This is a genomic window from Halomonas sp. AOP7-E1-9 (assembly GCF_052376035.1).
In the GTDB taxonomy this organism is placed as follows: domain Bacteria; phylum Pseudomonadota; class Gammaproteobacteria; order Pseudomonadales; family Halomonadaceae; genus Vreelandella; species Vreelandella citrativorans.
The window spans coordinates 56,964-104,957 of record NZ_JBQSVC010000011.1 but is presented as its reverse complement, the minus strand read 5'-3'; the positions used below and the strand labels follow the sequence as shown (position 1 = coordinate 104,957).

Sequence of the window (47,994 nt, the reverse complement as noted above, 5' to 3'; positions counted from 1 at the left end):
AGTGCTGTCTAGGCTAACGCATGAGCTTGCACTGTTATTGTTGGGTCTGTTGGTTAGCTGTGGGTCAACGGTTTGTTTCCACTGGTTAAAGTGTATTTTCGTAATTCTTGCAGGTGCCAAGAGCGCTAGCACTTTGGTCGCAGCATAGTGGTTTTTTTCTTGCAGGGCATGTTCTCGTTGATTACCTTTTATATTGTATGATGTATTACGAGTGTTGAGTGGCTACGGTTTTAACTCATTACCAATTGGCTTGGGCATACATGAGGGCGTTTCAGTGACGTTTTCCAAACAAGAAGTAGTCAAAGCAATAGGCGGTGGTTTGCTGTCATTCCCTATCACTGATTTCGATGCGAACGGACAGTTTGACGAGCAAAGCTACCGTGAGCGTTTGACGTGGTTTATCCGTCATGATATTTCCGCTGTTTTTGTAGCAGGCGGTACGGGTGAGTTCTTTAATTTAACCTTGGAAGAGTATCGGCAGATTGTCCGTGTGGCCGTAGAGGTCGTTGATGGTAAATTGCCGGTGATCGCAAGTGCTGGATTAAGCGTAAAAGCAGGTAAGGAGTTTGCCACTGCTGCTGAAGAAGCCGGTGCAGACGGTATTTTGCTGATGCCGCCTTACCTAACAGAGTGCCCGCAGGATGGATTGGTCGAGTATGCTCGACAAATCTGTGATGCCACGAACATCAACATTATCTACTACAACCGTGGTAACGGCATTCTAAATGCCGGATCTGTCCAGGCGCTTGCGGATGCTTGTCCGAACCTTATCGGCCTCAAGGATGGTAAGGGCGATATTCAAGCACTAAACAAGATCATTAAAACGGTAGGGGATCGCCTTGTGTATGTAGGCGGTGTGCCCACAGCTGAGATTTTTGCAGAAGCGTACCTCTCCATTGGTGTGAATACCTACTCTTCTGCGGTGTTTAACTTCGTTCCGGATATGGCAGTAACGTTTTACAAAGCGTTACGCCAAGGGGACAAGGATACGGTTAAGAATATTACTACGGGCTTCTTTATTCCCTTTATTGATCTGCGTGATCAAAAATCCGGTTATGCAGTTAGCTTGATTAAAGAAGGCGCGAATATTATCGGCCGTCCGGCTGGTAGCGTCCGCGCACCTTTAACCATGCCGACCCCTGAGCAACGCCAGCAGTTAGAACGCCTAGTAGGTGTAGCACGCTCTTACTAAATGCTGGAAAAAAACCACCTGTAATAACAAGAGGTTTTAAGTGATGAAAACAACAAATATCCGTCGCCAAGCGCTGTTTGCGTTAACAGGTGTCTCACTATTAGCCGCTGCGGTCTCTGCCCAAGCCGATAACTGGAGGGGATGGAATATACACCCGGACGGTTACCCCAACACGGTAGCGCTTGAAGCCTTTGCTGAAGCGGTTACAGAACAAACGGAAGGACGTGTCTCGCCACGTGTCTACAATAATGCTGTATTAGGTGATCAGTCCGACGCGATTGAACAAACACGTAATGGCGCTCTGGACTTTGCCAACTTCAATATGGGCCCTATGGGTCCAATCGTTAAGGAAACGAACGTTTTCTCGCTGCCTTTTCTGTTTACCGATGTAGATCATATGCACACGGTGATGGATGGCGAGATTGGCCAGCGATTTGCTGATGCGTTGGAAGAGAAAGGTCTGGTGGTGCTTTCCTGGTTCGATTCAGGTGCCAGAAGCATCTACAACACCAAACACCCGATCAATACCCCAGAAGATGTCCAGGGCTTAAAGGTCCGGGTCATGAACAATGATCTCTACGTTGAGATGATGGAGGCACTTGGCGGCAATGCAACGCCAATGGCATATGGCGAGGTCTACCAAAGCTTAACGACCGGTGTTCTGGACGGTGCTGAAAATAACTACCCTTCCTTTGAATCAAGCAACCACTACGAAGCGGCGGAATACTACTCGTTAACTGAGCATTTGATTATTCCTGAGTGTTTGTGTGTTGCTAAAGCAAGCTGGGAGAAGTTATCTGAAGAAGACAAGGCCATTGTACGTGAAGAAGCGATGAATGCTTCCGCCATGCAGCGTGAATTGTGGGTCGAAAGCTCTGAAGAGAGCCGTCAGATTATCCTCGATTACGGCGTGGAAGTTAATGAAGTAGAAGACAAAGCAGCGTTCCAGACACTGATGGAGCCCATGTACGAAAACTTTATCGCCAACAACCCCGGTACTGGGGAACTGATTGAGGAAATCAGAGCCGCACAATAATTTTCTTGCTGGCTTCCTTTCGGCGGCTTAATGCCGCCGAAAGATTAAAAGGAAATGTGCCGTGAGTATAGAACTCGAAACACCCAGCAGCAGGAAAAACACGACAAAAGGCGGCTCTCTGGATCGTGTATTAAACGGCATGGCTGAGCTATGCGTGCTTTTAGCAGGTGTCATGCTGGTTATTCTTATTGCCACGTTCGGCTGGCTGGTCTTCGGGCGTTATGTGCTTAACGATACACCAACCTGGGTGGAGCAAACCTCTTTGGTGTTAGTGGTGTATATCACCTGCTTAGGCGCCGCAGCTGGCGTTAGATATCATAGCCATCTGAATATCGACTTTGTGCGTGAGAGCTTCCCTCCTTTTCTACGCGCATTACTGCACCACATCTCGGACCTTTTTATTCTGGTGTTTGGTGGTTTTATGGCGGTTCAGGGTTGGAATTTGGTCATGACAAACCTGGAAAGAGCCATCCCAATGATTGGTCTTTCTGAAAGTTGGCGTGCAGCCCCTTTGGTGATCTGTGGTGTGCTGATCATGCTGTTTTCAGGGGCAGATATAGTTCAACGATTACTGTCTCGTAACGTTGAGAGGACATAAGCCATGGGGCTGATGCTACTGTTTGGAATTTTCTTTCTCGGCCTTGTTGCAGGTGCACCGGTCGCTTTTGCCGTTGGGCTGGCTGCTGTCGCTACATTTATGTATGAAGGGCTGCCGCTGTTTGTCGCCTTTCAGCGTATTCTTTCGGGAATTTCCGTCTTTTCACTATTGGCAATTCCTTTCTTTATTTTTGCCGGTGAGCTCATGCTCCACGGTGGCATTTCCACGCGCCTTGTACGCTTGGCTTCGGCCATGGTTGGGAAAGTACGTGGTGGCTTGGGAATGGTTAACATCAGTTCTTCCATGCTGTTTGGCGGTATTTCAGGCTCAGCCGTTGCCGACACCTCTGCATTAGGCTCAATACTTATCCCGGTGATGAAAGAGAAAGGCTATGACGCTGACTACGCTGTCAACGTAACGGTCACTTCTTCGGTGGCGGGTGTCGTGATTCCGCCCAGCCATAATATGATTCTCTATGCCGTAGCAGCAGGGGGCGGTATTTCCGTTACCCAGCTGTTTATCGCGGGGATTGTTCCTGGTATCTTGATGTGCCTCAGCTTGGCCGTAGCTGCTTATATTGTGGCCGTTAAGCGTGGTTATAAAGGCGAAGCATTTCCCGGCTGGCAAGCCTTATTACTTAGTTTAGTGGCCTCGCTGCCGGGTTTAATGACTGCCGTTATTATTGTGGGTGGTGTTCTTTCGGGCATTTTGACCGTCACGGAGTCCGGGGCCTTTGGCGCGATCTACGCCATTATTGTGACCGGGCTTGTCTATCGTGAGCTTAGATGGGCGTCCTTCAAGGCAGCCGTTATTCAGTCGGTTAAAACCACATCATTGGTCATGATTTTGGTGGGCTGCGCATCGGCTTTTTCTTACCTGTTGGCGCTCTATAACGTACCTGAAATGCTGACCACCGGGCTGATGACGATTTCAGACAAGCCAGTCGTGATTTTTTTAATGCTTAACCTGATTCTTCTGGTGCTAGGCATGATCATGGATATGGCAGCGTTGATTCTGATTTGCACGCCCATCTTCTTGCCGGTCGCCATGCAGTTTGGGATGGATCCTATCCAATTCGGCATCATCCTGATGATGAACCTTGGTCTGGGGTTATGTACCCCTCCCGTTGGCGCGTGTCTTTTTGTAGGTTGTGTGATCGGAAAAATTAAAATTGAACAGGCGGTCCGCACCATTTGGCCGTTCTTTCTGGCGCTGTTTGTGGCGCTAATGCTGGTGACTTACATCCCGGCGGTTTCATTAACGCTACCTGGCCTTTTTAGATAACGCCATGAAAGGAAAACCAGCCATGAGAATAGAATCGGTCAAGACTCATATTCTGGATCACAAGCTTGAAACAGCGTTTGAAAGTGCTTCGATGTCATTCACTCGCCGCCAGCACTGTCTGGTCGAAGTCATTTGTGAAGACGGCACCGTTGGATGGGGTGAGTGCTTAGGGCCTGCCAAGCCTAATGCTGCCATTGTTCAGTTATACGCCCAGACACTGATTGGCGAAGACCCGCTGCAAACCGAGAAAATGTGGCTCAACCTTTATAACCGTCTCCGTGATCAGGGCCAGCGTGGCTTAACCATGACAGCATTGAGTGGTATCGATATTGCGCTGTGGGACATCAAGGGCAAGCACTTTGGTGTACCTGTTTCCACTCTGCTTGGCGGTCGGTTCCGTGAATCTGTGCGTGCTTATGCCACCGGCTCGTTTTGCCGTGAGGGAGTTGAGCGTATCAGTGACGTTGCGGCGGAAGTAGCACGCTATCGCCATGAAGGCTTTCACGCCGTCAAGATCAAGATCGGCTTTGACGTTGAAGAAGACTTGAAAGTGATTGAGGCCGTGCGCGAATCAATCGGGCCGGATGTGCGGCTAATGATTGATGCCAACCACGGCTACGACTATCTGGAAGCGATCGAAGTAGGGCAGCGTGCGGCGGCGTTTGGTGTCGATTGGTTTGAAGAGCCGGTACTTCCAGAACAAATCGATACCTATGTGGCCGTGCGAGCTGGACAGCCTATTCCCGTGGCGAGCGGAGAGAACTGGCATGGGCGTTACGCCATGCATGAGCCGCTGGCGCGTAGGGCTGTCGACATCGTACAGCCGGATATTTGCGGCGTGGGTGGCTTTAGCGAAATTCGTCGGGTGGCGGATATGGCCGCCATACACGGCGTAAGGCTAGTGCCGCACGTTTGGGGCACTGCAGTATGTTTGGCGGCCAGCCTTCAGTTTATGGCGGCACTCGCGCCTAACCCACCGCGACGAAAACCGCTTGAACCGATTATGGAGTTTGACCGAACTGAAAATCCGTTTCGTCAGGCGGTGGTACAAACGCCGGTTGAGCATCAACACGGCGTGATGAGCGTACCGGATGGTCCGGGATTAGGCATTGATATTAATCGTGAGGCGTTAAACACGTATGCATTAAAGGAAAGGCAGAGTACGGGTGCAGTTGATGAATAGCTAATAATTCGATTCTAAATGTACTTCTATCTCATAACGAACGCTATTAAGCAGCTGCTTAATAGCGTTCGTTATCTATCTGTCTATTCATTAAAAGTAGAGAATGAAATATTAGACTAATGGAGTGATGCAGGCGTTTTGATTAGGCTATAGGCTATCAAACATAATATGTATTACTAATAATGCATCAGATTTCTTTAGCGTATTGGAGATTAAATGAACATCTTTATCCGATATTTCGCGGGTATGATAATGCTAATGCTGTCAATAACAGCGCATTCAAATACACCCAGCAACCAGCTTATTATTGCATTGAAAATGAATAATATACTGTCGCTGGACCCTGCTGCGGCTACGGGTAACGATGTTGCCTTTGTTAATGCCAACCTTTATGACACGCTAATTGAACTGGATCCTCATGATCCAACCATCATCCTGCCTTCGATCGCTAGTGACTGGGAAGTAGCCGGCGATGATATGTCGATTCTGTTCACTCTAAACGACGATATTCACTTCCATTCAGGTAATGCACTCACTGCTGAAGATGTAGTTTGGACGCTGGAGCGTATCCTGAACCTTAATTTAGCGCTTGCAACAACGTGGAAAGCCTTGGGCTATACCCAAGAGAATATTTCCGACCTGGTTAACCAGGTTAGCGAGTACGAAGTCGAACTCAAGTTTCCGCGTAAGCTTGATCCAAAGCTGGTGATATATACGCTGGCGACGAGTCCCAGTGCTTTTATCCTTGATAAAAAGCACGTTCTTGAACATGAGCATGAAGATGACCTTGGGCATCGCTGGTTAACTACTAACTCTGCAGGTAGTGGTGCTTTTATCCTGGAGCAATGGATTCCCCAGGACAGAATTATCATGACCAGAAATAGCCAATACTGGGGTGGCGAGCCCATCATGGAACGCGTAGTAATGCGTAATCTAAAAGAGTCACAAACGATGCGTTTGATGATCGAGCGCGGTGACATCGATGTAGCCATCGGCATGTCGGTTCCTGATATTCGCTCGCTGGAAAATGCCGAGAATGTAGATATCCAAACGACTCAGCGTGGCACCCTCTATTACGTCGCCGTTAGTATGCATAACGACATTCTAGCTAATAAAGAGGTTAGAAAGGCGATTAGAGGTACCATTAATTACGAGGGTATCAATAACAGTATTATGCCCTACTATGGAGTTTTTCATCAGCGCCCGATAAAACTTGGCCTGCCAGCTACCTTGCCGGAGCCCATGTATTCAGTATCGCCTGACGAAGCTCGCGAGTTACTTCAAAGTGCGGGTTATGAGAATGGATTTAGCACTACGATACGAGCACTTAATGAGTCTCCTTTTATTAATGCAGCTATCAACTTACAAAATAGTTTAAAGCGTATAGGAATAGACGCAGAAATCATTAGCGGATCGGGTAATCAAGTATACGGTGCGATGCGAGATCGCCGCTTTGATATTATCGTAGGGCGAGGAGGCGGCGGTTTTGCACCGCACCCAGACTCCAATCTTACCCCACTGCTTCTGAATCAGGATAATTCAGATGAAGCGAAGCTCACCAATTTTCAGGGTTGGCGTACTGGTTATCAGAATGACCGTATCAATGAATTAATTTTAGGCGCAGTTTCTGAAGCTGACAGTGATATACAAAATAGCCTTTACGAAGAAGTTCAAACCATCTATGAGCAAGAGGTTGGTGCCTTGTTCCCTTTCTCTCAAATGGTCAATACGGTAGCCGTTAGAAGCGAAGTGGAAGGGTATATAGATGATCCTGCCGCGATGACCCGCTTACGATCAGTTACCAAAAGAGGTGAGTAACCGACTTTATTTCTACTTTAAAACGGAGCATATAATAATGATAAGATCACGTTGGTTCGGCGTGTCTAAAAAGTTAGGTGTTATCTTTATAACCCTGTTTGGCCTTTTAACAATGACATTTGTTATTGGGCGGCTAATGCCAATTGATCCCGTCTTGGCGGTCGTTGGCCCGGATGCCGATTCATCGACGTATGAACAGGTTTTTCAGCAAATGGGGCTGGATCGACCTATCTGGATTCAGTACTTCTATTACCTCCAGGATATGCTTTCGGGTGATTTCGGCTATGCCATTTTAACAGGAAGCCCTGTTATCAACGATATTATTCGGGTGTTGCCTGCCACGATAGAGCTAGCCTCTGTAGCTATCATATTTGGTGTAGGGCTTGGGGTTCCCTTGGGTGTATATGCGGCAACACATAGAGGTCAATTGGGTGATCATTTAACGCGGATTATCACCCTTTTTGGGTATTCGACTCCTGTGTTCTGGGTCGGCATGGTGGGATTAATCATCTTTTACGCGTGGCTTAATTGGGCCGGCGCGGCTGGAAGGGTCGGGTTTGCTTATGATGGTATATTCGAAAGCTATACCGGATTTTATCTCATAGACACCCTTCTTTCTGGCAACGTAGAGGCCTTTGTTAGCGCTCTACGACATATTGCCTTGCCCGCTGCGATTCTTGGCTTGAACTCCGTCTCTTTTATTGGACGAATGACACGCAGCTTCATGCTAGAGCAGCTCTCCCAAGAGTATGTGAAAACGGCCCGTGTGAAGGGACTTTCTGAACGTAGTGTTATCTGGAAACACGCGTTTAAAAACATTCTGGTTCAGTTGCTGACAATAGTAGCGCTTGCTTATGGGGGATTGCTGGAGGGTGCGGTACTTATTGAAACCGTATTTGCCTGGCCTGGCTTTGGACAATATTTAACTGACAGCCTCTTAATGGGCGATATGAATGCTGTCATGGCCTCAGTTCTTTTTATTGGACTTGTATTTGTTTTCTTGAATTTATTATCAGACGTCCTATACAAGCTGTTTGATCCGAGGACTAAATAATGAGAAATGCTGAAACAATAAATAACGCGGATTACTCAATGGACCTTCGGTCTAACGTCGCACCAACCAGAGCAACGTTGTTTATTAAATCGTTTAAAAAGCTTTGTAAAAATCCGCTCAGCGCTTCCGGGGTCGCTATTGTCGCCTTGCTACTCATTCTTGCTATAGCAGCTCCCCTGATAGCCACACATGACCCGCTTCAGCAGGATTTATTGCGCACGCTATCGCCACCTTCTATGGCTCATTGGTTTGGCACGGATGAGTACGGAAGAGATATCTTCAGTCGTCTTGTTTATGGCTCTCGGGTAACTCTGTATATCGTCTTTTTGGTCACTATTATTGTGGGCCCTATTGGCTTATTTATAGGCACTATGTCCGGTTATTTTGGTGGCTGGATTGATAGTGTTTTTATGCGTGTTACGGATATTTTTATCTCGTTCCCAAGTCTGGTGTTAGCACTGGCTTTTGTGGCGGCCTTAGGGCCAGGGCTTGAACATGCGGTTATCGCAATAGCACTCACTTCGTGGCCTCCAGTCGCGCGCCTCGCACGGGCAGAAACGCTTACGTTAAGAAACTCAGACTACGTTGTGGCAGCTCAATTACAAGGGGCCTCGTCGTCTCGCATACTCGTACATTACATCTCCTTGATGTGCCTGCCCTCCTTGATTGTTCGTTTAACCATGAATATGGCAACAGTCATCCTAACGGCTGCAGCGCTCGGCTTTCTAGGGCTAGGGGCGCAGCCGCCGCTACCCGAGTGGGGCGCGATGATATCGACAGGGCGTAGTTACATGCTTGAGAGCTGGTGGCTCGTTGCTTTCCCGGGCGCCGCTATCATGCTTGTCAGCTTGGCGTTCAATTTATTGGGTGACGGCCTGCGTGACCTTCTAGACCCACGGACAGAGTGAGATACCCATGGATGTATTAACGGTTGAAAAACTGAACGTCTCTTTTCGTACCGATGAGGGCTTAAAGCACGCGGTTCGCGACGTATCTTTTACGCTTAAAAATGAAAAGTTGGCCATTGTTGGCGAGTCAGGCTCAGGAAAGTCGACAGTTGGGAAAGCCATACTGAAGCTGAACCCGCCGTCTTCAATCGTCACGGCTGACAAGCTCCAGTTTAAAGATTGCAATATTTTAACCTGCGATGATAAGCAAATACGCTCCATACGGGGCCAGCATATCTCAATGATTATGCAGGATCCTAAATTTTCGCTAAATCCAGTCATAACAGTGGGCGACCAGATTTCAGAGGCATTAAGAGTTCATCAGAATATAACCCAGCATGAAGCTAAAAGGGCCGCCATAAAAATGCTCCATGAGGTGAGTATTTCAGATCCTGAGCATGTGTATAGTCAGTACCCCCATGAAATATCCGGAGGCATGGGGCAGCGGGTAATGATTGCGATGATGGTAATACCCGAGCCAGATATTATTATCGCAGATGAACCAACATCGGCATTGGATGTGTCAGTTCAGCAGGATGTGCTGAATATATTAAATGAGCTCGTAGAAAGGAAAAATATCAGCCTGATATTTGTAAGCCATGACCTGAATCTGGTGAAAAAGTTTTGTGATCGCGTTTTGGTGATGTATGAAGGAAAAGTGGTTGAATCTATACAGGCCAATGAGCTTTCTAATGCAACGCATCCCTATACAAGAGGACTGATGGAGTCGCTTCCTAGCCTCAAGCATCGGCGTGACGTACTGCCGGTGCTGTCTAGAGACCAACAATGGCTTGCTTAGGAGTAGCTCAATGATTGCTATTGATTCGTTATCGTTCGATATCTCAAGCCTTACAAAATCAAAGCGTATTTTAAGTGACATTAACCTTAATATTGAGCGCGGTGAGTCGTTTGGCTTGGTAGGGGAGTCGGGGTCGGGAAAAACCAGCATTCTTAAGTGCTTGGCGGGCCAGTTTCAAGGCTGGGAGGGGACCATTCATGTACAGGGTAAATCGATTGCCAAAGCATCTTTGAAAGAGCGAAGCAATACCATGCAAATGGTATTTCAGGACCCCTATGGTGCTTTACACCCTCGGCACACCATTCAAAAAATTTTAAATGAACCGCTGGTGATTAAAGGCTTGCCCAATAAAGAGGAGAGGATTGTTGAGGCATTGGAGCAGGTGGGGCTTAATGAAACATTTTTATCTCGCTACCCCCACCAGATATCAGGTGGCCAACGGCAGCGGGTGGCGATAGCCAGAGCCATCATACTGGATCCTGACATTATTCTGCTGGATGAGCCTACTTCAGCGTTGGATGTTTCTGTCCAGGCCGAGATACTTAATCTTTTAGCAACCTTGCGCACCCGTCATCAGTTAACGTATCTCATGGTGTCACACGATCTTGGCGTTATTGCTCATCTTTGCGATCGTGTTGCCGTGATGAAGGGGGGAGAGGTGGTCGAGGTCGTTTCCAGAGAAGAGCTGATGGACGGAAATATAGCGCATCCCTATACGCAAAGCCTTTTACAGCATGCTTTTAACCGCGAATAAGGCTCTGGTTCAATAGAAAGTAAAGGTGGGAGGGCCCACCTTTATGTTTAACGTGATTTACCGTTGAGATTGAAACAACCCTGCATTGAACGTTCTGACAAAAAAGAACACAGCGCTAGGGTTTACCGCACTACTATTGATCCCTTCTTTATCTAACCTGCTCATTCAGCCAGTCGAAAGCAGCATCTTGCATGTCGGCTGTGAACGTATGTGCTTTGTCTTGCCATACGCGGGTAGTGAGGCCTTCACTTTCTCCGTAGGCATCCCATACGCTGTGCATTTTCGCCATGGCCGCTTGTACGGAGCTGGTGGGAAACAGTGGATCTTCTTCTCCGACATACACTAGCATCGGCTTGGGTGCTGATAGCGCCGCCACATCCGGAAAATCAAGCAGGCTCAATAACCCAGGATATAACATTGTAAAAGCCGACTGACCGCGCAACTGATTATTGCCCGGGAGCATTAACTCTTTGCTTTCTGCCATCCACCCATCGACGACGGTGGCTCTGATCGTGGGTGACAGCGTCGTAGCTATTAGCGTTCTCATCTTGTCTCCTCAAGCCCGGTCGGTAACGTCATTTCTGATGGGCTTGGCATGGCACCGGTCTGTACCATCCATTCAGCTAACAAGTTAGGCCAGCCTGCTACCGGCTTATCCTGTGCTCCCTCTATGCCGAAACCATGGCCTCCGTCACGGAAGATATGTAGCTCCGCCTTAACGCCTGCTTCATGAAGTGCAGTATAAAAAGCAACGGCGTTGGCTGGTGATACGGAGAGATCGTCGTCGGCCATTACCAAGAATGTTTCAGGCGCACCCGTACTGACGTGCTCTTCAGGAGAGTAATCACTTTTTTGCTGCGGCGTTGGGTTATCACCAAGCAGAGCAGAGCGTGAGCCTTTATGAACGCCGTTATCCTGCATTGTCACCACCGGGTAAACCAGGGCTACAAAATCGGGGCGGGCTGAGATAACGTGTGCTTCTTTGTCCTCTTCATAAGTGGTCCGGTCATAGCCAGTAGCGAGCGATGCACCCAAGTGGCCTGCGGCGGAGAAGCCCAGAAACCCAATACGATCAGGATTCAGCCCCCACTCATCAGCATGTCCACGCACTAGACGCATCGCGCGCTGAGCATCGGCAAGCGGCGCATCCGCGCGGTCAGTGTGTCCCTCGCCAGGCAGTCGGTAGGCAAGTAGGAAGCTGGTGACGCCCAGAGGCGCCAGTGCTTTGGCAATTTCAATCCCTTCCTTGTCGAGAACCACACGCCTATAAGAGCCGCCCGGGGCGATAATGATGGAGGTGCCGTTGGGATTTTCTGGAACCCAGGCCGTTAGGCTTGGTTCAGCAATGCCTGTAAGGGCTCGGTCAGCCCTAAACAAGTTTTTGGAGCGCTCATCAATGGTTGGTGTGAGGTCAGCGGGTGTTCCCGCGGGCCGCTCGTCCCAAAGCGGTAGAACCGCTTCATGCTGTAAAACATCGGCCATAGCTCCCCCCTGTGCTCATAAAACCGCACAAGGCTAACGCCACCAGTCATGCGGATAAATGTAGTGTTTGTTTTTGCATGGTTGATAAACCATTTAATGCGTCATGCGATCATTGTTTTTATAAAAAAAGAGTGTCTGCTGCTATGGGGAGCAAGAGACACTCAGCGCTAGTTTTACTGATTGAACACTAACCGTTGTAGAGCCAAGGCACGTGCACGCTGTTCGCTCTCAGTATTGGCTTCTTGTTGAAGCAGGGCCCTGATCTCAGCGAGCGTTACTTCATCAAAAGGCTGCGCCATTGCTGACGTGTTTTCTTCCTGAATGAACCAGTTGTCATCGCTGATATCGCCGTGAACGCTATCGGGGTAATCGCTTTCGCTTTCCATATGCAGCGATACGTTGCCCGCTAACTGAGCAGATTCTAACTGATCACCATAGGGGCTTTGGCGAACAATAAAGTTGAAGCGCTTGTTGTCGATAGCCACGTTATCAACGATGGACAAAGCGCCCGAGTTGAAGTTATCGGTGAAGCCATCCATACCATTATTGAATGAAAGGTTATTTCTCACGGTGTGAGCAACAGGAAGGCCTTCGCCGCCCAACTTGAAGCCATTACCCAGGTTGCCGCCTGTTTGCTGGGTGTTAAAGGTCTGGCCATTATTAAATGCAATGGAGTTGGTAATGGTTACGGCGCCGTTAGGGCCATCCTCTACTTTGTTGAACAGGTCCCAGCCATCGTCGATATTGTGGTGCGAGATGCAATAATCGAACGAGTTGCCTTCACCGATACGCATCTTGGCGGCAAAGCCGTCGGCGTTGATGCCGGATGCGTCCTCGTTGTTATAGCTTTCGCTATAGCGCACCGTGTTATGGCTGGCCCACAGGGCGCGGCCAACGTCGGAGGGCGAGGTAATCTGAAAGCCGGTGTCCGGGGCGCTGTGGGTCACGATATGTTCGAAAACGTTATGGCTGCCGTGAATAATCAAACGCTCGCCCGCGACTTCAAGATGATCCAACTGCCAGTAATTAGCGTTATGCGACACCATACCGGTGAAGCGCACCTCAGCGTTTTCGCCGGAAAGCCGCTTTAACGCGTTTGGTGTGCCGCTGGCGGTCAGCGGAATTTCAATGGCGCCATACTCGCCGTCGGCCAAATGAATGGTGCCCCCTGGCGCGACCAGCGAGATAGCCGATTCCAGATCTAACGGATTGTCCAGGTCGCCTGGCTGCCCTGCGCGCCCGTCCGGTGATACGTGAAGGTTGTAGGGGTCTGCAACGTCTATCAATTCAAGCATTAGGGTCGTGTGCTGGGGTTGGGTATCCGGCCCTTCGGAAGGCACGAAGGTAACGTTTAGCTCGGTGGGCTCTTTAACCTCAAGCGGAAAATGAAACAGTTGGCCGGCTTCTACTTCTAGTGACTCGCCAAGCGCCTCTCCATCCTTGGCTAAGCTGAAAGTACCTGCGTAGTTGGCCAGCGCCTGCAGCGTATAATCCGATGTTGTCACGAGGCTGGGTGAGGCGATTGACCACACGAGCGGCGCTTCTAGCGCCTGATATTCAGCAGCTTGCTGGGTGTCGGCATCAGACAGCTCAATGGTGATATCGGAAACGTTGAGCCGGGCATTGCGCGAGGCAAAAAAACCTATGGACTGGTGCTCTGGGTCCTGTACCTCGACCAGGTTGGCGGGCGCCTCGACCAGCTCATGGCGGTAGATCTCATCGCCATCCTCCAGGGTAACGCTGAAATGTTCATCGCTGCGTGCAAGGCTCATGCGGTAGGTGTGTTCGCTGCCGTGGGGTATACCTTCGGCATAGTCTTCCTTGCTCAGCAGATTACCCGGGTTTCCCCACGGGTCCTGAATACCCTCGCGGTATACCGCCGTTGCATTTGCCAGCCCATCGTTCTCCCGCGTATGCGAGCGCATCAAGTTCATGACCATATTGGAGGCAGCTGGAAATTCCTCATGGCCAGCAGGTTGGGGGTTAGCGCGTGGCGCTCCCACTACATCACGAACGATAATGCCTGCACCTTCCTGACGGTTGGGCGTTGCCCCTGTTTCCGGGCCTAACTGCTCTAGTGTAAGCGTTGCTGTGAGCACGAAGTTTTTATCAGTGGGCAACGTCGTGTAATAGAAGGTACCGCCTTCATGCGAGTTGGCGAGCTTCCCGCCTCGGCTCTCAATTGTCACGTTATCAAGCAGGGCACCCGAGGAGACTGGTTCGCCATTGTGGGTCACCTCATTGGTGCCGACTTTCTCAGGCAGAATAGTGGAGCCAAAATTTAAATCCGTTGACTGGCCAAAGGTGACGCTCTGCCAAACAAGTTCGGAAGCGTCATCGGCGTGCACAAGCGAGATGCCCAAGGCGGGTGTTATAACGGTCAAGGCAAGCGAGGCTATCTTTCTCATGAGTAAACCTTATGTTCTTTATGATTGTTCTAAAAAGACTGGCCACAGCCCGAGAAAGGACGATGACGCTGAAAATTCGTCAAAAGATAATACATAGTACGTTTTGAGCTACAAATTAGCTAAAAGTATGACAGCACTAAAACAAAGATATGAATGTAGCTTTAACGTATCTCGACCCAGTCCGGGCTTTGGCCAACAGGCAGGCGATTAACTAACTGCAAATAGCCGGTCTCGCTATCTATTCGATAACTCGCAATATGATGGGAAAACTGTCCGGCGGCGATGAGATAGTGACCACAAGCAGTAATTGCAAAGCCACGGGGGCGGTTCTCCGTCTCAAAATACTTTTCAAAGTGGATTGTGCCATCTGATTGCAGATTAAAGAGGTGCAGCGTTGAGGTGGATTTTTCAGAGGCATACAGAAAGCGAGCATCCGGAGTAATATGAATATCCGCTGCTTGAAATGCCTCTTGCTGATCAGGTAAGTACGCCGTTTGCAAGTGATTTAAACCTTCTGCACCATAACGGACGACGTTAACTGTGCCGTTACGTTCGCCAATGATGTACGCAATAGGCTGGGTAGGGTGATAGGTAATATGCCTTGGTCCAGTGCCTTCTGAGAGCATAAGCTCATCAATACATTGAGCCGGAAACGAGGCAGCGCTACCGGAAGACCGTGATTCCCATTGCCATTGATATATAACGTCTTTGCCAAGGCCCGTAGCTAGAATAGTCTTGTTGTCTGGCGCCATGCGCAGCATATGTGCATTCACAATTTCTTGAATCTGATAGGGCTTTACCGCTATACGGTTATCTTGCTGTATGTCAAAAACGCTGACGTGATGATCGATAAAAGATGCGCTTAACAGGTGCGTATCATCAGTGTCTGTCTGGATATAGGCAAGATTGGTTTCAACAGGCGTGTTACCTAAGTGCTGTAGACCGCCTTTGGCATCAATCGTGAAGCTGGCAATAAAAAACGGTTCTCCTCGGGAAACGGCATAGAGTGTATTACGCGCACGCGATATGGCAAGTGGCATGGCTCCACCCGGTTTTTTAAGCCCTGGAAGACGAGTGTGCGTAACGTATTCAAGTGTTCCGGTTGCTAATGATAGGCTGGCGGTGTATAGCTCTCCGCTTAGCGCACAGCCTATATATAACGCTTGTTTTTTATCGATCATCGTGGCTTTTTGGTTCATGTTGACTGTCCTTTACGATAGCTTAAAACGATACGCTTGAATTCGTCATCTGCGCTGATCTTCGGTCTTCGTATATTCATACCATTGTCTATATTGTTGTCGGCAGTGTGTTTCTCTAATATTAAACATATTATGTATGACTTTAAGAAGCCATGCCAAATGTAAAAATACGCTATATACGAGGGGCCAAGGCACGATGAAAATCGAATCCATATCCGTAGACGTTATCCGCTATGAATCCAAATTAGCCCGAGACAGTGCGGGTCACGCCCATGCTGGAAAGCCCAGCGAAGCGCAAATTGCCATGCTCTCCGTGACAGCCGAAGATGGCGCCAAGGGGTACGCTTTTGCACCCAAAGAATTGATCCGCCCTTACATTGTTGAAAACTACTTTAAGAAGTCGGCTATCGGTAAGCCTGTGCATGCGCGGGAGCTTATCTGGCAGGATCTCTGGTTGCGCCAACGGGGTAGTGGAGCACAGCTAACAGACCGTGCCATGGCTGTTCTAGATCAAGCGCTTTGGGATCTGGCAGGTCGCCAGTTGAATGTACCTGTCTATCAGCTGTTGGGCGGTGCCCGGGACAAGGTAAAGGCTTATGCCAGCACCATGTGTGGGGATGAAACGCAAGGGGGACTCTCCACGCCTGAAGAGTACGCCCAGTTTGCGGAATCCCTGGTCGCGCGTGGTTATCAAGGCATCAAGCTACACACCTGGATGCCGCCGGTTAGCTTTGCGCCTAGCGTCGAAATGGATATTCGTGCTTGTGAAGCCGTCCGGGAGGCAGTAGGGCCCAACGTGGCACTCATGCTGGATGGTTACCATTGGTACAACCGACTGGATGCCTTGAAAATCGGCCGCGCGCTTTCGCGTCTGAACTTCGCTTGGTTTGAAGAACCGATGCCTGAAGATTCCATGGAGTCCTACCGCTGGCTGACCCAGCAGGTGGATGTGCCGGTTATCGGCCCTGAAACCATTGGTGGCAAGCATCAAAGCCGTGCCAGCTGGGTTCAGCATAATGCCTGTGACATTCTGCGCGCTGGTGTTGCCAACGGCGGAGGAATCACGCCTTGTATCAAAGCAGCACACTTGGCCGAAGCGTTCGGCATGGACTGCGAAATACACGGCAACGGCGCGCCGAACCTGGCGGTCGTGGGTGCTATAACCAATTGCCAGTGGTACGAGCGCGGCCTACTGCACCCGCATATGGATTACGACGAGGCGCCTGCTTACTTGAACGTCATTGTCGATGAAATGGATGCACAAGGCTTCGTTCACCTGCCCGACCGACCGGGCCTGGGTGAAAGCATCAATTTTGATTACATCAAAAATAATACGTTAGAGAGCTACTGATTTGGCTAACGGACCGGGTTAGTTCACCGCGTCTATTTCAAAGCACCAGCTTTATAACTATTCGGCAACGCCGATGTTCCAATAATAAAGTGATAAGGGGTTCTTATGAGTGTCGATGTCTGGGTGATATTAATTTACCTTGTCTTTCTAGTAGTCATTGGTTGGGTGTTTAAAAACTTCAATGCTAATACCAGTGACTACTTCCGCGGCGGCGGTAACATGCTGTGGTGGTTGGTAGGTTCAACCGCCTTCATGACACAGTTCTCAGCCTGGACATTTACAGGTGCCGCTTCTCAGGCCTATATGAGTGGCTTTGCGATCATATTTCTTTTCATGGCCAACGCTGCCGGTTATTTCCTTAACTATGTGTATTTTGCGCCGCGTTTTCGGCAGCTGCGTGTGGTCACCGCTGCAGAAGCGCTGAAGATGCGCTATGGCAAACCCAGTGAGCAAACCTTTATTTGGTTTAGTATGTTTGATGGGTTGGTATCCGCAGCAACCTGGTTAAGTGCTCTGGCAATCATTACTTCGGCGGTGTTTAACGTTCCGCTTGAAACCGTTATTTTGTTAACCGGTATTGCCGTAGTAGCAATGTCAGTAACGGGCGGTGCCTGGGCGGTGGTTGCCTCCGACTATGTTCAAATGCTGATCATTATGTCGGTTACCTTTGTTTGCTTTATCGTTGCCTGGGGGAATACAGAAAGCATAGGCCATGTTGTATCCAGCTATGACGGTGAGTTTTTGACAGGAAGTGGCTATGGCTATGCATGGCTGTTTGGATTTTGGGTATTCATGTTAATTATTAAGCAAATATTCATGATGAATAACACGCTTAATGGTTATCGCTATATTTGCGCCAAGAACAGTAAGAATGCTCGCTATGGTGCTCTGTTTACCCTTTGTCTTGCCTTGATTGGGCCCATTATATGGTTTTTCCCTGCATGGTTTATGCATGCTTATAGCCCGGACTTCACAGATAACTTCGCTATGTTGGGCGCTAAGGCCAATGAGGCTGTCTTTGTCGGCTTCGTTAGTGAATATATGCCGGCAGGTATGTTGGGACTGCTGATGGCTGCAATGTTTGCTGCTAGTATGTCTTCAATGGACTCAGGCTTGAACCGTAACGCAGGCTTCTTTGTACGGAACTTCTATCTACCTGTTATAAAGCCCCATGCTACCGAGAAAGAGATGATGCGTGTCTCACGCTTTGTCACTCTCAGTTTCGGTGTGATCATTATCGGTATCAGCCTGTTTATCAACTCGCTAAAAAGTATGAGCCTGTTTGATATCTTGTTAACGGCAAGCGCGTTGATTACCTTCCCGATTACCATTCCTGCCATGTTGGGTATGATTATTCGCAAGACACCAGACTGGTCTGGCTGGGGAACGCTCGTAGTGGGCTGTATGGTTTCTTATGTTATTGGCGCATGGCTATCGCCAGAGTTCGTTAATAATGTAATGGGAATGGATATTACTGATCGTGAGTGGTCTGATTTCCGCGTCTCATTTGCTATCGGTGCACATGTCGTAATAACTGGTGGTTTCTTCATGTTGAGTACACTTTTTTACAAACCTGAAGCGCAATCAGACGAGCGAGCAGATGAACGCGCGGAAATGTGGCAGCGTTGGGAAACTCCGGTAGAGAGTACCGAAGAAGATCCAGCTTCCGATGCAATTGATTATGCCCAGAAAATTGTGCTGGGTCGTTTAATTCTCATTGGCAGCATCATGGTGATGGGCTTGTCATTACTTCCCAACTCGATGGATGGACGCCTAATCATGCTCTTGTGCGGAGGGATACTGTTGGTTCCTGCGGTTCTGATGCTTATCTCGGCGCGTGCCAGTAAGCGAGCTATGCATAAAGCGGAATTGAAGACTCAAACCGCTTAATAACAGTGACCCACAACAAAGCACTCTCTTGATGCAGGTACAGGCGTAGGGAGAGTGCTTAATGAAACATAATACATTATAAGTGTTATGTATAGGGTGCGCGCAAGTTCACACCATGTGAAGAATTTTTAGCGTGCGATAACAATAAGTGCTTAACCGAGAAGGCTATTTATGAAAAATACAAAGTTAGTTAATGGGGTGGCAGTACTTGCAGCAATGTTTTGTAGTCTTGGTCATGCAGGCACAACGACCATAGCAACAAAATATGAACAGACCTTTAGAGATAATCAGGATTATAAGGTCAAGTTTGGTATTGGGCATGTATTCGATAATAAAATATCACTTGGCTTTGAGCACCAACGTCGCTGGCGCGATGAGATAAGTGGATCACCTGAGTTAGCTGAGAATTTATTTGGTCTTGGCTATACTTATGCACTGGATGAAGATAAACGATGGACACTTCAGCCAAAGATTGAATACAAGTTTAACCCAGGTCAGGAAATGGCTCGTCCAATGCTCAGGTTAAACTATCGTATTAATGATGCTTTGCGGATTGGTACACGCTACCGCTATGAATATCAGACGTATAAAGAAGGTAACGGGCCAAGGTCGCGAGCCAATCGATTTGACGGATATATCAATTATGCTCTGACGGACCAAATTGGTCTGGCTTGGAACACTAGCTACGCCTATATGCTTGGTGGTGATAATCGTATGTATACAGGGTCCCGTGACCGTTGGGAGCATGAGTTTAGCGTTGGTTATCGCATCAATCGAGCCAATGCGCTTGCTATAACCTATAAGCGTAAAGATGAAATACGCGAAGGGGCATCTAGTAATGCTGGAAAACATAATGATGCTGCCCAGCTAACGTATAGCTTCCGATTCTAAACACCCGTTATGGGTAATATAAGCAGGAGCGTTCAGGCTTGCATAAAACAGATGCAGGTTGAGGTGGTTTAAAAACATTGATTCCGCTTCTGCTTCCCTCTATAGTTGTGTGATGTATTACAACGAGACATGATACAGGAATAAATATATGAATTTTTCACGTGAAAATACTGTGACAGCTATCTCAAACGGCTTGCTATCTTTCCCGATTACGGATTTCGACAGTCAAGGCTGTTTTAACCGTGAGAGCTACCAGGATCGCCTGAAGTGGTTTGTGAGCCATGAAATTACAGCTGTCTTCGTTGCTGGCGGAACGGGCGAATTCTTCAGTCTGTCGCTGGAAGATTTCCGCGATGTAGTGACAACAGCGGTTGAAACTATCGGTGGTCAGCTACCTATTATTGCCAGCGCAGGCCAAAGCGTTGAGATGGCCAAGGCGCAGGCCAAAATTGCCGAAGAAGCCGGGGCTGACGGTATTCTCTTGATGCCTCCCTATCTAACGGAATGTCCTCAGGATGGCTTGGTCGCCTATGCACGTGAAGTGTGTAACAGCACGTCCATCAACGTTATCTACTATAACCGTGGTAATGGCATTATGAATGCCGAGTCGGTCAAGCAACTAGCCGATTCCTGCCCAAATCTGATTGGCCTTAAAGATGGTAAAGGCGATATTCAGGCACTGAACAAGATTGTGAAAATGGTTGGTGACCGTCTGGCATACATTGGGGGCGTACCTACCGCTGAGATTTTCGCGGAAGCCTATTTGTCGATCGGCGTTAATACCTATTCTTCAGCGGTGTTTAATTTTGTGCCCGATATGGCATCAACGTTTTATAAGGCACTGCGTGCCGGCGAACAAAAGACGGTAGAGAAAATTATCCGGGATTTCTTTATTCCGTTTGTTGATCTACGCGACCAGAAAAAAGGCTATGCCGTTAGCTTGGTTAAACTGGGGGCTGATATCGTCGGCAAGCCTGCAGGTAACGTGCGTGCACCGCTGGTGATGCCTTCTGAGTCAGAGCGCAATCAGTTGATCGACTTGGTCAACGTTGCCAAGCAGTATTAAAGGCCGCCGCAGCAGCGATTTTCAAACAATTCAGGAGGCATGATGTCAATTCCAGAAAATACCCGCCCATTAACTGGCCCGTCCCCGCGCTTTAAGGCGCCTGCGGGAGCAACTGATTGTCATGCCCATATTTTCTTACCAGAGTTTGAGGCGCAAGAGGGCGGGCCTCAAATTGCTGAGCTGGCAACGGTTGAAAATTATCGTGAGCTGCAAAAATGGTTGGGCCTGGAGCGTATCGTTATTACCCAGCCAAACGCTTACCAAACCAACAACGCTGCCTTGGTCGCAGCGTTAGAGCAGTTTGGTCCTGAGGTGGCACGCGCTATAGCTGTCATTACACCGGATACTCCTCGAAGTGAGCTTGATCGGTTACACGAGAAGGGCGTACGTGGCGCACGTATCATGCAGCTGCCAGGTGGGGCGGTAGGTATTGATCGTATGCTGGCTGTAGAAAACGTTATTCAGGATATGGGTTGGCATCTCATGGTCCAGTTTAACGGCCGTGATCTGCCTGACTACCATGAAGAGCTGCAAAAGATTAAAGGACGCTACATTATTGATCATATCGGTAAGTTCATTGCCCCAGTGCCTGCCGATGACCAGCGTGTTGATGACATCCTGCGTTTGATCGATAAGGGTAATGCATGGTTCAAGATCTGTGGTGCGTATGAAACCAGCTTGACGGGCGGGCCAGATTACTCAGATGTATCGCCTATTGCCAAGCGCGTCATCCAGCATGCGCCTGACCGGGTTATCTGGGGATCCAACTGGCCCCATGTTGGCGTCCAGCGCGCACAATACCCAAGTGATGCTGAGCAGCTGGATATTCTCTTGGATTGGGCAGATGCAGAGACGCGGCAAAAAATATTGGTAGATAACCCGGCATTTCTCTACGGTTTCTAGTTATAAGCAGGTTGTTATTAAATTTTACTACCTGGCAACTATAAGATGAGCAGGAGATGGGTATGTTAAACAAATTATTAGTCACTGGTGCTGCAGGTGGTGTGGGTAAAGCGATTCGTCCTTACTTAACCAAGCTCGCCAAGAATGTGCGCCTTTCCGATATTTCAGATATCGCAGATCCGGCTGCTCATGAAGAAGTGATGGTATGTGATCTTGCCGACTATGAAGGCGTAAAAGCGCTGGTAGATGGCTGTGACGGTATTATTCACTTGGGCGGCGTCTCTGTTGAAAAGCCTTGGGAGGGCATTTTACAGTCAAATATTATTGGTACTTACAATCTTTACGAAGCAGCACGCCATTTAAATAAGCCGCGCATCATTTTTGCAAGCTCGAACCATACCATTGGCTTTTACGAGCGCACTCAAAAAATTAACACACAAGTGCCGCGCCGCCCTGATTCTATTTATGGTCTTTCAAAGTGTTTTGGAGAAGACTTGGCGAGCCTCTACTTCGATAAATTTGGTATTGAAACGCTAAGTATCCGAATCGGATCCTGTTTCCCTAAACCGGCTGATGCTCGCATGCTGGCGACTTGGCTCCATGTTGAGGATTTACTGGCTCTGTTTGAGCGTGCGTTTCAGGCGCCCAAGCTGGGGAATTCCGTCATTTATGGCGCTTCTGATAACGCTGAACAGTGGTGGGATAACCAGCTGGTTTCGTTTTTGGGTTGGAAGCCGCGCCATAGCTCTGAGCAGTGGCGCGAGGAAATTGAATCCAAGGGGGGGCAAGCAGCAGACCCTAACTCACCAGAAGTGGTTTATCAGGGTGGAAAATTCGCTGCTTCAGGCCATCCTGATGACTGATCGTCATATGTATGATTAAAAAACGTATGGGTTGTTATATAGTGGTACATATTATGGAGGGCATTAAGCAAGCCTGAACTTTGATCTACGTGAGAGTTAGTGAAGCATGAAAAATCTTGGCATAAAACCTTTAGTGCATGGTGGTAGCTTGTCGCGACAGGTCTCCCTGCAATTGGAAAGTATTATTGCAGGCCAGGAAATCCCGGTGGGAGATAAGCTCCCACCAGAAGGCGCGCTATGTGACATGTTCGGGGTTAGTCGTACGGTCATTCGTGAAGCTATCACTCACTTAAAATCGCAGGGGCTTGTTGAAACCCGCCGTGGAATTGGAACACGCGTGTTGCGTTCGCTTCCTGAAAGCAAGGCTTCGGGTAAGAAAATTCGACTGAGCACTATCGAGGATATTTTAAATATTCTTGAGCTACGTCTGACTATTGAACCCGAGGTGGCTGCTTTGGCCGCCAATCGGCACGATGAGCAAGATAAACAACGCCTGATAAGCCTGCATCAAGATTTTATTCAGGCGTGTAAGCACGCGACGCAGGCACGAGAGGAAGATCTGGCCTTCCACGCAGCTATCGCGCAGGCAACGCATAACCCAGCGTTTGCCACCATTTATGAGCAGTGGGATGTAGGCACAATTCCTCGCGCTAAGTTGATGTCAGTGGAAGTGGATTTGCAAACGACATACCAGTACCTGCAAAGAGTAAGCCAGGAACACTCTGACATTCTTGAGGCAATTCTGGCCCGTGATCCAAAGGCGGCCAATGCTGCCATGTATCAACATTTAAGCCGAGCATATAAAACTTACTATTCTTACAAGTAGGTGCGTTTAAAGGTGATGCCCTACGCGAATCTATCAGGAGAGATCGACCATGGCACTGGAAGGCAAACTCTTAATCGGTCAGCAGGTTGTCACCGGCACACAGCGCAATATCCAGGCTACTAACCCTTCTACGGGTGAGTTGCTTGAGCCGGTCTACGTAGGCGGAGACCGAAGCCATGTTGAACAGGCCACTAAGCTTGCCTGGGATGCACTGGATACCTATCGCGAAACTTCACTGGAAGCACGCGCCACCTTTCTTGAAACCATTGCCAATGAGATTGAAGCAATTGGTGATGAGCTGATCGAACGTGCCATGGCGGAATCCGGTCTTCCGCAAGCACGTCTTGCTGGCGAGCGTGGCAGAACCTGTGGTCAGTTACGCTTATTTGCATCGGTAGTGCGCGCTGGTGAGTGGTTGGATGTACGTATCGACCCTGCCATGCCGGATCGTCAGCCGCTGCCGCGTGCTGATTTACGCCAGCGCCATATCGCTTTGGGGCCGGTGGCTGTGTTTGGTGCCAGCAACTTCCCCCTGGCATTCTCTGTAGCGGGTGGCGATACCGCCTCTGCGCTGGCGGCGGGCTGCCCGGTAATAGTGAAGGGCCATTCCGCTCACCCCGGCACGTCCGAGCTGGTGGGCCGGGCGATCCAAAAAGCAGTGAAAGCCTGCAACCTGCCGGAAGGCGTGTTCTCGCTTCTGTTTGGTTCGGGTAATGAAATTGGTCAGGCGCTGGTCACCGACCCACGTATTCAGGCAGTAGGTTTCACTGGGTCACGCAGTGGCGGCACGGCGCTGATGCAGGCGGCTCAAAATCGCCCCCAGCCTATTCCTGTTTACGCTGAGATGAGCAGCATCAACCCGGTCTTTTTACTACCCGCAGCGCTGAAGGAAAACAGCCAGGCGTTGGGCGAGGCATTCGTTGGCTCACTCAATATGGGGGCTGGCCAGTTCTGCACCAGCCCCGGCTTGGTGATCGCCGTCAAAGGTCCGGGTCTGGATTCATTCATTCAGTCGGCACAAAAAGCGGTGGAAGGCAGCGGTGCGCAAACCATGCTGACACCGGGCATCCATGACGCGTATCAAAAAGGCGTTTCCGCACTGAGCGGTGAGGCCAATGTGAGTGAAGTCGCCCGTGGCCTAACCGGCAGCGGCAGCTATCAGTGCCAAACGGGCCTATTTGCCACGTCGGCAAGTAATTTCCTCGCGTCTGAAGTGCTTCAGGAAGAGGTGTTTGGCGCGAGCTCACTGATCATCGAGTGCCAGGATATGGCCGAAGTGAAGCATGTGGCCGAGCAGTTGGAAGGCCAGCTAACGGCCACGCTGCATATGAATGATGCCGATATTGACGCGGCAAAAACGTTGTTGCCCACGCTTGAGCGTAAAGCAGGGCGGGTTCTTGCCAATGGCTGGCCAACTGGCGTAGAGGTTTGCCATGCCATGGTTCACGGCGGCCCTTACCCTTCAACGTCCGATAGCCGTACTACTTCGGTAGGCACCGCCGCGATCAAGCGCTTTTTGCGTCCGGTATGCTATCAGTCACTGCCAGAAAGCTTATTGCCAAGCGCGTTGCAAGAAAGCAATCCGCTGAAAGTTAGCCGATTGGTAGATGGTAAGCGAGAAGCCTGATATCTCTTTGAGATCATCGGAAGTCATCCACTAGTCAAGACCCAAAGCAGGTAAGTAATTACCTGCTTTTTTATCAAGTGTGCATCTAACAATTAAAATTCGCAGGAGTAGATGATGAGTGAAGAAATTACCCTTTCATTGAAAGATGCTGAAGCCCTGAGTCTCAATGTGCTTCAACATAATGGCTATAGTCAGGCTCACGCGGAAGCCATTACACGTAATGTACTGGCCGCTCAGCGTGATGAGTGTCACTCACATGGCCTATATAGGCTGATTGGCTGTGTTAACACGGCCCGCAATGGCGGGGTGGACACGCACGCAACGCCGGAAATTATCGATCAGGCAGCTAGTGTTGTTAAAGTGAACGCTCATCAAGGGTGCTCGTTATTGGCATTTGAACAGGGTAAACAAAGCCTTGTTGAAAAGGCCAACCGCACGGGCATTGCGGCACTTGCGATTAATAACAGCTTTCATTTTTCAGCGCTGTGGCCTGAAGTGGAGGCGCTCTCCAGCGAAGGTTTGATCGGCATCGCTATGACCCCAAGCCATGCGTTTGTTGCACCAGCAGGTGGCACTAAGCCGCTACTGGGCACAAATCCTATCGCATTTTCATGGCCGCGGCCGGGTGGCACGCCGTATACGTTCGATTTTGCGACTAGCGTTGTAGCGCGGGGTGAAATCGAGTTGCATAAGCGCGCTGGGAAAACGATTCCTTCTGATTGGGCGATAGATGATAAAGGTAGCCCCACCAGTGATCCGGCAGCGGCACTCGCGGGCGCCATGCTAACCTTTGGTGGCTACAAGGGCTCGGCGCTTTCTACCATGATTGAACTGCTGGCCGGGCCGCTGATTGGCGATGTACTGGGCCATGAAACTCAGGCTGCCAACGAGCAGAAAACCGGCAAACCCTTTCATGGCGAGCTGATTATCGCCATATCGCCAGAGGTATTCTTGGGGAAAGACGCCGAACACCATCTTCAGCATGCAGAGGTACTGTTTGATAATATCCTCGGGCAGGGCGCTCGCTTACCTTCCCAGCGCCGTTTTAAGGCGCGTGAAAATAGCCTGCAAAACGGTGTTACGTTGCCAAAGGCTCTTTACGATGAGCTTGTTGAACTGACTCATTAAGCCATTAAGCATCTCTGATAATGGCATGCTGCCTTATTTAATGCTCCGCTTTCGGGTTAGAAAGGAAGGTTTGATGGCGCTATATCCTCTCCGTAGCCAACCTGATGCTTGACGTCGCTGTCATCATTGCGCCTATTTTTTTTGCTGATTGGCGTCGGCTATTTTTCCATGCGAATTCGCATTCTTGACCGCGAGCAAATGCAGGGAGTTGGGCGGTTTGTGCTGTATATCGCGCTCCCTGCGCTGTTGATCCGTGCCCTTACCCAAAATCCTCTTGAAGAGGTGTTTAACATCCGTTACCTGTTAGCTTACGGGCTTGGGTCGCTGGGTGTTTTTGCCGCTGCACTGGGTTATAGCGTAATGTTGAAAAAGCAAACGCTTACGACCGGAAGTATTAGCGCGCTGGGAATGTCCGCATCAAATAGCGCGTTTAGTGGATATCCGGTTGCGGTAATGATTATCGGCCCTCCCGCCGCTAATTTTTTAGCCTTGAATATGATCATCGAGAATTTATTGATCATCCCGCTGGCGCTTATTCTTGCAGAGGTAGGACAGCAAGCCGGGCATGGCGTTATTAAAACCCTGCAAAAAACGCTTCGCCGATTGGCCAAGAACCCTATCTTGATTGGCTTGTTTATTGGGGTATTGATTGCTGTAACCGACACACCTCTACCCGCCCCTGTTATTCGAGCAGTCGATATGCTGGCAACCGCGGCAGGTCCTGCTGCATTGTTTGCCATCGGTGGCGCACTCTACGGACTGCAAATACGTGGCGTAGTGGGCGAGGTGAGCCAGATCGTCACGGGCAAGTTGATCCTTCATCCGCTTGGCGTGTTTATCTGCATGTGGTTGATTGCAGGTAATGACGCGTTACTTATCGCTGGTGCACTGCTGTTTGCCAGCGCGCCCATGGCAAGTGTCTATCCTTTACTGGGGCAGCGTTATGGTATGGGAAACGTGGCTGCCGGTGCATTGATGGCGAGCACGCTCATGTCCTTTGTCACCATCAGCGTTATTGTTGGTTTGATGACCTATTTTGGCGTGTTGCCTTGATCGCTATTGGCGGCAATAAACGCTTTGGCTCTTGGATCCTGCAGATAGGCGATATTCAGGCGCAGCCATGACGTTGTTTGATTGTCAGGGAAAAACAAGTGGCTGGGCGATAGCATAATGTCAAAACGGCGTGCGCTCTCCATTAGTGCTTCCTTCTCCACCGGCGATTTGGCCCATACAAACATGCCGCCTGCCGGTTCAGTGAATACCTCCCAACCGACTTGCTTGAGCTGCGTAAACGCCAGTGCCATCTGGTTGGAGAGCCGGGTTCTTAAGCGTTCAGTGAGTTTTCGATAGCTGCCGTTTTGAAGCAGCGTGATCAGCACCTGCTCAGCAAAGCGCGAGGAGGAAATGCTGGTTAACATCTTGATATCCACAAGCCGTTGCACTAGTGAAGGCGGGGCGGCTATAAAGCCGACCCGCAGCGATGAGGTGAGCGTTTTGGAAAAGCTGGACAGGTAAATAACCCGTTTAAGACCATCCAGTGCGGCGAGCCGTGTGGTCGGGGTGTGCTGAAAATCAGCGTAGATATCGTCTTCTACAATCGTGAAATCGTACTGCTCGGCGAGCTGTAAAACGCGATGTGCAGTCGCCGGTGTGAGCGTACTGCCGGTAGGGTTATGAAACACGCTGTTCACGTAAAAAAGCTTGGGATGGTACTCTGCTAAGAGGGCTTCCAAACGGTTAATATCCGGCCCATCAGCAAGGCGCGGTATTCCTATCACGCGAACGCGCTGTAAATGCAGCAAGCCGAATAGGTTGTAATAGCCCGGCGATTCCACAAACACCACGTCGCCGGGTTCAAGCAGCATTCTCACCAATAAATCCAGTGAATGGCTGCCGCCGCTGGTCATGACAATTTGCTCAGCACTTGCCGATATTGCGAGGGGGCGCAAGCGCTCCTGGATTAAGCTGCGAAGCTCCTGCAGTCCTTGGGGCGTGCTGTATTCAAAAATTCCTGATTGGCTTTTACGCGCCACTTGGCGAATGGCGTAGGTCAGGTATTCGCTCTCGCGCCAAGCATTAGGCAACCACCCGCAGCCCAGTTTTAGCGAATACTCATTAGCGCTAAAAAGCCCCCACAGCCCATTGGTAACTTCTTGAAGAGGGGTAGAGGCTAACGATGGTTGGGGGGTAACAGCAGCGCCATCAGAGATAAAGAACCCGGAGCCGGGTCTTGAGCGAACCAGGCCAATAGCCACCAACCGTTCGTAGGCGTCAATAACCGCATTACGGCTAATATTGAGGTCTGCCGCTAGGCGGCGTATGGAAGGTAAGCGACGCCCGCCCGCTCCATTCTCTTGAATCCAATGGCGAATACTCTCTTCAAGCTGCTGCGCAATTGGGGAAGCGGCATGTCGGTCGACCTGAAGTTTCATAAACATCTCTGCTGCCGGCCATTGTTCTCAAAAACGCAGGAACAGTGCTTGGGTAATGATGGACAAGTGTACCTTACCTCTAGGCGGGATGGGTGCGAGCGTAATGGCTTAACCCATGACCCGTTTAGGAAAAAAGATGGACCGATATAACGCGCCCCGGTTGGCTTTTGCACTATTTATGATTACCACTGCGGTTAATTTACAGGCACCGCTTTACGATCTCCTGGCGGCGAAAGCAGGCGTCGGCGTGGGCGCAGCCACACTCGCGTTTGCTTGTTACGTCGCGGGCGTCATGCCGGTATTGCTGGGGCTTAATGGGCTGGCGGATCGGGTGGGGCCTAAACTGCTCATCATTGTCGCGCTTCTGCTCTGTTTAAGTGCCACTGCGCTAACCCTGTTGATGCCTGGCTTGATAACGCTGGGGGTTGCGCGCTTTTTATTAGGCATTGGCACCGGGCTGACCTCAGCCGTCGCGCCTGGATATATGCATCGGTTACTTAATAGTGACGACAGTCGCATGGCAACGACGTACGTAACGTCCAGTACCGCACTTGGGTTTGGTTTGGGTGCGGCGGTTACCAGTTTGTTTATTCTCCATACGTCCAGTGTGACGCCGCCAAGCCTATGGCTGTATCTGGGCGTAGGCACCATTGCGTTAGTTGCAGTGATGCCACTAAAAAATATCGCACCTGCTGCTACCCAAAGTGCGATGTGGCGACTGCCAGGTTATCCGCCGGGAACACTGAGCTTTGGGCTGGCCATTTTACTTGCATGGGCAACCGTAGGGTTGGTGATTGCTATATTGCCCTCCACGTTAAGCCAGAGCGGTTTAACACCCTGGAGTGGTTTTGCCACGTTTGGCATTTGCAGCTGTGGAGTACTGTTTCAGCCTTGGGCACGCGCCTTGGCGCCCGTGAAGGCCACGATGCTGGGGTTGATGATTTTACCTCTCGCCTACGGATTAATTGCCTGGGGCGCCCTTCAGGGAAGCCTGGTAGCTGTGTTACTGGGAGCAGTTGCGGCCAGCAGCGCCTGCTATGGGTTTATCTATTTGGGTGGCTTAAGCGGAGTGCTAGCCATTGCTGGCCCGTCTTCTACCCAGGCAAGCGCCGGCTATTTTTTGATGGCGTATGTGGGATTTAGCCTCCCAGTAATGACAACGGGTGCCCTTGTTGATTCAGTAGGCCATGTAGCCGCATTGACGCTATTTGGCGGGGCGTTACTGGTGGGTTCCATTGCCACGGTTAGTTTGCTGCTCATCGGCCGGAACAAGCCTTCCAAGCGGCTGACGGCCATTCGCCAGCCATAAATCGTGCGCTTTGCTTACGTGTGTCGCTCAATCAGCAACCCACAAGAGGGCGCTGCCCACAGCGTGTCTGCGGTAAACACCACATCGCATACGACCGGTACGTAGCAGCGGCGCACCTGCTCATCAATCCGTGCGCGTAGGTCATCCTGAGCGGTTAACGACGTGGTGATGCCTTCATCAGGCAGCACCACGTGCACCATAACGTAAAGCAGGCGCCCTGGACGTACCATACGCACACGGACTTCTTGGGTATGCGTTTCTGCCAGTGCCTGAGAGATAGCGTCGCGCACAGGGGCAGCAATGGCTTCTTCGGGCGTTTTATTGAGTAACTCCTGCAGCGCTTGGGAGGCCATGCGTACAGGCACGCCCAGGCACAGCACGACGACCGCAATAACCAGTACCGAATCGATATACGGCACTAGCGTGTTCAAATTTAACTGCTCAAGGAGTACGACCAGGCAAAATGCCGCGAGAACTGCTGCGGAAATCACACTATTGACGATCCAGTTAAGTTTGTCGGCCGCGATCAGAGGGCTTGCGGTATAGCGTTGACTGCGGTGCATTACCCAAGCGGTCAGCGAGCAGGCAAGCGTGGCAAACAGGGCATAGATGACCGCAAGGCCCGCTGCAATCTCTCGCCCGCCAGAGAGGAGCGCGACAATGGCATCGACCAAAGCAAAGATGGAAACACCCAGAATTAATAACCCTTTACACAGGTTAACCAGCGACTCGAAGTAACTGTATCCAAACGGATAAGATTCACTATCAGGGCGGCTGGCTAATTTACTCACCTTGATCGTCACTAAAGCTACACTAAAGTAGATTAGGTTAAATAACCCATCGAGCAAAATAGCTTGGGAATTGGAGGCGAGTGTAGCGGTAATCCCGGCACAGCCAATCAAGAGCGCCATAAAGGCGGAAAATGCCAGTGTACGCGTTTCTGTTTTCATGGATATTTGGCCCCACCGCCAGTGATATAACCCGCAAGCATAGCAATATTTGTCATCTTTGAACCAACGAATGCTATGCATTAAGGCCACAAAGGCGAGTGACAAAGTACTCACAAAGAGAAGGACGTTATGCGTCATGCCAAGGACTTAACCTTTTCGCTATTAACCCCTGAAGACGCTGTCGACCTGTTGGCGTTTGAAACCGCCGAACGTGCCTGGTTTGAGCAGCATATTGAAGCGCGTTATAGGCATTTTTATACGCCTCAAGGCGTCTCACAGCATATTGTTGAGTGCCTTTCCCTGAATGCCCAGCGTCGAATGAGCCCGCTGTTGATACGCAAGAGAGGAATGCTTATCGGCCGCGCCAATTTGCGCGATATTGACGAACACCAAGCGAAGGTAGGTTATCGCATTGCAAAAAGTGCCTGCGGTCAAGGAGTTGCTTATAGGGCGCTTAAGCATCTAATGAAGGAAGCGCGCGGTGTCTATGGCCTCACTACGCTAACGGCGATTGTTTCTGTCGAGAACGATGCCTCTCAGCATGTGTTGCAGAAAGCCAGCTTCGATGCCATGGATATCTTGCCAGCGCACTCCCAAGTGGCCGACAAGCGCGTTGATTGCCTGGTATATCAGTGCGCCTTGAAGGCAATCTGCTGAAAGCGGCGTTATAAAGCCCAGCAACGCTCTGTGCTGCTTACCTTGGTAACGTTAAAAAGCGTGTACTACCTTGAAGGCATGCCGTTAATCAATACGCAGCCAATCAGGAGGGGCTAACGATGCCAGTGTTAAGCGCGGGTACAGAACAGGGAACGCCGGTAGAGATTTATTACGAGGTATACGGTGCAGGCAAGCCTGTGGTGCTTCTCCATGGGTGGCCATTAAGCGGCCGTTCCTGGGAAAAGCAGGTACCAGCGCTAGTGAAGGCGGCCCGCATGCGATTAACACAACCCACGCTGACGAGTTTAATAAAGCGCTGATCGATTTTCTTAATGCTTAACGGTTAATGGTTGTAAAGCGCTTCTAACGCCGCCTATTAGGCGGCGTTTTCGTTGGGAAAACCAACAGGAGATTTCTTCAAAACAGAAAGTCGGCTAAAACACTATATTGTATTTTTGGTTAATAAAGTGCAATTATGGCGCCTGAGATCGACTCATCAGTTAATAACGACAATCGTCAGATACGGCGGCATGAACTATGCACAAGCTTGAGAAGCTAACCCACTACACGCATGGCTATTTGACGTTCAAGGGCCATGGTTACGCGATTATCGAACTACCTAAACTACTCGGCGAGACGCTTCACAAGCTGCCCTATGTGCTGCGCCTTCTGCTTGAAAATATTATGCGTAATACGGCGGGGGAGGAGCGTAAGCGCAGTTCTCAAGCGCTTTTGAGGTGGCTGGAAAACGGCACGAGCAGTGATGAAATCGCCTTTCAGTCGGGGCGGATATTGATGCACGATACAACGAGCACACCTGCGTTAGTGGATATTGCCGCTATGCGTGACACGATACGTGAGGCAGGGGGTGACCCTGAAGTGCTTAAGCCACATTTACCGGTAGATGTTTCAGTAGATCATTCGCTTGCTGTAGAGGTGTTCGCCAGCAGCAGCGCCTCAGAAGACAACCTTCAGCATGAAATGCGTCGTAACCACGAGCGGTATCGTTTTTTACGCTGGGCCTCTAGTGCACTTGAAGGCGTGACCATTCACCCGCCGGGCACCGGTATTATGCATACGCTAAACCTTGAGCAACTGGCCACCGTCGTAACCACTCACGAGCGTGGCGGCGAACGCTGGATGGTGCCCGATACGATGATAGGTACTGATAGCCATACGCCAATGATTAACGGCATTGGTGTATTGGGCTGGGGGGTAGGTGGGCTTGAGGCGGAAACGGTAATGTTTGGTGTCCCCACCATGCTACGCATTCCCGACGTGGTGGGGGTTAAGTTGACAGGCACACTGGCGCCGCAAGCACAGGCCACCGACTTGGCGCTGATAGTTACTCAGCGCTTGAGGGCGCTAAACGTAACGGGCAAGTTCGTTGAGTTTTTTGGGCCGGGCGTGGGCACCTTAACGGCCGGTGATCGTGCTGTCGTGGCTAATATGGCGCCTGAGTACGGTGCCACTACTGGTTTTTTTGCGGTGGATGAGCAAACCCTGCGCTATCTTGACCAAACAGGGCGTTCAAGAGAAGCCGTTGAACGGGTAAAGCACTACTGCAAAGCGACAGGGCTTTGGTTTGAAGCCGATGAGCAGCCTACCTATACACAGTGTATAGAGATTGATTTAAGCGGGATTGGTGTACAGGTCGCCGGGCCTACGCGACCCCAGGATGTGCATGACTACACCGATATGGGAGAAGTGTTGTCACAGCTTGAATTTAAGCCAAATGCAGCACTTCACCGCGCAGTTTCAAACCTGCCCCGCCACCCCGTAGCGATTGCTGCCATTACCAGCTGCACCAACACGAGCGATCCACGCCTTATTATCACCGCAGGGCTATTGGCCAGAAAGGCTCGCCGCTATGGATTAACACCGCCTGCTTGGGTAAAAACCTCGCTTGCTCCAGGCTCACCAGCAGCCGCTACCTATCTCAAACGGGCAGGGCTAATGGAAGATCTGGCCGCTATCGGTTTTGATATCGTCGGGTATGGGTGTACTACCTGTATCGGTAACTCGGGGCCATTGCCCCCAGGGATCAGGCAGGCACAGGAAGCAGGCAACTGCCGTGCAGTAGCAATGCTGTCGGGGAATCGAAACTTCCCAGGACGCGTGCACCCAGATCTTGACCTGGGGTTTATCATGTCGCCTGCGCTGGTCGTGGGTTTTGCCTTGGCCGGTAATGCCGAGCATGATTTCAAAAAGCCACTGGCGGAGTATGAAGGTAGGAGTATCTACCTGCGTGACCTATGGCCTGCCAGGGAAGACGTCGATGCCGCGTTAGCCGAGGCGCTGAACGCTGCCGATTTTGCAAAAGATTTCAAACAGGCAAGCCGTAACACCCGTTGGGAGGCTCTGGATGCGCCTAAAACAGCGACCTTCCCATGGGAGGAAGCCTCTAACACGCTGCGCCGCCCACCGTTTGCTTCGGTATCCGAGGGCAGCCAGCTAGGCCATTACACTGCTTACCCGCTGCTGATAGTCGGTGATGATGTCACGACCGACCATATCTCACCTGCCAGCGCCATCCCGGCTGATAGCCGTGTCGCTGACTATCTGGTTGAGCGCGGTGAACGTCGTGACGATCTGAACGTATTTGCCTCACGCCGGGGCAATTGGGAGGTCATGGTAAGGGCCGCCTTCCACAATAAAACGTTAAAAAACTATCTCGCCCCTGATGCACCGGTTGCACATACGCGTCATCTACCCAGCGGCGATGTTATGCCTCTTTTTGAGGCAGCCAGGCGCTACCGTGAAGCCGATGAGTCCGTTGTGATCGTCGCGGGTGAGCGCTACGGTATGGGGTCATCGCGAGACTGGGCTGCAAAAGGTCAGCGGTTGCTGGGCGTTCGTGCGGTGCTCGCCGCAAGTTTTGAGCGTATTCACCGCTCAAACTTGATCGGCATGGGAATTTTGCCGCTGAGCTTACCCGCGGGCGTTAGCTCAACCACGCTGAATATTGAGCCGGGTGATCAAATCGACATTCAGGCGCAGGCCGAAACGCTAACCCCTCGTACTCGAATTACGGTTAATATTTTAAGAGCGGAAGGCGAGATAGAGTCGCTAATGACTATCGCCCAGGTCGATACGCAGGCAGAAATTGTACTGCTTAAAGAAGGCGGCGTTATTCCCTCTCTACTGAAAAAAACATTGGCCTGAGTAATGCTGGCCAAACCCTTCATAAGGAAAGTGATAAGTGAACGATATTAACCGCTTAAGAGATCTAATGGCGCCTACCGGCGTGTTGCGCACCACTATTAACGTGGGTAACCCAATTTTGGCGAGGCTCGATGCTGATCAGCAGCCCTACGGCGTTTCGGTTGATTTGGCAAAGATGATTGCGCACAGGCTGGACGTTGAGCTTGAGCTTCAAGTATATGCTTCCGCCGGTGAGGCCGTTGCCGTTGTCAGCGATGAAAAGGCCGATATGGGCTTTTTTGCGCTAGACCCCAAGCGTGCTGAAAGTATTCAATTTACTGCGCCCTATGTGCTGATTGAAGGCTGCTATCTGGTGCGCGAGGATTCGCCAATTACTGATCAGCAAGAGGCTGACCGCCATGGACAGAAGATCGTGGTTGGTAAGGGCAGTGCTTATGATCTTTACCTTAGCCGCGCTATTCAACACGCCGAGCTGGTTAGAGCACCTACTTCTCCGAAAGTGGTGGCGTTCTTTATTGAACACAAGTTGGATATCGCCGCAGGCGTGAAGCAACAGCTGGAAGCGGGTATTGAGGAGTTTGGTGGTTTGCGGCTGTTGCCTGGGCACTTTATGACGATCCAGCAGGCGATGGGCGTTCCGAAAAACCGGCCTCGGGAAGCCGCTGCTTTTCTATCCGCGTTCATTGAAGAGGCAAAAGCGGAAGGGGACGTTGCTCGCTTGTTAGCCAAGCATAATATTCAGGGTGCTTCGGTCGCGCCAAGCGCGTAAAGGATAGGTCGTGGTTAATAGCGCATCACCTCTTACCGCTGAGCGTTTGGCAAAGCGTATTCACACGTTGATTAATGAAGAGGCTATACCCGTAGGGAGCCACCTGACGGAGGCGAGCTATGTAACGAAATTGAAGGTCTCCCGTACACCCATTCGTGCGGCCTTCCAGTTTTTGGAAGAGCAGGGGGTGGTGAAGCGCCAGCCTAATCGCGGCTTCTTTTTAGTGGATACCAAGCGTGGGCTTTTTGCCGATGCTGACGAGCCGCTAGAGCAAGGCTCTTCTATCTCGCCACTGTGTTTTACGATTGGCATCGATTATTTAAATAATCAGATCGCCGGGAAAATTACCGAGGCGGAACTTGCCAAGAAATATACGCTTGGTCGCAGCACGATTCTTCAAGCGATGCATGCCATGGAGGCTGAAGGCTGGGTGTCCAGGCTTTTGGGCTATGGCTGGGAATTTAACGAATTCTTAACCTCTCAAGCAACGTATGATCAGTGTTTTCGTTTTCGTTTGTTAATTGAGCCCGCCGCGTTAAGAGAGCCTGGCTACCAGATTAATAAGAAAGCCTTCAGGCAGTTAAGGGAATCGTTAACGGAGGCAGTGTCTCAAAAAGGTAGCACGATATCTGAACGTCAAATGTATATAAACGGCACCTACTTCCATGAAAGCATCGTTAACGGCTCAAATAATCAGTTTCTGATTGAGAGCCTTAAGCGCGCTAACCGGTTGCGTCGCCTGATTGAATACCACGTTTATGCCCGGCGTGAATCGCCAGTGCCTGAGTATAAAGAGCACTTGGCGATTCTTGATCTGCTGGAGGCGGGGGATAATCAACAAGCGGCTGTTTATCTAACGGAACACCTGGAGCGAACGCGTCAGGAAAAAATGCGCATTGTCCAAGGTGTTTTTGCCCGTTAACGGCACGGCAGGGAAAGATGAAGCTGCTTCTTGCATGGGCATCTTCGCCTATGTGGCTTATTCCTCAATCCACACATCAACCCCTTTAAAACTCACCTTCCAGGTGCGTAGCGTGACGCTCTCATCTTCCAGACACTGGCCGTCTTCCAAACGAAAGTGCTGCTTATAAATGGGTGAAGCCACCACGGCGGCGCCCTTTATATCGCCCACAATGCCGTGGGCGACCACATTGGCGTTGGAAAACGGGTCGTGGTGATCAATGGCGTAAAGCTCACGCTCAAAGCCCGGCAAATAGAATAGTGCGACTTGCTTCGGCCCCTGTGGTGTTTCAAGCCACGCAGCAACCCCGGAAAACGCGACCAGATCGGCTTTACTGCACAGTTTCTGGCCGGTCGGTGCCTTTCTGCTTTGTATAACTGTTGCTTGCTTCATTGCGGTAGCGGTCATGGAGTAGCCCCTTTAAAGTGATGTCGATTAGTCTTTGTACGAAAACTGCTTGCGCTCGACCATACGGCGTTAAAAATCAGCTCAAAATACTCATTTACACTCGTAAACTCCGTTTTTTCGCTAATTTTTGCCTTGTCTGGTCTTCGCTCAGCGACTTTTCGTAACAAACCCTAGGCAGGCCGTAGCTGGCCGCGCTCACTGGTCATGATGATCGATGGGTCGGGGCGGCTGTCGTTAACGTAGCTTCTAAAGCGCTTGAGCTTATCCGGGTCACTGATGGCGCCCGCCCATTCGCACTGATAGTTATCCACCACGGTTTGCATCTGGCGCTCCAGTTCATCACCCATGCCCAGGCGGTCGTCGAGAATTACCTCTTTCAGATACTCCAGCCCGCCTTCCAGGTTTTCCCGCCATACCGAGGTACGCTGCAAGCGATCCGCCGTGCGCACGTAGAACATCAGAAAACGGTCGATGGTGCGGTAGAGGGCTTCGTCGTCAAGATCGGTGGCAAACAGCTCTGCATGGCGTGGGCGCATGCCGCCGTTGCCGCACACGTAGAGATTCCAGCCGTTTTCGGTGGCGATAATGCCGATATCCTTGCTTTGCGCTTCAGCGCACTCGCGGGTACAGCCTGATACGCCAAACTTGATCTTGTGAGGTGCGCGCAGGCCCTTGTAGCGGTTCTCAAGTTTGATCGCCATGCCCACGCTGTCCTGAACGCCGTAGCGACACCAGGTGCTGCCCACGCAGGATTTCACCGTACGCAGCGACTTGCCGTAGGCGTGGCCGGTTTCAAAGCCAGCTTCGATCAGCTTGCCCCAGATATCAGGCAGGTCTTCCAGGCGGGCGCCGAACAGATCAATCCGCTGGCCGCCGGTGATCTTGCTATAAAGGCCATACTTTTGCGCTACCTGTCCCAGCACCACCAGTTTATCCGGCGTGATTTCCCCGCCTGCGATGCGCGGCACCACCGAATAAGTGCCGTTTTTCTGCATATTGGCCATGAAGGTATCGTTGGTATCCTGAAGCGGGATATGCGCGGCATCGGTGATCGGCTCGTTAAAGCAGGAGGCGAGAATGGAACCGACGGCGGGCTTGCAGATATCGCAGCCCAAGCTGTGAGCGCCAGTCACGCCGTGCTTTTCGATCAGCTCACTGAAGGTCTTGATGCCCTCAACGCGCACAATGTCGTAAAGCTCCTGACGGGTGTGCTGAAAGTGCTCGCAAATCGACTTGTCCACCTCAACGCCGCGTGCAGCCAGCTCATGATCCACCACGCTTTTCAAAAGCGACGCGCAGCCACCGCAGCCGGTGCTGGCGCGGGTGTCACCTTTAACGGATGCCAAGTCGCTGGCGCCTGCGTCAATGGCGCTGCAGATGCTGGCCTTAGTAACGTTATGGCATGAACAGATCGTCGCGGTGGCCGGCAGTGCGTCCGGGCCAAGTGTGGGGGCCGCGCCGCTTTGCGGCAGAATCAGCGAGGCGGGCTCTTTGGGTAGCTTGATACCGTTGGCGTAGTACTGCAGCAGGGTATCGTAAGCGCTGTTATCGCCCACCAGCATGGCGCCCAGAAGCTTTTTGCCGTCGCTTGAGACCACCATCTTGCGGTAAATCTGGGTAAGCGGGTCAAGGTAGCGAAACATCCGCGCGCCGGGGTTTTGGTTGCCATGGGCATCGCCAATCGAGCCGACATCCACGCCTAACAGCTTGAGCTTGGTGCTCATATCAGCACCGGTAAAAGAAGCGTCGCCACCGGTGAGCGTCGAAAGCGCTGTCTTGGCCATCTGATAGCCAGGCGCCACCAGGCCAAAAATGCTCTGATTCCACAGCGCCACTTCGCCAATGGCTAAAATCGCCGGGTCGCTGGTTTGGCACTGATCGTTGATCACTACGCCGCCGCGCTCGCCGATTTCCAGGCCACACTCGCGGGCAAGCTGATCACGCGGGCGAATACCCGCCGAGAACACGATCAGGTCGGTTTCCAGTATTTTGTCATCCTGAAACACCATGCGATGACGGCTGGTTGCGCCATCTTCAATGCGCTGAGTGGCACGCTCGGTGAGTACCTGAACACCCAGTGCTTCGATCTTTTCGCGCAGCAGTTCGCCGCCCTCGCTATCCACCTGCATGGGCATCAGGCGTGGGGCGAACTCGATCACCGCGGTTTCCAGATTCAAACCGCGCAGCGCGTTGGCCGCTTCCAGACCCAGCAGGCCGCCGCCCACCACAACGCCGGTGGCCGCACTTTGCGCCGCCTCGCGGATGGCGTCCAGGTCATCCAGCGTGCGATACACCAGACAGCCTTCGCGATCGTTACCGGGAATGGGCGGCACGAAGGGGTAGGAGCCGGTGGCGAGTACCAGATGATCATAGGCGTAATGGCCGCGCTTGGTTGTGACCGTTTTTGCCGCGCGGTCGATGGAGACCAGCGCTTCGCTGCTATTGAATGTCACGCCATGGCTTGCGTAGTAGTCGGCATCGCACAGGGCCAGCGCTTCAGCGTCGCGGCCCTTGAAGTATTCAGAAAGGTGCACGCGATCATAAGCACGGTGGCGCTCTTCGCCAAACACAGTGACGTTCATCTGCGACAAGGCGCCGTTTTCAACCAACTGTTCGACCAAGTGGTGGCCGACCATACCGTTACCAATAATAATTACGTTGCGTTTAGGGGTGGTGGACATGGCTAAGCTGCCTCCAGCGTCGATGAGGGAGTGGGTGGGGTATCAAGAAGCAGGGCGTTGGCATCGGCTTCACCGAACAGCAACGCCTGGCGGCAGGCGCCCACATCGGTTTTGGCCAGCGCCTGGGCGAAATACCAGGGGCCGGAATGGGTATCGCCATACAGCACAGCGCCTTCAAGCCTTCCGTTACGCAGTAACAAGCGGCGGTAATCGCCGCTTGCCGGGTCGCTGTAATGCAGTACTTCGTGTTCTGGCGCAGCCTCGGTGGGGCCAAACGCGTAGAGGGCCACCCCGCTGATTTTAAGCTTGGTTGCGGTCGGCGCCTCACTATAGCGGGCGCTGCCATCGCCACACAGCGTGTTGGCTAACACATCTACCTGACGCCAGATCGGCTCGACCAAGCCGTAGGTGTGCTGCTCAAACTGGCAGCACTCACCCAATGCGTGAATACGCGGGTCTGAGGTAGTGAGCGTGTCATCAACCATGATGGCGCGCTGCGTTGCCAGGCCTGCCAGATGGCCAAGTTCTGCGTTAGGTGTAATACCGGTTGCCACGATGACGCTCTGAGCAGGCAGGCGCTGGCCATCTTCAAGCACGACGGCGGCTAAGTTGCCCGCGCCGTCGTCTTCAAAGTGGCTGATGCGCGCATTGGTTAATATGGTCAAGCCACGCTGGGCAAGCGTCGTTTCAAGCAGCCCGGCGGCCATGCTATCCAGCTGACGATTCATTAACCGCTCACTGCGCTGTAGAACGCTGACGCTGGCGCCCCGCTTGCGAAGCCCTTCAGCGGCCTCCAGGCCCAACAAACCGCCGCCGATTACGACACATTCGCCGCCCTGTAGGGCAAGCGTTGCAAGCGTGTCGGCATCTTGCAGGGTACGAAACCCATACACGCCGTTAAGGCCAATGCCGGGTACCTCGGGTAGTGTCGGGCGTGAGCCGGTGGCAATCACCAAGCGGTCATAAGCCAGCGTGCGGCAGGGAGTGATAATGCGCCGCTCTTCGCGGTCGATTTCCAGCACGCATTCATTCAGGTGAAGGGTGATCCCGTGCTTGGCGTACCACTGCGTATCACGCAGGGCGAGGGCGCCAGCCGGCATTTCATCGGCGAGCAGTGGCGATAGCAGTATCCGGTTATAGGCGGGAGATACTTCTGCACCAATCACCGTTATCTGCTGGGGTCGATGAGGCAATTTAACGACGGCCTCTAGCAGTCGCTGGCTCGCCATGCCGTTGCCGATAACGACTAAGTGATCATCAGACGAGCACCGAGAGATAGCGATCATAGGTTGCTCCTTACTGTTTAGCGCTTGGCTACAAATGCCTATCCACAAATACTCGGCAGCGCTGAAGAAAAGCCAATAAAAAAAGCCCCTGAGTCAGCGTCCCGGGCAAATGGATTGCCAGGAAGGCCGTATCAGGGGCTTCGTTGCCCGGTAGCTGAGGCCAAACCCGTTAGCTGGGTTTCGCACAGAGCAGCCACCGTTGGCTGCCCGCTAAGCTTAAATTTATCTAATCAGTACAGGGCAATTAATCAGCCAAATATCGTTAATTATTTATTTTTTTATTGCTTATCAATAGCCTGTTTTAAGTAGGCAGGTTGACGATAACGCCTTTTTATCCGCCTAAGCGCAGACTGCGCACGCTATTGGTGCGCTAAGCGGTAAGAATGCACCGTGAGTAGTCAGCGTTAGCAAAAAACCTGCCTACAAGATAAGTCGAAAGATATTTTCTTGGTTACTAACCTTCTGTTTAATTTGGTGTTTTTGTTTTAATGGGTTGGTTGGCGTAGGCCTTGCTATTACCTTGGCAACAAGCAACAAAGCACAGACGGGTTTATCGGCACAATAAAATGCAGCCATTGAATTTGACGGGCAAATAACAACGCTAACGCCATCAGATGACAGGCCATTAATAAGTATGTCCAATCCCAGCAGTGCGACATTTGGCACCGGTGCAGGTGTCCCTGAGACAACGGCGTCCAGGCAGGCTTCTTTTGAGGCTAGCTTGGGCGCTTTTTGCTTTTAAGCGGGAGGAAATCAGTATGTCCCAGGCCACACGCTCGGCTTGTAAAGCAAACACAACGTGCCCTTATTGCGGTGTCGGCTGCGGCGTAATCGCCACTGTGGCTAGCGGCACAATCAGCGCCGTTGAAGGCGACCGCGACCACCCCGCCAACTTTGGTCGGCTATGTGTGAAAGGCTCGGCACTTCACGAAACCCTCGGCCACCATGACCGGCTCACCACGCCCTGGGTCGATGGCCAAGCGGTTGACTGGAATGTGGCGTTAACCACCTTGGCAGAGCGGTTGCAAACGACTCGCGCAACTTACGGCGCTGAGTCAGTCGGTGCCTATCTTTCAGGCCAGCTATTGACCGAAGATTACTATGTGGCCAATAAGCTATTTAAAGGCTTTTTAGGCACGCCGCACCTGGATACCAACTCGCGACTCTGCATGGCCTCTGCCGTGGCGGCGTATAAACGCTCGTTGGGCGCGGATGCTGTTCCCTGCAACTATGAAGATATTGAAGAGGCCGAGCTGGTGGTGCTGGTGGGCTCGAATCTGGCCTGGAATCATCCGGTGCTTTACCAGCGCTTAAAGGCCGCCAAAACGCGCAACCCGTTGATGCGCGTGGTGGTCATCGACCCGCGCGTGACCGACAGCTGCGAGATTGCCGACCTGTACCTGGGCATCGCACCCGGCAGCGATGCAGTGCTGTTTAACGGCCTGCTGGCCTGGATGGCTGAGAATAACAAGCTGGATCAGCTCTATCTGGATCGCCATACACAAGGTTTTGATGAAGCGCTGTTGGCTGCGAGCCACTGCGACATTAACGACGTAGCGGCCATATGTGATATCGACCCTGAGCGGCTGGAGACCTTTTACTACTGGTTTGCCAGCCAGCTCCATGTCGTGACGCTCTACTCCCAGGGCGTCAACCAATCCACCAGCGGTACCGATAAGTGCAATGCGATCATCAACTGCCATCTGGCGGGCGGCAAAATCGGATTGCCGGGGGCGGGGCCTTTCTCGATTACCGGCCAACCCAATGCCATGGGCGGGCGTGAAGTGGGTGGGCTTGCCAACCAGCTGGCCGCGCATATGGATTACCACACGCCCGGCGCCCTCAGGCGAGTCACCCGCTTCTGGGCGACGGAAACGTTAACTCCTGAATTGCCCCAGGCGCCTGGCTATAAGGCGATTGAGCTTTTTGAAGCAGTTGAGCGGGGCGACATAAAGGCGCTGTGGATAATGGCCACCAACCCGGTGGTCAGCTTGCCGGATGCCGCCCGCGTGCGGCGTGCGCTTGAAAAGTGCTCACTGGTAATTGTGTCTGAGTGCGCAAGCCATACCGACCTGCTGGCCTACGCCGATATCATTCTGCCCGCGACGGGGTGGTCTGAAAAAGACGGCACGGTGACCAATTCCGAGCGGCGTATTTCACGCCAGCGTGGCTTGCTACCCGCGCCTGGCCAAGCGCGTCACGACTGGTGGATTATGTGCGAAGCCGCCAAACGTATGGGCTTTCAGGAGGCGTTTGACTATAGCCACCCCCATGAAATTTTTGATGAGCACGCGCGTCTTTCCGGCTTCGAGAATGAGGGGGAGAGCAAACGGCTCTTCGATACTTCCGGCCTGGTGGGGCTTGGGCGCGAGGGCTACGACGCGCTGGCGCCTATTCAGTGGCCGGTGACGTCTTCAGCACCTCACGGAACGGCGCGGTTGTTTGAAGATGGTGAATTCGCCACGCCCAATGGACGCGCCAAATTCATCATTATAACGCCGCGCTTGCCGGAGCAACGCTTAAGCGACGCCTATCCGCTGCGCCTGAATACCGGGCGTATTCGCGATCAGTGGCACACCATGACGCGCACGGCACGCGCGCCCCGGCTGATGAATCATCGCTACGAGCCGTTTATCGAACTCCACCCAGGCGATGCTGCGAACTATGGCATTGGCGACCAGCAACTGGCAGTATTGTCCGCCGCCAGCGGCGAGTACCGGGGGCGCGTGCGTATCTCGAATGCCCAGCGGCGTGGCGAGGTGTTTATTCCCATGCACTGGAGCGATGCGTTCAGTAAATCGGCGCGTAGCGGTGCCATGCTAAAAGCTTTGACCGACCCTGTGTCAGGCCAGCCAGAAGCCAAGCACGGCGCTGTGGCGCTGGCACCGCTTGAAGCAGCCTGGGAGGCAACGCTGTTGATTGCCCATCCATTAGGGGATAATAGTCAGGAAGTGTCCCCGTGGTGCAGAAGCGATTATTGGGCACGCGTACCCATGCAGGGCTGTCAGCGCTGGCAGCTGGCTGATGCAAAGCCGGTACATGACTGGCTGGCGCTACTCGCTACGTGGCTACCCGAAGGGGCTTCTTTGTGGTGTGAAGACAGCGGCAATGGCCGCTTGCGCGCTGCGGCTATTGTGCGGGGCAAACTGCGCTGGTGGCTGATGGCCGGCCCGCCGCGCGAATTGCCCGGGCTTGCCTGGCTTGAAGCGCGTTTTAACGAAACAGCCATCAGTGATAAGCACCGGCGCCGACTGCTGGCGGGGTGCGACGATGGCGCTGCGGATACCGGCCCCGTGGTATGCAGCTGCCACCAGGTGGGCCAAGCGGCGATTGTTAATGCCATTCGTGCCGGTGATACCAGCGTGGAAGCGTTGGGCGCACGGCTTGCTTGCGGAACCCAATGCGGTAGTTGTTTGCCTGAATTGAAGTCCCTGATTGAAGAGGAGCGTTCACATGCGCGTGCTAAGCAAGCGTCTACTACAGAAGTGGCCTGAGGCCACGTTGTGCTTTACGCAGCGCGTGCTGTCGCCGTTCCAGCGCTCCACGCGCAGTGCCTCAAGTGCGCCTTCGCTTAAGCTACGCGGCGAATGCACGGCTGGGCATGTGTATCTGGTTGGTGCGGGCAGTGGTGATATGGAGCTGTTAACGCTGAAAGCCGCGCGGCTGTTAATGCAGGCCGATGCTATCGTGTATGACCGTTTGGTAGGCGACGATGTGTTAGGGCTGGTTCCGCTTTCCGCTGAGCGTTACTACGTTGGCAAGGCCAGCGGCCATCACAGCATGCCGCAAGCGGAAATTGGCGCCTTGATGGTCAAATTGGCAACCGCCGGCAAATCGGTGGTGCGCTTGAAAGGCGGTGACCCCGGCATATTTGCGCGTATGGGGGAAGAGCTTGCCGCCCTGGCGGGTGCCAATGTGCCCGCACACATTGTGCCCGGCATTACCGCGGCGTCTGCTGCCGCCGCAAGCCTGGGGATTCCGCTGACCGACCGGGGCCACTCTCAGCAACTGCGCTTTATTACTGCACAGCTATGCCGTGAGGGCGGCGCGCCCGACTGGCAAACCCTGGCCCGTCGCGATGAAACCCTGGTATTTTATATGGGGCTTTCCAAGGTAGAGGCCATTTGCGCAGGGCTACGCCAGGCGGGGCTACCCGATGAGTGGCCGATCATGCTGGTCGCCAATGCCAGCCTGCCCGAACAGCAGGCATTGGTGGGTACGCTTAATGATATGCCCCAGCGCCTGGCGGATCATCCGCTGCCGTCACCCTGTGTGATTCTGGTGGGCAGCGTGGTGAGTATGGTCGCGAGCAGCCCCGCTAATGTGCTTGCTTCAGCGGGCATCATCGAAGCGGTCGACCCGGCGTAGCGTTGGGAACAGACGCATCCACAGGCCGACCACCGCCAGCGTGCCTACGCCGCCAATCACTGCGGCGGGCACTACGCCAAATCCGGCGGCCATGCTGCCCGCGCGAAACTCGCCCAGCTCGTTACTTGAGCCAATAAACAGCATATTGACGGCATTCACCCGGCCGCGCATTTCATCCGGCGTGGCCAACTGAATCACAGTGGTGCGTACATAAACGCTGATCATATCGGCCGCACCCGCGACCAGCATGGCGATCATCGACACCCAGAACAGGGTAGAGAACGCGAACACTAGATTCGCCAACCCGAACACGGCCACGGCGGCAAACATCACGTGCCCGGCGCGGCGCTTGATGCCACGAACGCCAAGATAAAGTCCCATCAATAGCGCGCCCACCGCAATTGCGCTGCGCAGAGCACCCAATCCTTCAGGGCCCACATGCAAGACTTCCTGCGCGTAAATGGGCAACAGCGCTACCACGCCGCCCAGCAGCACGGCAAATAGATCCAAGGATATGGCGCCTAGAATAATCGGCTGATAGCGGATATAACGAATACCTGCGGAAAAACGCTTCCAGGCGGTACTTTCCAATACCTTGGCTTTCTCGACATAGCGCACCGGTACCAGTACCAGTAAGGCCAGCGCGACGATAAAGCAGCCCAGGCACACGGCGTAGGCCAGGCTACCGCCGCCCATGGCGTAAAGCACGCCGCCCATGGCGTAAAGCACGCCGCCCAGCAGCGGCCCGCTAATCACCGCGACTTTCATAATCGAGCTATTCAGCGCAATGGCCTGGGCCAACTGAGTGCGGGGCACAATGTTGGGCAACATACTTTGCAGCGTGGGGCCGGTAAAGGCTCGGGCGCAGCCAAACAGAGCCAGCACAGCATAAAATTCAATAACGCTGCCATGATTGGCTTGCGCCAATAAAAGCAGCAGGGCGCTACAGATACCCTGTACCGCCCAACTGAGTTGTAGGATGCGCTTGCGCGGAAAACGGTCGACCACATCGCCTGCGGGCAGCAGTAAAATCACCATAGGCAGAAACTGCGCAAGCCCCACATAGGCAAGCGACATGGCATCGCGAGTAATGTCATATACCTGCCATGCCACCACAATGGCTTGAATTTGCATGGCAAAAACGGCGGCAAGGCGAGAGAGAAGAAAGCTTAAAAAGCCCGGCTGGCGGTGAATGGGAAGCAGCGGGGCATCGGTCGCTGCAAGTGTGTCGTTATCGGGGGGCATGGGCGGCATCTTGGTTAGCAAGAGAATGTTAGCAAGCGAATTTTCATAATTCTATCGCTTATGGCGCCAAACGTGGTATGGGCTTTTTTGAATAGGTGGTTGAAGTCACGCGGTGGCCGCCCCATGTTAATTAACACGCTATCAATAGAAAAGGATGTTAATGATGCAAAAGGTTATGCCTAACCCCGGCTTTGGTACTTTTCGCCTGGAAGGCGATACGCTTAAAGAGAGCATCCATGCGGCGCTTGAAGCAGGCTATCGCCATATCGACACCGCTCAGTTTTACGGTAATGAGAAGGGCGTTGGTGAAGCGATTCGTGACAGCAGCGTACCGCGTGGCGACATTTTTCTGACCACCAAAGTGTGGTTCGACAACCTGGCGCCGCTGCGCTTGAAAGAGAGTGTTGATGAAAGCCTGGAAAAGCTCGGTACCGACTACGTTGACCTACTGCTGATCCACTGGCCATCGCCGGATAACGAAGTGCCGATGGAAGAGTACCTGGCCGCTCTCAAAGAGGTGAAGGCACTGGGTAAGGCGCGCCACATCGGCGTATCCAACTTCACTATTGAACAGCTTGATAAAGCGGTGGAGATTTTGGGTAAAGGCGAAATCCTCACCAATCAGATTGAAGTGCATCCTTTCCTGCAAAACCGCAAGCTGGTTGAGCGCTGCGAGCATCACGGTATTCAGGTAACGGCCTTTATGCCGCTGGCGGTGGGCAAGGTAATGGACGATGCCACGCTCCAGCAGATCGCGGATGCGCACAGCGTAACGCCTGCGCAAATCGCCTTGGCCTGGGTCAATCAGCGCGACATGATCACCATTCCTTCTTCCACCAAGGCGCGTAATATCCAAAGCAATATTGCCGCGTTTGATCTTGTATTAAACGACAGTGAAATGGACGACATTGCCAAGCTGGACCGCAAGGAGCGCATCGCCAACCCTGACTTTGCACCTAAATGGGATGAGTAATATTAAATGAGTGCGTGGGAACGTTAGGCATCTCATAATGTCATAGCGGTGCCTGCACAAGCAGCACCGCTATTTATATAGCTTTATTACAGCTTTTAAATAAATCGGCTTTACAGGAAGATTCCATGACGCAAAAGATTCGCGACAACGCGCTCAAAGCGCAGCTACGAACCCCCATGTTCAAGATGCAGCAGCAAACGCCCAAAAAAGGTAAAGGCAGCTACTCCCGTAAAGGGCGCAAGGCCCTGCGGGGGTATCGCCAAGCCGCTTGATCAAGCGTTTTGGCAATGCTTCTGCTCTGATCAATCCCTCTTAGCGATAACCTTTCGCCTGAAGATGAAATAAATGCGCATAACGACCATTGATAGCCAGTAGCGCCTCATGCGTGCCGCGTTCAATAATTTCTCCCTGGTCGATAACGAGGATGAGATCCGCATTGCGGACGGTTGAGAAGCGGTGCGATATGAGAATCGTCATTTTATTGTGGCTAT

40 protein-coding genes (1 of these 40 cut by a window edge) are annotated in these 47,994 nt (G+C 51.9%); 29 read left to right on the top strand and 11 right to left on the bottom strand.

Annotated features, from left to right (window positions below):
* Positions 1-274: 274 nt before the first annotated feature.
* The 10 genes from kdgD (ACT3R4_RS08770) (at position 275) to ACT3R4_RS08725 (ending at position 10,665) form a co-directional block, all read left to right on the top strand.
* Positions 275-1,192: a 5-dehydro-4-deoxyglucarate dehydratase gene (gene kdgD / locus ACT3R4_RS08770; RefSeq protein WP_441678550.1), complete on the top strand. Its 918-nt coding sequence runs from the start codon at positions 275-277 to the stop codon at positions 1,190-1,192.
* 43 nt (positions 1,193-1,235) lie between these two features.
* A complete protein-coding gene (locus tag ACT3R4_RS08765; protein ID WP_441678548.1) occupies positions 1,236-2,228 on the top strand; it encodes a TRAP transporter substrate-binding protein in 993 nt (330 codons plus the stop codon).
* Positions 2,229-2,289: 61 nt separating this feature from the next.
* Positions 2,290-2,826: a TRAP transporter small permease gene (locus tag ACT3R4_RS08760; RefSeq protein ID WP_441678546.1), complete on the top strand. Its 537-nt coding sequence runs from the start codon at positions 2,290-2,292 to the stop codon at positions 2,824-2,826.
* Between the two features lie 3 nt (positions 2,827-2,829).
* Positions 2,830-4,110, top strand: a complete 1,281-nt coding sequence (locus ACT3R4_RS08755) for a TRAP transporter large permease (protein ID WP_441678544.1) — start codon at positions 2,830-2,832, stop codon at positions 4,108-4,110.
* A gap of 22 nt (positions 4,111-4,132) precedes the next feature.
* Positions 4,133-5,293, top strand: coding sequence for a mandelate racemase/muconate lactonizing enzyme family protein (locus ACT3R4_RS08750; RefSeq protein WP_441678542.1), 1,161 nt, complete (start codon positions 4,133-4,135; stop codon positions 5,291-5,293).
* A gap of 216 nt (positions 5,294-5,509) precedes the next feature.
* Positions 5,510-7,111 (top strand): ABC transporter substrate-binding protein, encoded by a 1,602-nt coding sequence (locus ACT3R4_RS08745; protein WP_441678540.1) that lies wholly within the window; start codon positions 5,510-5,512, stop codon positions 7,109-7,111.
* 37 nt (positions 7,112-7,148) lie between these two features.
* Entirely contained in the window at positions 7,149-8,165 is a 1,017-nt protein-coding gene (locus tag ACT3R4_RS08740) for an ABC transporter permease (protein ID WP_441678538.1), read from the top strand.
* A gap of 38 nt (positions 8,166-8,203) precedes the next feature.
* A complete protein-coding gene (gene nikC / locus ACT3R4_RS08735) occupies positions 8,204-9,073 on the top strand; it encodes a nickel transporter permease (protein ID WP_441678537.1) in 870 nt (289 codons plus the stop codon).
* 7 nt (positions 9,074-9,080) lie between these two features.
* A complete protein-coding gene (locus ACT3R4_RS08730) occupies positions 9,081-9,911 on the top strand; it encodes an ABC transporter ATP-binding protein (RefSeq protein ID WP_441678535.1) in 831 nt (276 codons plus the stop codon).
* Between the two features lie 10 nt (positions 9,912-9,921).
* Positions 9,922-10,665 carry an ABC transporter ATP-binding protein gene (locus tag ACT3R4_RS08725; protein ID WP_441678533.1) on the top strand — a complete coding sequence of 248 codons (744 nt, stop codon included), beginning with the start codon at positions 9,922-9,924 and terminating at the stop codon, positions 10,663-10,665.
* A 148-nt stretch (positions 10,666-10,813) separates the two neighbouring features.
* Here ACT3R4_RS08725 and ACT3R4_RS08720 read toward each other — a convergent pair whose 3' ends face one another.
* The 4 genes from ACT3R4_RS08720 to ACT3R4_RS08705 all read right to left on the bottom strand — a co-directional run bounded on the left by ACT3R4_RS08720 (position 10,814) and on the right by ACT3R4_RS08705 (position 15,754).
* Entirely contained in the window at positions 10,814-11,212 is a 399-nt protein-coding gene (locus ACT3R4_RS08720; RefSeq protein WP_441678531.1) for an alpha/beta hydrolase, read from the bottom strand.
* Complete coding sequence (locus ACT3R4_RS08715) at positions 11,209-12,147, bottom strand: alpha/beta hydrolase (RefSeq protein ID WP_441678529.1); 939 nt, start codon at positions 12,145-12,147, stop codon at positions 11,209-11,211. The genes ACT3R4_RS08720 and ACT3R4_RS08715 overlap by 4 nt, the downstream gene beginning before the upstream one ends.
* 173 nt (positions 12,148-12,320) lie before the next feature.
* Complete coding sequence (locus ACT3R4_RS08710) at positions 12,321-14,555, bottom strand: right-handed parallel beta-helix repeat-containing protein (RefSeq protein ID WP_441678527.1); 2,235 nt, start codon at positions 14,553-14,555, stop codon at positions 12,321-12,323.
* A gap of 161 nt (positions 14,556-14,716) precedes the next feature.
* Entirely contained in the window at positions 14,717-15,754 is a 1,038-nt protein-coding gene (locus tag ACT3R4_RS08705; protein WP_441678525.1) for a lactonase family protein, read from the bottom strand.
* 196 nt (positions 15,755-15,950) lie between these two features.
* On the opposite strand from ACT3R4_RS08705, the gene ACT3R4_RS08700 reads away from it, so the two are divergent.
* The 10 genes from ACT3R4_RS08700 (at position 15,951) to ACT3R4_RS08655 (ending at position 27,352) form a co-directional block, all read left to right on the top strand.
* Positions 15,951-17,105 (top strand): mandelate racemase family protein, encoded by a 1,155-nt coding sequence (locus tag ACT3R4_RS08700; protein ID WP_441678523.1) that lies wholly within the window; start codon positions 15,951-15,953, stop codon positions 17,103-17,105.
* Positions 17,106-17,210: 105 nt separating this feature from the next.
* Complete coding sequence (locus ACT3R4_RS08695) at positions 17,211-18,995, top strand: sodium:solute symporter family transporter (protein ID WP_441678521.1); 1,785 nt, start codon at positions 17,211-17,213, stop codon at positions 18,993-18,995.
* Between the two features lie 171 nt (positions 18,996-19,166).
* Positions 19,167-19,886, top strand: a complete 720-nt coding sequence (locus ACT3R4_RS08690; protein ID WP_441678519.1) for an oligogalacturonate-specific porin KdgM family protein — start codon at positions 19,167-19,169, stop codon at positions 19,884-19,886.
* A 148-nt stretch (positions 19,887-20,034) separates the two neighbouring features.
* Positions 20,035-20,952 (top strand): 5-dehydro-4-deoxyglucarate dehydratase, encoded by a 918-nt coding sequence (kdgD, locus tag ACT3R4_RS08685; protein ID WP_441678517.1) that lies wholly within the window; start codon positions 20,035-20,037, stop codon positions 20,950-20,952.
* 42 nt (positions 20,953-20,994) lie between these two features.
* Complete coding sequence (locus ACT3R4_RS08680) at positions 20,995-21,855, top strand: amidohydrolase family protein (RefSeq protein ID WP_441678515.1); 861 nt, start codon at positions 20,995-20,997, stop codon at positions 21,853-21,855.
* Between the two features lie 62 nt (positions 21,856-21,917).
* Positions 21,918-22,718: an NAD-dependent epimerase/dehydratase family protein gene (locus ACT3R4_RS08675; RefSeq protein WP_441678513.1), complete on the top strand. Its 801-nt coding sequence runs from the start codon at positions 21,918-21,920 to the stop codon at positions 22,716-22,718.
* Between the two features lie 106 nt (positions 22,719-22,824).
* Positions 22,825-23,544 carry a FadR/GntR family transcriptional regulator gene (locus tag ACT3R4_RS08670; RefSeq protein WP_441678511.1) on the top strand — a complete coding sequence of 240 codons (720 nt, stop codon included), beginning with the start codon at positions 22,825-22,827 and terminating at the stop codon, positions 23,542-23,544.
* A gap of 49 nt (positions 23,545-23,593) precedes the next feature.
* Positions 23,594-25,171, top strand: coding sequence for an aldehyde dehydrogenase (NADP(+)) (locus tag ACT3R4_RS08665; RefSeq protein WP_441678510.1), 1,578 nt, complete (start codon positions 23,594-23,596; stop codon positions 25,169-25,171).
* A 114-nt stretch (positions 25,172-25,285) separates the two neighbouring features.
* Entirely contained in the window at positions 25,286-26,299 is a 1,014-nt protein-coding gene (locus tag ACT3R4_RS08660) for an Ldh family oxidoreductase (RefSeq protein ID WP_441678508.1), read from the top strand.
* Between the two features lie 168 nt (positions 26,300-26,467).
* Positions 26,468-27,352 (top strand): AEC family transporter, encoded by an 885-nt coding sequence (locus tag ACT3R4_RS08655; protein WP_441678506.1) that lies wholly within the window; start codon positions 26,468-26,470, stop codon positions 27,350-27,352.
* Here the strand turns inward: ACT3R4_RS08655 and ACT3R4_RS08650 are convergent.
* Positions 27,331-28,731, bottom strand: coding sequence for an aminotransferase-like domain-containing protein (locus ACT3R4_RS08650; RefSeq protein ID WP_441678504.1), 1,401 nt, complete (start codon positions 28,729-28,731; stop codon positions 27,331-27,333). The genes ACT3R4_RS08655 and ACT3R4_RS08650 overlap by 22 nt on opposite strands.
* Before the next feature lie 136 nt (positions 28,732-28,867).
* On the opposite strand from ACT3R4_RS08650, the gene ACT3R4_RS08645 reads away from it, so the two are divergent.
* Complete coding sequence (locus tag ACT3R4_RS08645) at positions 28,868-30,040, top strand: MFS transporter (RefSeq protein ID WP_441678502.1); 1,173 nt, start codon at positions 28,868-28,870, stop codon at positions 30,038-30,040.
* A gap of 14 nt (positions 30,041-30,054) precedes the next feature.
* Here ACT3R4_RS08645 and ACT3R4_RS08640 read toward each other — a convergent pair whose 3' ends face one another.
* Positions 30,055-30,990 (bottom strand): cation diffusion facilitator family transporter, encoded by a 936-nt coding sequence (locus tag ACT3R4_RS08640; protein ID WP_441678500.1) that lies wholly within the window; start codon positions 30,988-30,990, stop codon positions 30,055-30,057.
* A 129-nt stretch (positions 30,991-31,119) separates the two neighbouring features.
* On the opposite strand from ACT3R4_RS08640, the gene ACT3R4_RS08635 reads away from it, so the two are divergent.
* The 4 genes from ACT3R4_RS08635 (at position 31,120) to ACT3R4_RS08620 (ending at position 36,503) form a co-directional block, all read left to right on the top strand.
* Positions 31,120-31,647 (top strand): GNAT family N-acetyltransferase, encoded by a 528-nt coding sequence (locus ACT3R4_RS08635; RefSeq protein WP_441678498.1) that lies wholly within the window; start codon positions 31,120-31,122, stop codon positions 31,645-31,647.
* 537 nt (positions 31,648-32,184) lie between these two features.
* On the top strand, positions 32,185-34,812 hold the full coding sequence (gene acnA, locus ACT3R4_RS08630; RefSeq protein WP_441678497.1) for an aconitate hydratase AcnA: 2,628 nt from the start codon (positions 32,185-32,187) through the stop codon (positions 34,810-34,812).
* Between the two features lie 37 nt (positions 34,813-34,849).
* Positions 34,850-35,581, top strand: a complete 732-nt coding sequence (locus ACT3R4_RS08625; RefSeq protein ID WP_441678495.1) for an ABC transporter substrate-binding protein — start codon at positions 34,850-34,852, stop codon at positions 35,579-35,581.
* A gap of 10 nt (positions 35,582-35,591) precedes the next feature.
* Complete coding sequence (locus tag ACT3R4_RS08620; protein ID WP_441678493.1) at positions 35,592-36,503, top strand: GntR family transcriptional regulator; 912 nt, start codon at positions 35,592-35,594, stop codon at positions 36,501-36,503.
* 57 nt (positions 36,504-36,560) lie between these two features.
* On the opposite strand, the gene nirD is transcribed toward ACT3R4_RS08620, so the two are convergent.
* From nirD to ACT3R4_RS08605, 3 genes are all read right to left on the bottom strand, one after another.
* Entirely contained in the window at positions 36,561-36,950 is a 390-nt protein-coding gene (gene nirD, locus ACT3R4_RS08615) for a nitrite reductase small subunit NirD (RefSeq protein ID WP_441678491.1), read from the bottom strand.
* Between the two features lie 170 nt (positions 36,951-37,120).
* Complete coding sequence (nirB, locus tag ACT3R4_RS08610) at positions 37,121-39,631, bottom strand: nitrite reductase large subunit NirB (protein ID WP_441678489.1); 2,511 nt, start codon at positions 39,629-39,631, stop codon at positions 37,121-37,123.
* 2 nt (positions 39,632-39,633) lie between these two features.
* Positions 39,634-40,917, bottom strand: a complete 1,284-nt coding sequence (locus ACT3R4_RS08605) for an NAD(P)/FAD-dependent oxidoreductase (protein ID WP_441678487.1) — start codon at positions 40,915-40,917, stop codon at positions 39,634-39,636.
* Positions 40,918-41,675: 758 nt separating this feature from the next.
* On the opposite strand from ACT3R4_RS08605, the gene ACT3R4_RS08600 reads away from it, so the two are divergent.
* The gene (locus ACT3R4_RS08600; RefSeq protein WP_441678485.1) at positions 41,676-44,411 is read left to right on the top strand and encodes a nitrate reductase; all 2,736 of its coding nucleotides are present in this window, start codon (positions 41,676-41,678) and stop codon (positions 44,409-44,411) included.
* Positions 44,371-45,285, top strand: a complete 915-nt coding sequence (gene cobA / locus ACT3R4_RS08595) for a uroporphyrinogen-III C-methyltransferase (RefSeq protein ID WP_441678483.1) — start codon at positions 44,371-44,373, stop codon at positions 45,283-45,285. The genes ACT3R4_RS08600 and cobA overlap by 41 nt, the downstream gene beginning before the upstream one ends.
* Here the strand turns inward: cobA and ACT3R4_RS08590 are convergent.
* Positions 45,250-46,530 carry an MFS transporter gene (locus tag ACT3R4_RS08590; protein ID WP_441678482.1) on the bottom strand — a complete coding sequence of 427 codons (1,281 nt, stop codon included), beginning with the start codon at positions 46,528-46,530 and terminating at the stop codon, positions 45,250-45,252. The two genes, cobA and ACT3R4_RS08590, sit on opposite strands and share 36 nt — an antisense overlap.
* 163 nt (positions 46,531-46,693) lie before the next feature.
* Between ACT3R4_RS08590 and dkgB the strand changes: the two genes are divergently transcribed.
* Positions 46,694-47,503, top strand: coding sequence for a 2,5-didehydrogluconate reductase DkgB (gene dkgB, locus ACT3R4_RS08585; RefSeq protein ID WP_441678480.1), 810 nt, complete (start codon positions 46,694-46,696; stop codon positions 47,501-47,503).
* A 125-nt stretch (positions 47,504-47,628) separates the two neighbouring features.
* Positions 47,629-47,775, top strand: a complete 147-nt coding sequence (gene arfA / locus ACT3R4_RS08580) for an alternative ribosome rescue factor ArfA (RefSeq protein ID WP_441678478.1) — start codon at positions 47,629-47,631, stop codon at positions 47,773-47,775.
* Between the two features lie 40 nt (positions 47,776-47,815).
* Here arfA and ACT3R4_RS08575 read toward each other — a convergent pair whose 3' ends face one another.
* Positions 47,816-47,994, bottom strand: the end of a protein-coding gene (locus ACT3R4_RS08575) for an ABC transporter ATP-binding protein (RefSeq protein ID WP_441678476.1). Its footprint extends 1,672 nt past the window's final position; the window shows 179 of its 1,851 coding nt (coding positions 1,673-1,851); the start codon falls outside the window, past its right edge; the stop codon is at positions 47,816-47,818.

What these genes read in the sequence shown, in the direction of transcription:
- ACT3R4_RS08755 (WP_441678544.1), top strand. Translation starts at nt 2,830, where the DNA reads ATGGGGCTGATGCTACTGTTTGGAATTTTCTTTCTCGGCCTTGTTGCA.
- ACT3R4_RS08680 (WP_441678515.1), top strand. Translation starts at nt 20,995, where the DNA reads ATGTCAATTCCAGAAAATACCCGCCCATTAACTGGCCCGTCCCCGCGC.
- cobA (WP_441678483.1), top strand. Translation starts at nt 44,371, where the DNA reads ATGCGCGTGCTAAGCAAGCGTCTACTACAGAAGTGGCCTGAGGCCACG.
- dkgB (WP_441678480.1), top strand. Translation starts at nt 46,694, where the DNA reads ATGCAAAAGGTTATGCCTAACCCCGGCTTTGGTACTTTTCGCCTGGAA.
- ACT3R4_RS08710 (WP_441678527.1), bottom strand. Translation starts at nt 14,555, where the DNA reads ATGAGAAAGATAGCCTCGCTTGCCTTGACCGTTATAACACCCGCCTTG.
- ACT3R4_RS08725 (WP_441678533.1), top strand. Translation starts at nt 9,922, where the DNA reads ATGATTGCTATTGATTCGTTATCGTTCGATATCTCAAGCCTTACAAAA.
- ACT3R4_RS08650 (WP_441678504.1), bottom strand. Translation starts at nt 28,731, where the DNA reads ATGAAACTTCAGGTCGACCGACATGCCGCTTCCCCAATTGCGCAGCAG.
- ACT3R4_RS08665 (WP_441678510.1), top strand. Translation starts at nt 23,594, where the DNA reads ATGGCACTGGAAGGCAAACTCTTAATCGGTCAGCAGGTTGTCACCGGC.
- nikC (WP_441678537.1), top strand. Translation starts at nt 8,204, where the DNA reads ATGGACCTTCGGTCTAACGTCGCACCAACCAGAGCAACGTTGTTTATT.
- kdgD (WP_441678517.1), top strand. Translation starts at nt 20,035, where the DNA reads ATGAATTTTTCACGTGAAAATACTGTGACAGCTATCTCAAACGGCTTG.
- ACT3R4_RS08700 (WP_441678523.1), top strand. Translation starts at nt 15,951, where the DNA reads ATGAAAATCGAATCCATATCCGTAGACGTTATCCGCTATGAATCCAAA.
- ACT3R4_RS08655 (WP_441678506.1), top strand. Translation starts at nt 26,468, where the DNA reads ATGCGAATTCGCATTCTTGACCGCGAGCAAATGCAGGGAGTTGGGCGG.
- ACT3R4_RS08720 (WP_441678531.1), bottom strand. Translation starts at nt 11,212, where the DNA reads ATGAGAACGCTAATAGCTACGACGCTGTCACCCACGATCAGAGCCACC.
- ACT3R4_RS08660 (WP_441678508.1), top strand. Translation starts at nt 25,286, where the DNA reads ATGAGTGAAGAAATTACCCTTTCATTGAAAGATGCTGAAGCCCTGAGT.
- acnA (WP_441678497.1), top strand. Translation starts at nt 32,185, where the DNA reads ATGCACAAGCTTGAGAAGCTAACCCACTACACGCATGGCTATTTGACG.
- ACT3R4_RS08590 (WP_441678482.1), bottom strand. Translation starts at nt 46,530, where the DNA reads ATGCCCCCCGATAACGACACACTTGCAGCGACCGATGCCCCGCTGCTT.
- ACT3R4_RS08670 (WP_441678511.1), top strand. Translation starts at nt 22,825, where the DNA reads ATGAAAAATCTTGGCATAAAACCTTTAGTGCATGGTGGTAGCTTGTCG.
- ACT3R4_RS08605 (WP_441678487.1), bottom strand. Translation starts at nt 40,917, where the DNA reads ATGATCGCTATCTCTCGGTGCTCGTCTGATGATCACTTAGTCGTTATC.
- ACT3R4_RS08635 (WP_441678498.1), top strand. Translation starts at nt 31,120, where the DNA reads ATGCGTCATGCCAAGGACTTAACCTTTTCGCTATTAACCCCTGAAGAC.
- ACT3R4_RS08675 (WP_441678513.1), top strand. Translation starts at nt 21,918, where the DNA reads ATGTTAAACAAATTATTAGTCACTGGTGCTGCAGGTGGTGTGGGTAAA.
- ACT3R4_RS08695 (WP_441678521.1), top strand. Translation starts at nt 17,211, where the DNA reads ATGAGTGTCGATGTCTGGGTGATATTAATTTACCTTGTCTTTCTAGTA.
- nirB (WP_441678489.1), bottom strand. Translation starts at nt 39,631, where the DNA reads ATGTCCACCACCCCTAAACGCAACGTAATTATTATTGGTAACGGTATG.
- ACT3R4_RS08600 (WP_441678485.1), top strand. Translation starts at nt 41,676, where the DNA reads ATGTCCCAGGCCACACGCTCGGCTTGTAAAGCAAACACAACGTGCCCT.
- ACT3R4_RS08705 (WP_441678525.1), bottom strand. Translation starts at nt 15,754, where the DNA reads ATGAACCAAAAAGCCACGATGATCGATAAAAAACAAGCGTTATATATA.
- arfA (WP_441678478.1), top strand. Translation starts at nt 47,629, where the DNA reads ATGACGCAAAAGATTCGCGACAACGCGCTCAAAGCGCAGCTACGAACC.
- ACT3R4_RS08690 (WP_441678519.1), top strand. Translation starts at nt 19,167, where the DNA reads ATGAAAAATACAAAGTTAGTTAATGGGGTGGCAGTACTTGCAGCAATG.
- ACT3R4_RS08740 (WP_441678538.1), top strand. Translation starts at nt 7,149, where the DNA reads ATGATAAGATCACGTTGGTTCGGCGTGTCTAAAAAGTTAGGTGTTATC.
- ACT3R4_RS08645 (WP_441678502.1), top strand. Translation starts at nt 28,868, where the DNA reads ATGGACCGATATAACGCGCCCCGGTTGGCTTTTGCACTATTTATGATT.
- ACT3R4_RS08765 (WP_441678548.1), top strand. Translation starts at nt 1,236, where the DNA reads ATGAAAACAACAAATATCCGTCGCCAAGCGCTGTTTGCGTTAACAGGT.
- ACT3R4_RS08640 (WP_441678500.1), bottom strand. Translation starts at nt 30,990, where the DNA reads ATGAAAACAGAAACGCGTACACTGGCATTTTCCGCCTTTATGGCGCTC.
- ACT3R4_RS08715 (WP_441678529.1), bottom strand. Translation starts at nt 12,147, where the DNA reads ATGGCCGATGTTTTACAGCATGAAGCGGTTCTACCGCTTTGGGACGAG.
- ACT3R4_RS08730 (WP_441678535.1), top strand. Translation starts at nt 9,081, where the DNA reads ATGGATGTATTAACGGTTGAAAAACTGAACGTCTCTTTTCGTACCGAT.
- ACT3R4_RS08745 (WP_441678540.1), top strand. Translation starts at nt 5,510, where the DNA reads ATGAACATCTTTATCCGATATTTCGCGGGTATGATAATGCTAATGCTG.
- ACT3R4_RS08750 (WP_441678542.1), top strand. Translation starts at nt 4,133, where the DNA reads ATGAGAATAGAATCGGTCAAGACTCATATTCTGGATCACAAGCTTGAA.
- nirD (WP_441678491.1), bottom strand. Translation starts at nt 36,950, where the DNA reads ATGACCGCTACCGCAATGAAGCAAGCAACAGTTATACAAAGCAGAAAG.